This window comes from Jiangella aurantiaca (genome assembly GCF_004349105.1).
Classification (GTDB): domain Bacteria; phylum Actinomycetota; class Actinomycetes; order Jiangellales; family Jiangellaceae; genus Jiangella; species Jiangella aurantiaca.
In genome coordinates this window covers 1-55810 of record NZ_SMLB01000029.1, presented here as the reverse complement: position 1 = coordinate 55810, position 55810 = coordinate 1, and the positions used below count along the sequence as shown (strand labels likewise).

At 73.1% G+C, this 55810-nt stretch carries 55 protein-coding genes (1 of these 55 cut by a window edge); 26 read left to right on the top strand and 29 right to left on the bottom strand.

Annotated elements, in window-relative coordinates:
- The 4 genes in view from E1262_RS19295 to E1262_RS19280 are tightly spaced (at most 11 nt apart) and all read right to left on the bottom strand, a layout consistent with a single transcriptional unit that may run on beyond the window.
- On the bottom strand, positions 1–98 hold the start of the coding sequence (locus E1262_RS19295; RefSeq protein WP_132104762.1) for a zinc-binding dehydrogenase. Its footprint begins 835 nt before the window's first position; only the first 98 of its 933 coding nucleotides appear in the window; its start codon is at positions 96–98; its stop codon lies beyond the left edge, outside the window.
- An 8-nt stretch (positions 99–106) separates the two neighbouring features.
- Positions 107–472 (bottom strand): sensory rhodopsin transducer, encoded by a 366-nt coding sequence (locus tag E1262_RS19290; protein WP_203454053.1) that lies wholly within the window; start codon positions 470–472, stop codon positions 107–109.
- Positions 473–483: 11 nt separating this feature from the next.
- Positions 484–1275 carry an SDR family NAD(P)-dependent oxidoreductase gene (locus E1262_RS19285; protein WP_132104761.1) on the bottom strand — a complete coding sequence of 264 codons (792 nt, stop codon included), beginning with the start codon at positions 1273–1275 and terminating at the stop codon, positions 484–486.
- On the bottom strand, positions 1265–1939 hold the full coding sequence (locus E1262_RS19280; protein ID WP_132104760.1) for a GntR family transcriptional regulator: 675 nt from the start codon (positions 1937–1939) through the stop codon (positions 1265–1267). The genes E1262_RS19285 and E1262_RS19280 overlap by 11 nt, the downstream gene beginning before the upstream one ends.
- Before the next feature lie 138 nt (positions 1940–2077).
- Here E1262_RS19280 and E1262_RS19275 point away from each other — a divergent pair, with 138 nt between their 5' ends.
- Genes E1262_RS19275 through E1262_RS19250 form a run of 6 tightly spaced genes read left to right on the top strand, consistent with a single transcriptional unit; the run spans position 2078 to position 10651 of the window.
- Positions 2078–3430, top strand: coding sequence for an ABC transporter substrate-binding protein (locus tag E1262_RS19275; protein WP_162605995.1), 1353 nt, complete (start codon positions 2078–2080; stop codon positions 3428–3430).
- Entirely contained in the window at positions 3427–4398 is a 972-nt protein-coding gene (locus E1262_RS19270; protein WP_132104758.1) for a carbohydrate ABC transporter permease, read from the top strand. The genes E1262_RS19275 and E1262_RS19270 overlap by 4 nt, the downstream gene beginning before the upstream one ends.
- Entirely contained in the window at positions 4395–5258 is an 864-nt protein-coding gene (locus E1262_RS19265) for a carbohydrate ABC transporter permease (RefSeq protein WP_132104757.1), read from the top strand. Before E1262_RS19270 ends, E1262_RS19265 begins: the two co-directional genes overlap by 4 nt.
- An 8-nt stretch (positions 5259–5266) precedes the next feature.
- Complete coding sequence (locus tag E1262_RS19260; RefSeq protein WP_132104756.1) at positions 5267–8215, top strand: neutral/alkaline non-lysosomal ceramidase N-terminal domain-containing protein; 2949 nt, start codon at positions 5267–5269, stop codon at positions 8213–8215.
- The gene (locus E1262_RS19255; RefSeq protein WP_132104755.1) at positions 8202–9350 is read left to right on the top strand and encodes a mandelate racemase/muconate lactonizing enzyme family protein; all 1149 of its coding nucleotides are present in this window, start codon (positions 8202–8204) and stop codon (positions 9348–9350) included. The genes E1262_RS19260 and E1262_RS19255 overlap by 14 nt, the downstream gene beginning before the upstream one ends.
- The gene (locus E1262_RS19250; RefSeq protein ID WP_132104754.1) at positions 9347–10651 is read left to right on the top strand and encodes a DegT/DnrJ/EryC1/StrS family aminotransferase; all 1305 of its coding nucleotides are present in this window, start codon (positions 9347–9349) and stop codon (positions 10649–10651) included. Before E1262_RS19255 ends, E1262_RS19250 begins: the two co-directional genes overlap by 4 nt.
- A 4-nt stretch (positions 10652–10655) precedes the next feature.
- On the opposite strand, the gene E1262_RS19245 is transcribed toward E1262_RS19250, so the two are convergent.
- The gene (locus E1262_RS19245; RefSeq protein WP_132104753.1) at positions 10656–10985 is read right to left on the bottom strand and encodes a TfoX/Sxy family protein; all 330 of its coding nucleotides are present in this window, start codon (positions 10983–10985) and stop codon (positions 10656–10658) included.
- Positions 10986–11032: 47 nt separating this feature from the next.
- Here E1262_RS19245 and E1262_RS19240 point away from each other — a divergent pair, with 47 nt between their 5' ends.
- A complete protein-coding gene (locus E1262_RS19240) occupies positions 11033–11569 on the top strand; it encodes a dihydrofolate reductase family protein (protein ID WP_132104752.1) in 537 nt (178 codons plus the stop codon).
- Between the two features lie 222 nt (positions 11570–11791).
- Here the strand turns inward: E1262_RS19240 and E1262_RS19235 are convergent, their stop codons facing one another.
- The gene (locus tag E1262_RS19235; protein WP_132104751.1) at positions 11792–12754 is read right to left on the bottom strand and encodes an AraC family transcriptional regulator; all 963 of its coding nucleotides are present in this window, start codon (positions 12752–12754) and stop codon (positions 11792–11794) included.
- A gap of 142 nt (positions 12755–12896) precedes the next feature.
- Between E1262_RS19235 and E1262_RS19230 the strand changes: the two genes are divergently transcribed.
- Together E1262_RS19230 and E1262_RS19225 are read left to right on the top strand one after the other, a co-directional pair.
- On the top strand, positions 12897–13724 hold the full coding sequence (locus E1262_RS19230; RefSeq protein WP_132104750.1) for an NAD(P)H-binding protein: 828 nt from the start codon (positions 12897–12899) through the stop codon (positions 13722–13724).
- A 38-nt stretch (positions 13725–13762) separates the two neighbouring features.
- Positions 13763–14248 (top strand): anthrone oxygenase family protein, encoded by a 486-nt coding sequence (locus tag E1262_RS19225; RefSeq protein ID WP_132104749.1) that lies wholly within the window; start codon positions 13763–13765, stop codon positions 14246–14248.
- On the opposite strand, the gene E1262_RS19220 is transcribed toward E1262_RS19225, so the two are convergent.
- Positions 14235–15203, bottom strand: coding sequence for an NAD-dependent epimerase/dehydratase family protein (locus E1262_RS19220; protein ID WP_132104748.1), 969 nt, complete (start codon positions 15201–15203; stop codon positions 14235–14237). The genes E1262_RS19225 and E1262_RS19220 overlap by 14 nt on opposite strands.
- A gap of 31 nt (positions 15204–15234) precedes the next feature.
- Here E1262_RS19220 and E1262_RS19215 point away from each other — a divergent pair, with 31 nt between their 5' ends.
- Together E1262_RS19215 and E1262_RS19210 are read left to right on the top strand one after the other, a co-directional pair.
- Positions 15235–16164, top strand: coding sequence for a dihydrodipicolinate synthase family protein (locus E1262_RS19215; RefSeq protein ID WP_132104747.1), 930 nt, complete (start codon positions 15235–15237; stop codon positions 16162–16164).
- Between the two features lie 21 nt (positions 16165–16185).
- Positions 16186–17205, top strand: coding sequence for a helix-turn-helix transcriptional regulator (locus E1262_RS19210; RefSeq protein WP_132104746.1), 1020 nt, complete (start codon positions 16186–16188; stop codon positions 17203–17205).
- Here E1262_RS19210 and E1262_RS19205 read toward each other — a convergent pair.
- The 3 genes from E1262_RS19205 to E1262_RS19195 all read right to left on the bottom strand — a co-directional run bounded on the left by E1262_RS19205 (position 17190) and on the right by E1262_RS19195 (position 22887).
- Entirely contained in the window at positions 17190–20942 is a 3753-nt protein-coding gene (locus tag E1262_RS19205) for a S8 family serine peptidase (RefSeq protein ID WP_132104745.1), read from the bottom strand. The two genes, E1262_RS19210 and E1262_RS19205, sit on opposite strands and share 16 nt — an antisense overlap.
- Before the next feature lie 134 nt (positions 20943–21076).
- Positions 21077–21841 carry an ABC transporter permease gene (locus tag E1262_RS19200; protein ID WP_420810544.1) on the bottom strand — a complete coding sequence of 255 codons (765 nt, stop codon included), beginning with the start codon at positions 21839–21841 and terminating at the stop codon, positions 21077–21079.
- Between the two features lie 77 nt (positions 21842–21918).
- Positions 21919–22887 (bottom strand): ATP-binding cassette domain-containing protein, encoded by a 969-nt coding sequence (locus tag E1262_RS19195; protein ID WP_132104743.1) that lies wholly within the window; start codon positions 22885–22887, stop codon positions 21919–21921.
- 84 nt (positions 22888–22971) lie between these two features.
- Between E1262_RS19195 and E1262_RS19190 the strand changes: the two genes are divergently transcribed.
- From E1262_RS19190 to E1262_RS19175, 4 genes are all read left to right on the top strand, one after another.
- Positions 22972–23649, top strand: coding sequence for an RNA polymerase sigma factor (locus E1262_RS19190; RefSeq protein ID WP_238992984.1), 678 nt, complete (start codon positions 22972–22974; stop codon positions 23647–23649).
- The gene (locus tag E1262_RS19185; protein WP_203454051.1) at positions 23646–23909 is read left to right on the top strand and encodes an anti-sigma factor family protein; all 264 of its coding nucleotides are present in this window, start codon (positions 23646–23648) and stop codon (positions 23907–23909) included. Before E1262_RS19190 ends, E1262_RS19185 begins: the two co-directional genes overlap by 4 nt.
- Positions 23910–23978: 69 nt before the next feature.
- Positions 23979–25244, top strand: coding sequence for an MFS transporter (locus tag E1262_RS19180; protein WP_132104741.1), 1266 nt, complete (start codon positions 23979–23981; stop codon positions 25242–25244).
- Positions 25245–25293: 49 nt separating this feature from the next.
- Positions 25294–26172, top strand: coding sequence for a hypothetical protein (locus E1262_RS19175; RefSeq protein ID WP_132104740.1), 879 nt, complete (start codon positions 25294–25296; stop codon positions 26170–26172).
- 287 nt (positions 26173–26459) lie between these two features.
- Here the strand turns inward: E1262_RS19175 and E1262_RS19170 are convergent, their stop codons facing one another.
- On the bottom strand, positions 26460–27329 hold the full coding sequence (locus E1262_RS19170) for a helix-turn-helix transcriptional regulator (RefSeq protein ID WP_132104739.1): 870 nt from the start codon (positions 27327–27329) through the stop codon (positions 26460–26462).
- 116 nt (positions 27330–27445) lie between these two features.
- On the opposite strand from E1262_RS19170, the gene E1262_RS19165 reads away from it, so the two are divergent.
- The 3 genes from E1262_RS19165 to E1262_RS19155 all read left to right on the top strand — a co-directional run bounded on the left by E1262_RS19165 (position 27446) and on the right by E1262_RS19155 (position 30401).
- The gene (locus tag E1262_RS19165; RefSeq protein WP_132104738.1) at positions 27446–28204 is read left to right on the top strand and encodes an SDR family oxidoreductase; all 759 of its coding nucleotides are present in this window, start codon (positions 27446–27448) and stop codon (positions 28202–28204) included.
- Positions 28205–28357: 153 nt separating this feature from the next.
- Positions 28358–29134 carry a nicotianamine synthase family protein gene (locus E1262_RS19160; RefSeq protein ID WP_162605994.1) on the top strand — a complete coding sequence of 259 codons (777 nt, stop codon included), beginning with the start codon at positions 28358–28360 and terminating at the stop codon, positions 29132–29134.
- A gap of 1 nt (position 29135) precedes the next feature.
- On the top strand, positions 29136–30401 hold the full coding sequence (locus E1262_RS19155) for an ATP-grasp domain-containing protein (RefSeq protein WP_132104736.1): 1266 nt from the start codon (positions 29136–29138) through the stop codon (positions 30399–30401).
- Positions 30402–30407: 6 nt separating this feature from the next.
- Here the strand turns inward: E1262_RS19155 and E1262_RS19150 are convergent, their stop codons facing one another.
- The 9 genes from E1262_RS19150 to E1262_RS19110 all read right to left on the bottom strand — a co-directional run bounded on the left by E1262_RS19150 (position 30408) and on the right by E1262_RS19110 (position 41278).
- Entirely contained in the window at positions 30408–31250 is an 843-nt protein-coding gene (locus tag E1262_RS19150; protein ID WP_132104735.1) for a polysaccharide lyase family protein, read from the bottom strand.
- Positions 31247–32800 carry an alkaline phosphatase D family protein gene (locus E1262_RS19145; protein WP_132104734.1) on the bottom strand — a complete coding sequence of 518 codons (1554 nt, stop codon included), beginning with the start codon at positions 32798–32800 and terminating at the stop codon, positions 31247–31249. The genes E1262_RS19150 and E1262_RS19145 overlap by 4 nt, the downstream gene beginning before the upstream one ends.
- 215 nt (positions 32801–33015) lie before the next feature.
- A complete protein-coding gene (locus E1262_RS19140; RefSeq protein WP_132104778.1) occupies positions 33016–34428 on the bottom strand; it encodes an ATP-binding protein in 1413 nt (470 codons plus the stop codon).
- Between the two features lie 2 nt (positions 34429–34430).
- Complete coding sequence (locus E1262_RS19135; protein ID WP_420810543.1) at positions 34431–36104, bottom strand: NAD(P)/FAD-dependent oxidoreductase; 1674 nt, start codon at positions 36102–36104, stop codon at positions 34431–34433.
- A 159-nt stretch (positions 36105–36263) separates the two neighbouring features.
- On the bottom strand, positions 36264–37064 hold the full coding sequence (locus E1262_RS19130; protein ID WP_132104733.1) for an alpha/beta hydrolase: 801 nt from the start codon (positions 37062–37064) through the stop codon (positions 36264–36266).
- A gap of 184 nt (positions 37065–37248) precedes the next feature.
- Entirely contained in the window at positions 37249–39117 is a 1869-nt protein-coding gene (nhaA, locus tag E1262_RS19125; RefSeq protein WP_132104732.1) for a Na+/H+ antiporter NhaA, read from the bottom strand.
- Between the two features lie 35 nt (positions 39118–39152).
- Positions 39153–40103: a hypothetical protein gene (locus E1262_RS19120; protein WP_132104731.1), complete on the bottom strand. Its 951-nt coding sequence runs from the start codon at positions 40101–40103 to the stop codon at positions 39153–39155.
- Between the two features lie 12 nt (positions 40104–40115).
- Positions 40116–40361 carry a DUF2630 family protein gene (locus tag E1262_RS19115; RefSeq protein ID WP_132104730.1) on the bottom strand — a complete coding sequence of 82 codons (246 nt, stop codon included), beginning with the start codon at positions 40359–40361 and terminating at the stop codon, positions 40116–40118.
- Positions 40362–40414: 53 nt separating this feature from the next.
- Entirely contained in the window at positions 40415–41278 is an 864-nt protein-coding gene (locus tag E1262_RS19110) for a LysR family transcriptional regulator (protein ID WP_132104729.1), read from the bottom strand.
- Positions 41279–41373: 95 nt separating this feature from the next.
- On the opposite strand from E1262_RS19110, the gene E1262_RS19105 reads away from it, so the two are divergent.
- Both E1262_RS19105 and E1262_RS19100 read left to right on the top strand, forming a co-directional pair.
- Complete coding sequence (locus E1262_RS19105; protein WP_203454047.1) at positions 41374–42591, top strand: MFS transporter; 1218 nt, start codon at positions 41374–41376, stop codon at positions 42589–42591.
- Between the two features lie 9 nt (positions 42592–42600).
- Entirely contained in the window at positions 42601–43551 is a 951-nt protein-coding gene (locus tag E1262_RS19100; RefSeq protein ID WP_132104727.1) for an endonuclease/exonuclease/phosphatase family protein, read from the top strand.
- 316 nt (positions 43552–43867) lie between these two features.
- Here the strand turns inward: E1262_RS19100 and surE are convergent, their stop codons facing one another.
- Positions 43868–44689, bottom strand: a complete 822-nt coding sequence (gene surE, locus E1262_RS19095) for a 5'/3'-nucleotidase SurE (protein WP_132104726.1) — start codon at positions 44687–44689, stop codon at positions 43868–43870.
- Entirely contained in the window at positions 44686–45699 is a 1014-nt protein-coding gene (locus tag E1262_RS19090) for a 1-phosphofructokinase family hexose kinase (protein WP_132104725.1), read from the bottom strand. Before E1262_RS19090 ends, surE begins: the two co-directional genes overlap by 4 nt.
- Positions 45700–45879: 180 nt before the next feature.
- Here E1262_RS19090 and E1262_RS19085 point away from each other — a divergent pair, with 180 nt between their 5' ends.
- Positions 45880–46143: a GlsB/YeaQ/YmgE family stress response membrane protein gene (locus tag E1262_RS19085; RefSeq protein ID WP_132104724.1), complete on the top strand. Its 264-nt coding sequence runs from the start codon at positions 45880–45882 to the stop codon at positions 46141–46143.
- A gap of 3 nt (positions 46144–46146) precedes the next feature.
- On the opposite strand, the gene E1262_RS19080 is transcribed toward E1262_RS19085, so the two are convergent.
- Complete coding sequence (locus tag E1262_RS19080) at positions 46147–46815, bottom strand: UdgX family uracil-DNA binding protein (protein ID WP_132104723.1); 669 nt, start codon at positions 46813–46815, stop codon at positions 46147–46149.
- The gene (locus tag E1262_RS19075) at positions 46808–47779 is read right to left on the bottom strand and encodes an NAD-dependent epimerase/dehydratase family protein (protein WP_132104722.1); all 972 of its coding nucleotides are present in this window, start codon (positions 47777–47779) and stop codon (positions 46808–46810) included. The genes E1262_RS19080 and E1262_RS19075 overlap by 8 nt, the downstream gene beginning before the upstream one ends.
- Before the next feature lie 95 nt (positions 47780–47874).
- On the opposite strand from E1262_RS19075, the gene E1262_RS19070 reads away from it, so the two are divergent.
- Together E1262_RS19070 and E1262_RS19065 are read left to right on the top strand one after the other, a co-directional pair.
- A complete protein-coding gene (locus E1262_RS19070; RefSeq protein ID WP_132104721.1) occupies positions 47875–48558 on the top strand; it encodes a GAF and ANTAR domain-containing protein in 684 nt (227 codons plus the stop codon).
- A 152-nt stretch (positions 48559–48710) separates the two neighbouring features.
- Positions 48711–49010 carry a WhiB family transcriptional regulator gene (locus E1262_RS19065; RefSeq protein ID WP_203454045.1) on the top strand — a complete coding sequence of 100 codons (300 nt, stop codon included), beginning with the start codon at positions 48711–48713 and terminating at the stop codon, positions 49008–49010.
- Positions 49011–49037: 27 nt separating this feature from the next.
- On the opposite strand, the gene E1262_RS19060 is transcribed toward E1262_RS19065, so the two are convergent.
- Entirely contained in the window at positions 49038–49478 is a 441-nt protein-coding gene (locus E1262_RS19060) for a hypothetical protein (protein ID WP_132104720.1), read from the bottom strand.
- Between the two features lie 70 nt (positions 49479–49548).
- Complete coding sequence (gene ligD, locus E1262_RS19055) at positions 49549–51015, bottom strand: non-homologous end-joining DNA ligase (RefSeq protein ID WP_132104719.1); 1467 nt, start codon at positions 51013–51015, stop codon at positions 49549–49551.
- 260 nt (positions 51016–51275) lie between these two features.
- Here ligD and E1262_RS19050 point away from each other — a divergent pair, with 260 nt between their 5' ends.
- From E1262_RS19050 to E1262_RS19040, 3 genes are all read left to right on the top strand, one after another.
- Entirely contained in the window at positions 51276–52229 is a 954-nt protein-coding gene (locus tag E1262_RS19050; RefSeq protein ID WP_132104718.1) for a sigma-70 family RNA polymerase sigma factor, read from the top strand.
- A gap of 252 nt (positions 52230–52481) precedes the next feature.
- On the top strand, positions 52482–52700 hold the full coding sequence (locus tag E1262_RS19045) for a hypothetical protein (RefSeq protein ID WP_132104717.1): 219 nt from the start codon (positions 52482–52484) through the stop codon (positions 52698–52700).
- Positions 52701–52728: 28 nt separating this feature from the next.
- A complete protein-coding gene (locus E1262_RS19040; RefSeq protein WP_132104716.1) occupies positions 52729–53730 on the top strand; it encodes an NAD-dependent epimerase/dehydratase family protein in 1002 nt (333 codons plus the stop codon).
- Here the strand turns inward: E1262_RS19040 and E1262_RS19035 are convergent.
- The 3 genes from E1262_RS19035 to rfaE2 form a co-directional block, all read right to left on the bottom strand.
- The gene (locus tag E1262_RS19035; protein ID WP_132104715.1) at positions 53685–54605 is read right to left on the bottom strand and encodes a glycosyltransferase family 9 protein; all 921 of its coding nucleotides are present in this window, start codon (positions 54603–54605) and stop codon (positions 53685–53687) included. The genes E1262_RS19040 and E1262_RS19035 overlap by 46 nt on opposite strands.
- Positions 54606–54616: 11 nt before the next feature.
- Positions 54617–55300 (bottom strand): SDR family oxidoreductase, encoded by a 684-nt coding sequence (locus E1262_RS19030; protein WP_132104714.1) that lies wholly within the window; start codon positions 55298–55300, stop codon positions 54617–54619.
- A partial coding sequence (gene rfaE2 / locus E1262_RS19025) for a D-glycero-beta-D-manno-heptose 1-phosphate adenylyltransferase (RefSeq protein WP_132104713.1) occupies positions 55297–55810 on the bottom strand: 514 nt, incomplete at its 5' end. The genes E1262_RS19030 and rfaE2, both read right to left, overlap by 4 nt.

Here is a 55810-nt window from a genome sequence, read left to right as displayed (position 1 = left end):
TGGATCAGCACCTCGCCGTACCCCGGATCACGCAGCTCCACGGAGCGGACCTCCGACGTCCGCGGCCCGGTCAGCTCACTCCGTCTGGTCGCCACCATCGAACCCCTCACCGCGCCGGGTAGGCGATGGTCGACATCAGGGCGTTGGCCGCCTGCCGCGAGTCCAGCCGGGTGTGCTGCACCACGACCGGCATGTCGCTGTACAGCACGACGCTGTAGTCGACGCCCGCCGGGACGCCGAGCGCACCGAGCTGCTGGTGGAGGGCCCGCTGCGCCGGCACGGGCAAGACGTGCGGCCCGTCCGGCTCGCGGTCGGTGAAGTACACCCACAGCTCGACCGTCGCGTCGGCCGGCCCGGTGTTGAGGATGCAGACGCTCTCGTGACTGGCCAGCGCTGGATCGTCACCGCTACTGCCCGGCGGGATGTACCCGTCGGCGACCACCCACACCGTCGAACCGATCGACGACACCACGCGAATCCTCCTCAGAAGTCGTTGGCGCTCTTCGCCATGAGCCCGCCGTCGCAGACCAGGTGCGACCCGGTCACGTACGACGACTCCTCGGACAGCAGCCACAGCACGGCCGCGGCCACCTCGTCGGGCCGGCCGAGCCGCCCGAGCGGGATCTGCGTCGTTGCCGCGGCCCGGATCCGGTCCAGCTCGGCGTCCCGCGCGCCCGAAGCAACCCCCGCTGTCAGCATGGCGGTGTCGGTGGCCCCGGGCACGACGGCGTTGACGCGGATGCCGTGCGGTGCGTAGTCGAGCGCCGCCGACCGGACGAACGCCGACACACCGCCCTTCGACGCGGCGTAGGCGCTGTTGCCGCCGCCGGAGTGCCCGACGAACGCCGCCGGCGACGACGTGCAGACGACCGAGCCGCCGCGCCCGGTCGCGACCAGCCGTCGCAGCGCCTCGCGGCAGGTCAGGAACACCCCGACCAGGTTCACGGCCACGACCCGCTCCCAGGACGACACCGGGAACGAGTGGACCGGCGCGTTGACCTCGATGCCGGCGTTGGCGAAGACCGCGCCCGGGTCGCCGACCGCCGCCGCCACCGCGTCGAACGCGGTTACCACAGACGGCTCCGACGACACGTCGCACGCCACGGGCACCGCCTCGGACGCCCCCAGCTCCAGCGCGGCCAACGCCGCCGCCGACGCCGCGGCCTCGTCCACGTCCAACGCCGCCACTCGCGCCCCGCGCGCGGCGGCCGCCAGCAGCACCGCCCGCCCGATGCCGGACCCGGCCCCGGTGACGGCGACGGTCTCAGCCCACATCGCCGCCGCCCGCCCCGCCCGGCGCCAGGTGGATGTGGATGTGCCGCTCGACGGCGTCGAGGACGGCGTCGCGGTCGCCGCCGCGGATGACGTCGAGCAGTTCCTGGTGCTGCCGGGCGACGTCGGCGGTGTCGGCGTGCGCCGGGGCGTCGCGGCGGAAGTACGCGCGCACCCGCGGCTGGATCGTCTTCCACATCTGCAGGCAGTGCCGCTGCTCGGAGCGGGTGATGACCAGCTCGTGGAACCGGATGTCGAGGTCGGCCAGCCGCTCGGCCTCGCCGGCCGACGCGGCGACCAGCATGTCGTCGACCAGCCGCTGCAACTCCGCCAGGTCGTCGTCGGTCAGCTTGTCCAGCGCCTTGTCGAAGGCAAACCGTTCCAGAGTGATGCGGATCGGCACCAGCACCTGCTCGACCTCGTCCTGTGAAACGCCGAGTACCTCGCTGCCGCGATACGGATAGGACGCGACCAGCCCCTCCTGTTCGAGCTGGCGCAGTGCCTCGCGGATCGGAGCCCGGCTGGTGCCCAGCTCGGCGGCGAGGTCGAGCTCGACCAGCCGGTCGCCGGGCTTGAGCCGGCCGCTGGTGATCGCCTCGCGCAGGATCTCGGCGACGTGCTCGCGCCGCGACAGGCTCGGAACCCGTCGCAAGCCCAGCCTGCTCATAGGCACCTCGAACATTTCATGGCGTGCATGGCCATGATCCTAGAGCATATGAGCGACTGTCGACAATCGGCCGTCGACCCTGATACGGTCCCGCACTACGAACCCACCGGTCATCCCGACGAAACCGAGGAGCCGACCATGAACCTGCGTCATCGTGGGACCGCGCTGGTCGCGGCGGGTGCCGTCGTCACCGCGCTGGCCGCGTGCAGCACCAGTGAGTCCACCCGCCCGGAGGAGCCCGCCGCCGACGACGCCGCGGTGGCCGCCGCCGAGGACGCCGCGCTCGCGGCCGCCGGCGGCGAGCAGCTCGGCGGCAGCGTGACGATGCTCGGCGTGCTGGGCGGCGAGGAGCTCGACGCGTTCCTCAGCGTGGTCGCGCCGTTCGAGGAGGTCACCGGCGTCGAGGTGCGCTACGAGGGCACCCGCGACTTCGCCGCCGTCCTGCAGACCCGGATCGACGGCGGCAACCCGCCCGACCTCGTCGCGACGCCGGCCATCGGCGAGATGGCGGCGCTGGCCGAGCAGGGCGCGCTGGTCGACCTCAACGACATCGTCGACGCGGACGTGCTCGCCGCGAACTACCCGGCCAGCATGCTCGAGACCGGCACCGCCGGCGGCGCGCTGTTCGGCCTGTACAACACCGTCAACCTGGGCGGGCTGATCTGGTACGACCCGCAGCGCTACGACGGACCCACCGAGCCGGAGAGCTGGGACGAGCTGCAGGCCTGGGCCCGCGAGAAGGCGGCGGCCGGCGAGACGCCGTGGTGCGTCGGGCTGGAGAGCGGCGCCGCCAGCGGCTGGCCGGCCGCGGACTTCATCGACGAGATCCTGCTCCGTCAGGCCGGTCCGGAGTTCCATCGCGCCTGGCGCGACGGCACCGAGCCGTGGACGTCGCCGCAGGTGAGGCTGGCCTACGAGACGTACGGCGAGATGATCGCCGACGGCATGGTCTACGGCGGGACGACGACAGTGCTCAGCACCGACTTCTCCCAGGCGGCCAACCCGATGTTCGCCCCCGAGCCGGGCTGCTACCTGCACCAGCAGGCGACGTTCATGGGCGGCATCATCACCGACGCGTTCCCGGACCTGGAGCCGGGCGAGGACCTCGACTTCTTCCCCGCGCCGGACTTCAGCCCGGAGCACCCCGGCATCCGATCCATCTCCGGCGAGATCCTCGGCATGATCAACGAGACGCCGCAGTCGGCTGCGCTGACCCGCTACCTCGCCTCCACCGAGGCCGGCACGCTGATCGCAGCGACCGGCCGCTGGCTCTCGCCGAACGTCACCGTGCCGGCCGAGGCCTACGAGGACCCGTTCCTGCGCCGCGCCAACGAGGTGCTGACCTCGGCTGAGGCGACGTACCCGCTGGGCAACTCGCTGATGCCGCAGTCGGAGGTGGACGCGTTCTGGCAGTCCGGGCTGACGTTCGCGCAGAATCCGGGCGAGCTCGACGCGATCCTGCAGGGCATCGAGGACGCCCAGGCCCGATGATCGCCGACCGCATCGTCCTCACGCTGGCGGCGACGGCGGTGGTCGTCGTCGCCGGCTGGGCCTACCTGCGCCTCGGCGACCGGGCGCTCGCAGCGCTGCCGCACGGGGCGTACCGGCGGCTGGTTCCGTGGCTGTTCGCCGGCCCGGCCGTCGCGATGGTGCTGCTGGCGCTCGCCTTCCCGGCCGTCGTCACCGTCGGGTGGAGCTTCGTCGGCGCCGACGGCGGGTTCGCGGGGTTCGCCAACTACGCGCAGACGCTGTCCGACGAGGTCACGCGCATCGCGCTGCGCAACACCGTGCTCTGGGTGATGCTGCTGCCGTCGCTCGCGGTGCTGGCCGGGCTGGCCATCGCGGTGCTGGCCGAACGGGTCCGGTACGGGGCGCTGGTGAAGGCCGCGCTGTTCCTGCCGATCGCGATCTCGGCCGTCGCGGCGGGGGTGATCTGGAGCTTCATGTACGACTACCAGCCGTCCGGCGCCGCACAGACGGCGACGCTGAACGCCGTCGTGACGGCGCTGGGCGGCGAGCCGGTCGCGTGGATCGTCGACGCCGCGACGAACAACTACGCGCTGATCGGCGCGACGCTGTGGACCCAGGCCGGGTTCGCGATGGTGATCTTCGACGCGGCGCTGCGCTCGGTGCCGGACGAGCTGCTGGAGGCGGCGCGGCTGGACGGAGCGTCGGAATGGACGGCGTTCCGGCACGTCACGCTGCCGTTCCTGATGCCCACGGTGGTGGTCGTGGCGACGACGATGACGGTGACCGCGCTCAAGGCGTTCGACATCGTCTACGTGATGACCAACGGCAACTACGGCACCGACGTGCTGTCGACGGTGATGTACCGGGCGCTGTTCACGGCCAAGGACAACGGACTGGCCGGCGCGGTCGCGACGATCCTCATGCTCACCGTCGTGCCGATCATGGTCTTCAACGTGCGGCAGTTCCGCCGCGAGAGCGGGGCGGCATGACGGCGGAAGCGGTGCGCGTGCGGCCGGCGTGGTGGCGGCGGATCCCGGTGCACCTGGTCGTGGCCGGTGTCGCCGTGATCTGGGCGGTCCCGCTGTTCGGCCTGGTGATCAGCGCGTTCCGGCCGTCGTGGGCGGTGCTGTCGTCGGGCTGGTGGGAGTCGTTCGCGCTGCCCGGCGACTACACGCTGGAGAACTACCGGCGCGTGCTCGACCGCGACGGCATGGCCCTGAGCCTGTTCAACAGCCTGGCGGTGGTGGTGCCGGCCACGGTGCTGACGGTGGCGCTCGGCGCGGCCGCGGCATACGCGCTGGCCGGCATGCGGTTCCGGCTGCGCAGCGCGGTGCTGCTGACCATCGTCGCGCTGATCATCGTGCCGATCCAGATCACGCTGGTGCCGCTGCTGCGCGTGTTCAACGCACTGGACCTCACCGGCAGCTTCCTCGGCATCTGGCTGGTGCACCTGGGCTTCGGGCTGCCGTTCGCCGTCTACCTGCTGCACAACTTCTTCGCCGCGATACCGCGCGAGCTGTTCGAGGCGGCCGAGATGGACGGCGCCAGCCGCGGCCAGATCTTCTTCTCGATCGTGCTGCCGGTCGCCCGGCCGGCGCTGGCCGCGCTGGCGATATTCGACTTCGTGTGGACGTGGAACGACCTGCTGGTCGCGCTGATCTTCCTCGGCGGCTTCCGCGACGTCGCGCCGATGACTGTCGCGGTGTCGCAGCTGGTCGCCTCGCGCGGCGACGGCTGGGAGATCCTCACGTCCGCCGCCGTGCTGTCCGTGCTGGTGCCGATGGCCGTCTTCGTCGCCCTGCAACGGCACTTCGTCCGCGGCCTGCTGGCCGGTGTCTCGAAAGGATGACCTGACACATGACGTTGCGGATCGGCTTCGGCCGGACGGACCTCACCTCGCCGCTGGGCGTCGAGCTGGCCGGCTTCGGCCCGTTCCTGCGCCGCCGGGCCACGTCGGTGCACGCCCCGCTGTACGCCCGGGCCGTCGCGGTGACGGGCGCCGGCGGTGGCCGCTGGGTGCTGGTGAGCTGCGACCTGCTGGGCGTCGCCGCGGACGTGGTCGACGACGTGTCCGCGCGGGTGGCCGACGCGACCGGCTGGCGGCCGGACGAGGTCGTCGTCCACGCCACCCACAACCACTCCGGCCCGGCCACAGTCGAGAACGTCGGCTGGGGCGCGCCCGACGAGCTTTACGTCGCCCGGCTGCCCGAGCTGATCGCCCGGTCCTGCGTCGAGGCGATCGCCGCGCTGGCGCCGGCGACGGTGCGGCACGCCGTCGTCCCGCTGGACCGGTTCGCGCACAACCGCATGCTGCCGCGCCGCGGGCTGACCAACGCCAGGGCGCTGGACGGCACCTGGACCGAGCCCGACCCGTCGCTGCTCGACCCTGGGGTGCACGTGCTGCGGGTCGACCACGACGGCGCGCTGGCCGGGTTCGTCGCGTCGTATTCCTGCCATCCGGTGATCTGCTGCGAGGAGACGTCCGCGGTGCACGGCGACTTCCCCGGCGAGGCGCTGCGGATCCTCGAAGCGGCGCATCCCGGCGCGACCGGGGTGTTCCTGCAGGGCGCGCTCGGCGACCTCAACCCGCTCTACGCGCACGGCCCGGCGGAGGAGTCGATGCGCGCGCTGGAGCTGTACGCCGGCCGGTTCGCCGACGCCGTCGCGACGGGCCTGGCGTCGGCCGCACCGCTCGCCGCCGACGCGGAGGCCGTCGCCGTCGCCGTCGTCAAGCGGGAGATCCCGTACGAGCTGGCGCCGCACGACGTCGACGAGCTGCGCAAGCGCCGCGACGAGGCGTACGCGGCGATGGACGCCGACCCACAGGCCGGGGTGACGTACGTGTCGCTGCGCCGGACCGTCGCCGCCCTGGAGGCGGGCCGGGACGTGCGCCGGCCGCTCTGGGTACACGCGCTGCGGCTGGGCCCGCTGACCCTGCTCGGCTACAACGTCGAGGTCTTCCACGGCATCAAACGCCGGCTGCGGGAGGCGCTGGGCGAGCATTGCCTGGTGCTGTCGACGACGAACGGCTGGCTCGGATACGCGCCGACGCATGACGCGTACGAGGCGCCGGCCGACCCGTACCCGGCCTACGAGGTGCCGATCATCGCCTGTCACCTGCCGTTCCGGCCGGACATCGAGGACGACCTGGTGGCGGCGGGAATGCGTGCGGCTGGGCTGCTGCACGCCGGCGCGGACGAGGACTGGTGGCGCGGCGCCGTCGTCTACGAGTGCCATCTGCCCAGCTTCCGCGACGGGTCCGGCGACGGCATCGGCGACCTGGAGGGGCTGATCGAGAGCCTGGACTACCTGCACGACCTCGGCGTGGACGCGGTCTGGACCGGGCCGTTCTACCGGTCGCCGCTGCTCGACCAGGGCTTCGACGTCTCCGACTACCTCGACGTCGAGCCGGTGTTCGGGACGCTGGCGACGTTCGACCGGCTGGTCGCCGCGGCGCACGAGCGCGGCATCAGGGTGATCGTCGACTACATCCCGAACCACACGTCCGACCAGCACCCGTGGTTCGTCGCGTCGCGGTCGTCACACGACGACCCGAAGCGCGACTGGTACGTCTGGCGCGACCCGGCGCCCGGCGGCGGCGTACCGAACAACTGGACCAGCGAGGCCGGCGGCTCGGTGTGGGAGTACGACGAGCCGACCGGGCAGTACTACCTGCACTCGCACCTCGTCGAGCAGCCGGATCTCAACTGGCGCAACCCGGAGGTCAGGGCGGCGCTGCTGGACGTGTTGCGGTTCTGGCTGGACCGGGGCGCCGACGGCGTGCGCATCGACGTCGCGCACATGCTCATGAAGGACCCGGAGTTCCGTGACAACCCGGAGGCGCCCGGCGGCAACCACAACGAGTTCGACCTGCAACACCCCGACTTCGGCACCCAGCTGCACGTCCACGACCGGCGGCACCCGGACACCTTCGCCGCGCTGGCCGAGATCCGGGCCGTCGCCGAGGAGTACCCGGGAGGGAGGGTGACGATCGCGGAGATCGAGGCGATGCCGTGGTCCGACTGGGCCGAGTACTACGCCGCCGGCATGCACCTGCCGTTCCCGTTCCGGCTGCTGGAGACGCACTGGCGGGCCGACCTGCTGCGCTCGGAGCTCGAAGGGCTGTACGCAGCGCTGCCGGACGGCGCCTGGCCGATCGTCGCGTTGGGCAACCACGACCGCGCGCGGCTGGCGACCCGGCTCGGTCCCGCGCAGGCGCGGGTGGCCGCCGTGCTGCTGATCACGCTGGCCGCGACGCCGTGCCTGCTCTACGCCGACGAGTTGGGCATGACCGACCAGCCGGTGCCGGTGGAACGGCAGCGCGACTACTTCGCCCGCACCCATGGCGGGGTGAGCCGCGACCCGTCGCGTACCCCGATGCCGTGGACGGACGGCGTGAACGGCGGGTTCTCGCCGGCGGCCGAGTCCGCGTTGTGGCTGCCGGTGTCGCGTGAGGTCGCGACGCTCAACGTGGCGGCACAGCTGCGCGATCCGGCGTCGATGCTGCGGCTGTACCGGGCGCTGACCCGGCTGCGGCACGCGTCGCCGGCGCTGCGCCGGGGGTCGATCACGTTCGCCGGCGGCACCGAAGCGGTGCTCGCGTACACCCGCACCGCGGGGAGCGACCGCAAGCTCGTGCTGCTCAACCTGACCCACCGGCCGGCGACGATACCGGTCTCGATGACCGGCCGGGTGCTGGTGTCGACGACGGACCCGACGGCGCGACGGGTGTCCGGGACGGAGTTCGCGCTGGCCGCCGACGAGGCGGTCGTCATCGACGTGGAGAGTGACCATGCGGATCACTGACATCAGGGCGGCCGGGCTGCGCGGCGCGACCCCGAAGGGCGGCTGGGCGCGCGAGCTGGACCCGGACGACACCGTCCACACGCTGGTCGCGGTGCACACCGACGCCGGCGTGGTGGGCGTCGGCAGCGTGTTCTCCAGCGAGTCGCTGGTCCGGGCGGCGCTGGAGACGCTGCGGCCGCTGTGCGTCGGGGCCGACCCGCGCGAGCCGGACCGGGTCAGCCAGGTCCTGCACGAGAACACGTTCTGGCTCGGCCGCGGCGGCGCGGTCACACACGCCGTCAGCGGCATCGACATCGCGCTGTGGGACATCCTCGGCCAGGTCACCGGGCTGCCGGTCAGCACGCTGCTGGGCGGGCGGTACCGCGAGCGGGTCCGGCCGTACGCGTCGGTGCTGATGGACGACCCGCCGCTCCTGAAGGACGATCTCGCCCGGCTGGTGGCGCTCGGGTTCAGCGCGTTCAAGATCGGCTGGGGCTCGTTCGGCCGGGTGAGCGACGCCGTCGACGAGGAGATCGTGCGCGCCGCGCGGGAGACCGTCGGGCCGGACGCGCTGCTGGCCGTCGACGCCGGCGGGTCCGACGCGTTCTGGGCGCGCGGGCTCTCCTGGGCCGCGCGGACCGCCGACATGCTGGCCGCTCACGAGGTCGCCTGGTTCGAGGAGGCGCTGCGCCCCGACGACGTCGACGGCTTCGCCGAGCTGCGGCGGCGGTCGCGGGTGCCGATCTCCGGAGGCGAGGTGCTGACCCGGCGGCAGGACTTCCACCGGTTCCTCACCGCCGGCGCGTTCGACATCGTCCAGCCGGACACCACCAAGGGCGGCGGGCTGTCGGAGTCGCGCCGGGTGGCCTGGCTGGCCGCGGAGTTCGGCGTCGGGTTCATCCCGCACGGCTGGAACACCGCCGTCGGCCTGGCCGCCGACCTGCACCTCGCGGCGGCACTGCCCGGCACCGAGCTGGTGGAGTACAAGACCGGGTCGGCCTACATCGACGAGCTGGCGGCGGACGGCTTCCGGTTGGACGCCGACGGACTGCTGCCCGTGCCGTCGTCGCCGGGACTCGGGTTGCGGCTCGACGACGACGCGCTGGAACGGTACGCGCCGGGCCACGACCTGTTCGCGGCGGGAGGTGGCCGATGAGCACCGTCGCGCTGCCCGCCGTGCTGGGCGGCGAACCAGTGATCACGCCGGACACCGACCCGGTCTGGCCGGACACCGGCGCCGTCGAGAGCGCGATCCTCACCGAGGTCACCGACGGCGGGCAGTGGGTCGGCTACGCGAACCACCCGGCGAAGTGGCGGGCGGTGCTCGAGCAGGTCGTCGCCGACACCACCGGCCACCGGTACGGCGTCGGCCAGCCCAACGGCACGCTGGCCATCGCGAGCGGACTGCGGGCGCAGCTGTTCGCCCGCGGCGGGGCCTGGGCCCGCGGCCGCGACCAGGTGCTGGTCGCCGACCTCACGCACGCGTCAGCCCACCACGGCGTCACGCTGGGAGTGGCTGCTCAGCTGGACCGCGCGCCGCGGTTGGTGCCGATCCCGGCCAAGCCGGACGCGACGATGGACGAGGAGGTCACCGCGGCCTACCTGGCCGAGCACGCCGACCGGGTGCTGGCCGTCGTGCCCGCGACCATGTACGGCAACTTCGGCGCCATCGACCGGTTCGCCGAGCTCGGCCGCCGGTACGACGTCGTCGTCCACCACGACAACGCGCTCGGCGGCGCGGCCCGGTTCGACGGACCGGGTGCTCCGACGGCGTCGCTCTCCGGCCAGGGCGGCGGCAAGGCGGCGCCGTCGTGCGAGGGCGGCCTGACGCTGACTGACGACCCGGAGCTGGCCGCCCTGTTGCGCGCCGACACCGACTGCGGTACCGGGCCGGGCCGGCTCGACCCGATCCCGTTCGCCGAGGTGGCTGGGATGATGGCCGGCAACCAGCGGATGGGGGAGCAGCCGGCGGCGCTGCTGCTCGTGCAGTGGCTGCGCGCGCTGCACGCCCGGCTGCGGATGCGGGAGAACCGGCGGCTGATCCGCGAGCTGATCGCCGATCCCGGCCTGTTCCCGGTCCCCGTGCTCTGGAACCCGCCGCCGGACGCCGAGTACCCGCCGTTCTTCGCGCTCTACCTGTCCTGCACCGATGCCCTCGAAGCAGAGCTGGGGCTGACCCCGAAGGATCTGCGCGTGACGCTGGCCGCCGAGGGCGTGTGGGCCGAGGCCGGCTTCACGCCGACGCATCGGGACCCGGCGTGGAAGCAGTGGGCCGACGGCGTGCCGCTGTCCTACGAGACGTCGGCGCGGGTCGTCGACCGGGCGGTCTTCGTGCACACGAAGTTCCTGCGCGACCCGCGGTTCCCCGATGTCATGGGCGAGATCCTCAGGCGGGTGGTCGCGCACAGGGATCGGCTGCGCGGCGTCGGGGACGGGCGGCCGGAACCGGTCTGGTGACCGGTCACTTCGGCGGCAGCGAATCCGCGAACGCCACGCTGCGCTCCACCCAGCGGCGCAGGTCGTCGTCCTCGGCCAGCGCCGCCGCGTCGATGACGAGCCAGCCCTTCATCGGGCGGCCGGTCATGTCGAAGACCCGGGCGCCCGGCTCGTCGAGCGCGGCGGCATGCTCCTCGGCCGGCAGCCGCACCATCAGGTCGTCGTGGTGCACGCCCACCGCCATGTTGCCGTTGACCAGGAACGCGAGGCCGCCAAACATCCGCTTCTCGGCGACGTCCAGCCGGTCGCCGACGATCTCGCGGATCCGGCCGGCGAGGCCCTCGTCGTACGCCATGGCCGTCAGTGTGCCACCCGCTGGCACCGCCTCGATAGATTCGCTCCATGGCAATGGTGCTGTGGCACGTGACGATGTCGGTCGACGGCTTCATCGCCGGGCCGGAGCACGACATGGACTGGGTGTTCGAGCAGCCGGCGCCGCCGGAGGCATCGGCCGAGGTGGTGCCGCGGATCGGCGCGATCCTCTGCGGCCGCCACACCTACGACGTCGGGCAGCGCGACGCCGGCAAGGGCAGCGGTGAGGCGTTCGAGGGCGCGTGGTCCGGCCCGGAGTTCGTGCTGACGACACACCCGCCGGAGTCCGACCCCGTCACGTCACGGACCTTCCTCTCCGGCGACATCACCGCGGCGGTGTCGACGGCGCTGGCGGCGGCCGGCGACCGCGACCTGCTCGTGCTCGGCGCCGACGTCGCCCTGCAGTGCGTCGAGGCGGGGCTGGTCGACGAGCTGCTCGTGCACATCGCGCCGCTGCTGCTCGGCGACGGCGTCCGGCTCTACGGCGGCCCCGGCCGCGAGCGCGTCGACCTCGAGCTGGTCGAGGCCGCCGGGACGGTGCTGCGCTACCGGGTGGTCAAGCCGTAGCCGCACGCGGGCAGGCTGTCCCGACGATGCCGGTCGCAAGGGACTCGCTTCCGTGCCCCGGCGGGCTGGTCTGTCGGTGCGACGTGTTGACAAGGACGCCAACTGTTGGCACACATGTCAACACGCCCGGATCAGGATCGGCCGGTCTGACCCCGTTGCCCGGGCAGGGGCCGGCGGCGCGACACATACCGCCCGGCCCCTTCGTGGGCCGGGTTTCCCATGTCAGGACGTTGTCGGAGCAGTACCGCGTTTGACGGCGCCGGGAGGGAGGCCGACGACGCGTTTGAAGGCGCGGGCGAAGGCGGCCTCGGAGCGGTACCCCAGGCGCCGGGCGAGTTGGGCGGCCGTCGCGTGCTCGGACCGCAGCGCGTCCAGCGCGAGGTTCATCCGCCAGGTCGTCAGGTATTGCATGACCGGCTCCCCGACCACCTTGGTGAAGCGGTCGGCGAACGCCGAGCGCGACATCGCCGATTCGGCGGCGAGACTCGCCACCGACCAGTCGCGGTCGGGCTGCTTGTGGATCAGTGAGATCGCCCGGCCGATCTGCTCGTCGTGCAGGGCGCCGAGCCAGCCGGTGCGCGCCGCGCGGTCGGTCTCGATCCAGGCACGGATCGCCTGGATCACCAGGATGTCGCCGAGCCGGGTGATCACCTCTTCGCCGCCGGGACGCAGCTGCTGCGCCTCGACAGCCATCAGCCGCAGCGTGCTGTGCATCCACTCCTGCTGCGGCGAGCCGCCGACCTCGACGTGGATGGTCTCGGGGAGGGCCTCGACGAGCTTGCGCGCGGCCGGGTGGTCGAAGCGGACGGCGCCGCAGATCAGCGTGGTCGGGTCGCCGCCACCGCCGTAGCGGATGAGCTCGTACCGGTCGCTGACGGCCTCGCGCTCGAGGTCCATGACGTTCGGCGCCGGCACTCCGGGCGCGCCGAGGATCCGGTGCCCGCGGCCGTGCGGGACCAGCGCCAGCTCGCCCGGGAGCAACGGCCGCGGCGTGCCGTCCTCTGGCTGCAGCCAGGCCGGTCCCGACGTCACGATGTGGAACCAGATGTGGCCGGGCATCGCCGGCATCGTCATGCCCCACGGGGCGGTCAGCTCCGAACGGCTGTAGAACGCGCCGTTCATACGCATCTGGTGCAGCGCCTCGCCCAGCGGGTCGGTGGGCGCCCAGTAGTCCGGCGTCGTCATGGTGACAGTATCCACCTACCCATGCCCGGCCGTCCAAAGCTGCTGGACGATCGAGCATGAACGGCGGCCAGACAGTCATAGATCCGCCGAGCACGCGCTGCTTGACTGGACGACAAGTCCACCAGCACACAAGGAGAACGACATGAACACCACAACCACCACCCTCGTCCTCGGCGGCACCGGCAAGACCGGCGGCCGGATCGTCGAGCGGCTCACCGCCCGCGGCGTCGACGTCCGCGTGGGGTCGCGGTCGGGCGAGTTCCCGTTCGACTGGACCGACCGGTCGACGTGGGCGGCCGCGCTCGCCGGGGTCCGCCGAGTGTACGTCTCGTACTACCCGGACCTCGCCATCCCCGGTGCGGTCGAGGCGGTCACCGCGCTGAGCGAGGCCGCCCGCGCGGCCGGCGTCGAGCGGCTGGTCCTGCTCTCGGGCCGCGGCGAGGAGGAGGCGCAGGCCGCCGAGCGGGTCGTGCAGGAGTCCGGGCTGGAGTGGACGATCGTCCGCTGCGCCTGGTTCAACCAGAACTTCGACGAGAACTACCTGCTCGAGCCGATCCTCGCCGGCGAGGTCGCGCTGCCGGCCGGCGACGTGCCGGAGCCGTTCGTCGACGCCGACGACATCGCCGACGTCGCGGTCGCGGCGCTGACCGAGGACGGGCACGTCGGCGAGCTGTACGAGCTGACCGGGCCGCGGCTGCTGACGTTCGCCGAGGCGGTCGCCGAGATCGCGAAGGCCACCGGCCGCGAGATCGCGTTCGTCCCCGTCCCGCTCGACGACTACAGCGCGGCGCTGGAGGCCGAGGGCCTGCCGTCCGACATCGCCTGGCTGATCGGCTACCTGTTCCGCGAGGTCCTCGACGGCCGCAACGCCTCCCTGGCCGACGGTGTCCAGCGCGCCCTGGGCCGCGCACCCAAGGACTTCACCGACTACGCCCGCGACGCCGCCGCCACCGGCGTGTGGACCGCCTGACCACCGCACACCCACGAGACAGACGAAGGAGACCGGCCATGTCCGACCGCCTCGAGACCACCGCCACCGTCATCGCGATCACCGGCAGCGCCCTCATGGCCGGCCTGTGGTTCTTCTGCTCCGTCGCCCTGATGCCGGCCCTGTCGCGCCGGCCCGTCCCCGAGGCGATCGCCGCGATGCAGGAGATCAACGTCGTCATCCTCAACCCGGTATTCGGGCTGGCGTTCGGCGGGACGGCGCTGGTCTCGCTCGGGCTGACGATCGCCACGTTCTTCCGGCTGGACCGGCCGGCGTCGGGGCTGCTGCTCGCCGCGGCCGCGGTGATCCTCGTCGGCACCTTCGTCGTGACGATGGCCGCCAACGTCCCGCTCAACGACCAGCTCGCCGGCGCCGACCCGGCCAGCGGCGCCGGCGCCGAGGTCTGGGAGCACTACCTGTCCCGCTGGACCGCCTGGAACCATGTCCGGCTGCTCAGCTCGACGGCGTCGGTGGTGCTGTTCGCCACCTATCTCATCCGGCGCTGAGCTCGAGGTCGAGCTCCCCGTGGCGCGCGAGCCACTCGACCGCCTCGCGGACCGCCTCCCCCGGCGCGTACCGCGGGGCGTACCCGAGCAGCCGCCGCGCCTTGTCGATCGACGCGAACTGGCTGCGCGACAGGTGGTCCCAGCTCTGCTCGGCGTACTCCGGCGCCGTGCGGGCCCGGAACTCGTCCCAGCTCACGAACTCCAGCGACGGTGTCCGCCCGAACCACCCGGCAGCGTACTCGGCGAACCCGCGCACCGTCAGCGCCGACGGCGCCGTCACGTGGAATGCCTGGCCGGCCGCGGCGTCGCGGTTCTCGATCGCCAGCTGGAAGCCCTGCGCGACGTCGTCGGCATGCACGTGGTGCAACAGCTCCGCGCCGATGCCCGGCACCGGCAGCGGCGCACCCGAGGCCAGCGCCGTCCACACCGACGGGTCGAGGTTGCCCAGCGGGTTGATCGGATGCCAGCCCGGCCCGCTGATGTGCCCCGGATGCAAGGACGTCGTCACCAGCCCGCCGCGCGCGGTCTCGTCGATCAGCAGCCGGGCGATGGCAGCCTTCTGGACGCCGTACTCGCCGAACGGCACCGTCTCGCTGTCCTCGGCCAGCGGGATGGACCGGCTCGGCCCGTGCATCCAGATCGACCCGCAGTGCACGAGGTGCGCCACCCGGCCGCGCAGGCCGTCGATCAGCTGGTGCGCGGACTCCTCGGTGAAGCACACCATGTCGACGACGACGTCCGGCGCGAGATCGGCGACCCGGCCGGCGAACGTCCCGGCGCGGTCCTCCGCCTCACGGTCGACGACGAGCTGGTCGACCTGACCCCATGCCGGATGGTCCGCGTACGGCGCCCGGGCGCCGCGGCTGAGGTTGACGACCTGGTGTCCGGCGGCGACCAGCCGCGGGATCAGGTACGTGCCGACATGACCGGTCCCGCCGACGACGACGATGCGCATGCGCCCATCATGGCCCTCTAGGGTCATCCTCATGAAGGCACTGCGAGCGGTCGATGTCAGAGGCGTGTGGGGAACAGTGCTGCTGCCCCTGGGCGGCGACGGCTCGATCGACTGGGGCCGGCTGCCCGCGCAGGTCGACACCCTCGTCGCCAGCGGAGTCGACGGCGTCTACGCGCACGGGACGGCGGGGGAGTTCCACGCCATCGACGAGGACGAGTTCGACCGCGTCAACGAGGTGCTGGCGACGCGGTGTGAGGCGGCCGGGCGGCCGTTCCAGCTGGGCGGCTCGCACCCCGCGACGCCGGTGATGCTGGGCCGGATCCGCCGGGCCGCGGCGCTGGATCCGGGCGCGATCCAGGTGATCCTGCCCGACTGGGTGCCGCTGAACGACGACGAGGTCGTGCGCTTCCTCGCCGGCGCGGCGGAGGCCGCCGGGCCGGTGCCGCTGGTGCTCTACAATCCGCCGCACGCCAAGACGCAGGTCGGACCGGCGCTGCTGGCGCGGGCGGCCGCGGCGACGCCCTCGCTCATCGGCGTGAAGATGGCCGGCGGCGACGAGGACTGGTACACCGCGATGACCGAGCTGGCCGGCGACCTGTCGGTCTTCGTGCCGGGCCACCTGCTGGCGACGGGGATCGCCCGCGGCGCGCACGGCAGCTACTCGAACGTCGCCGCGATGTCGCCGCGCGGCGCCGTCGCCTGGTACCGGATGATGACCACCGACCCCGAGGATGCGCTCGACCTGCAGGCGCGCATCTCCGGATTCTTCCGCCGGCACATCGATCCCCTGCAGGCCGCCGGCCTGTCCAACCCGGCGCTGGACAAGTTCCTCGCCACCGTCGGCGGCTGGGCCGACATCGGGACGACGCTGCGCTGGCCGGCGTCGTCGGCCCCGGACGACGCCGTCGCGCCGGCCCGGGCCGACGCCCACCGGCTGCTGCCGGAGCTGTTCCCGGCCTGATCGCCGGGCTACCGTGGCCGGATGCTGGAAGCCGCGGGCGTCACCGCCGTCGAGGAGCAGGTGTACGGCGCGCTCGTCGACTCCCCGGCCGACACCGCGGCGGCCATCGCCACCCGGCTCGGGCTGTCGTTCGGCGAGACCACCGCGGCGCTCGCGTCGCTCGAGTCCAAGGGGCTGATGAGCCGCACCGCCGACCGGACGCCGCGGTTCCTCGCCACGCCGCCCGACATCGCGATCGAGCCGCTGATCCTGCAGCGCCAGGCCGAGCTGCACGAGACCCGGCGGGCCGTCGACGAGCTGTTGCGCCGGTACCGGGCCAGCCGCCGGCCGCGGGAGGCGGCCGAGCTGGTCGAGGTCGTCGTCGGGCGGCCGGCCGTCGCGCAGCGGTTCCAGCAGCTGCAACGGCGGGCCGAGCGCGAGGTGCTGGTACTGGTCAAACCGCCGTTCGCGATCCCGCATGAGGCCAACGACACCGAGCTGGACCTGCTCGCCCGCGGCGTCACCGCGCGCGCCGTCTACGAGCGGTCGGTGCTGGAGTCCGACGGCGGCAGCGCGGCCGTCGCGCGGTACGTCGCGGCCGGCGAACAGGCCCGCGTCGTCGACGAGCTGCCGGTGAAGTTCGCGTTGATCGACGGCTCGGAGGCGTTCGTGCCACTGACGCAGGACGACTCCGAGACCGAGCCGACGTTCATGGTCGTGCACCGCAGCGGTCTGCTGGCGGCGCTGATCGCGCTGTTCGAGTCGCTGTGGGAGCGAGCGTTCGAGCTGTCCGCGCTGACGGCGCGTCCGGCGGACGGCCGGCCGTCGTGGCTGCCGCCGGCCGACGCGCAGCTGGTGTCGCTACTGCTGGCCGGGCTGACGGACAAGGCGATCGCCACTCAGCTCGGCCTGAGCCTCCGCACCGTGCACCGGCGGATCAGCGCGCTGCTCGACCGCGCCCAGGTGTCCACCCGGCTGCAACTGGGCTGGCACGCCGCCCAGCACGGCTGGCTCGACGGCTACACCCCTGGCCCGGGTGTGGCCGGTCAGCGCAGCCCGTAGGCGCGCTCCACCGTCTGCTCGATCCGGTTGCCGTCGCCGTCCCACGCCTCGACCCGGAGGCTGACGGCGTCAGCGCCACGCTCGGGGTCCAGCAGCGCGGCATACGCCGCCCCGCGACGGGTGACCCGTGCGGCCTGCCAGCTGGCGCCGTCGTCGTAGGAGGCCCAGAGCCGCAGCCCGCCGCCGTCGACGGGGTCGGCCGCGGCCTGCCGGTGCACCGTCAGTCCGATCCGGGTGCGGGCGCGGTCGCTCACGGCGCCCCACTGGTCCACGTCCACGGCGTAGTCGACCTGCAGCAGCGGCAGCGGCGCGCGTTCGCCACCGGCCGGCCGCGCCGACGTGAACGTCCACGCCGTGCGGGTGGACGTCGACCGCTCCCACCAGGGCGCGTCGCGGTCGACGTCCAGCTCCAGCCGGTACGTCGCCGGCTCCGCCGTCGCCGGCCAGCTGCCGTACACCGCGTCGCGCTGCGCGACGAGCTCGCCGTCGCGGTAGAGCCGGGCAGCGGTGGTGTCGTCGCCGGTCTCGTCGCCGTTGCGGTCGTTGCCGTCGAGGAACGAGCGGACCAGGACGGTGAGCTCGTCGCCCTCGCGGAAGCCGGGCATGCCGTACTGGCCGTAATGATCGGTGTCGAGCGGGACCCCCGGCCGGACCACGGGGCCGAACCACGACCGCGGGTCGGACTCGCCCGCCGTGTACGTGCGCTCGCCCTCGATCATGCCGCCGACGAGCAGCCGTTGCGCCCACACGAACTGCTGCCAGCGCGTGTCGCCTGGCGAGACCCACTCGTCGCGGTGCGACGGCAGCGGCACCTCGCGCGGACTGCGGATGGAGTAGTTGTCGTACGGCCGGAAGGCGTGCCGCGCCTCGTTGCCCAGGTGCTCCGGGCCGGTCGCGACGTACGTGGTGTCCAGCTCGGCGAGGTCGCGCGGGCGCACCTGGTACTCGAGCGACGCCGCTATGTGCCCGGCCTCGGCCTGCATGAGGTCGTAGAGGTAGGGGCTGACGGCGATGCCGTCGAACCGCGCCTCGGGTGCCGTGCCGGCGGCGATCAGGTCGAGGATCGCGGCGCCGTCGGCCTGCGAGATCGTCACCACCGGGACCGAGGTGGCGTCGCCGATGTGCTCCAGCAGCCAGCCCGGCCGGTCGTGGTGGACGATGACGGCCTCCGCTCCGGCGGCGGCCACCGCGGCCACCTGTGCGTCGACTCCCACCTCGTCGGAGCGGCGGACCAGCGCGGCCGTGCCGGTGAGGTCGCGGCCGGCCAGCTCGGCGGGCGTACCGGTGCCGGCATCGGCGAGGGGGTAGCGGTGGCGACCATCGAGCTTCGGCGAGCCGATCGCGTACTCCGTCTCGAGCTCGGTGTCGCCGACCCGCAGCGCCAGCTCCGGCGCGAACAGCTCCCACAGGCTGGAGAACTCGAACGTGCCCCGCTCCACCGGCTCGGTCGGCGCGGCGTACGCGACGTCGATGTACTGGTCGAGCATGTACTTGAGGTTGAACATGTGCTCCTCGGAGCTGCGGTACCAGCCGAGCGTGAGCCCCTGATGCTCGGCCGGCTCCGGGGTGTCGGCGGCGATCCGGGTGGCCGTGCGCCCGTCGAGCACGAGGTGGGTGTCGTCGGTGAGCTCCAGCTCGGTGTCGCCGACGACGGCCACCTCGCGGGCCTGCTCGCCGGACTCGTCCGGCGTGAACAGGAAGCCGAGCAGGCTGTACGTGCCCGGCCGCACACGGAACACCGCCGGTCCGCTGCCGCCGCCCTTGCGGCCGAAGTACCCGGTGCCCCACCAGTCGGTGTCGAGGCTCCACAGTTCCGCCGAGCTGGTGCCGGCCGCCGGCGCGCCCGCGTGGTCGATGCCCTCGACGGTCACCTCGATGGTCCGCGGTTCCTTCGTGACGCCGATGACGGTGTGGACGACGACGGTGCCGTCGGCCGAGCGGGCCGTGACACGGCCGCCGTAGACGTCGGGGTCGCCGACGTTCGGGTTCAGCGTGACGTCGACGCTCGCGGTGCCGCCGGCCGGGACCGTCAGTTCCGGCCGGCTCAGCGTCAGCATGCCGGCCGGGGCGGGTCCGGCGGCCGCGCCGGTCAGGCTCGCGTCGAGGGTCAGGACGACCGGTGTGGTGCCGTCGTTGGTGTACGTGACGCTGCGGGTGACCAGCGGGTCGGTGCCGTCGTGCGGCCAGTCGTAGGTACCGAGGTTCAGCGTCGCGGTGTCGGCGAACGTGGTCTGGGTGACGGCGCGGGCGGCGTCGAGGCGGCCGGCGCCCTGCTCGTAGACGGTGTAGTCGTCCAGCTCGTGCGCGGACTGGACGAGCGCCCGCTTCAGCCGGTCCGCCGTCCAGTCCGGGTGCCGCTGGAGCATCAGCGCGGCCGCGCCGGACACGTGCGGCGTCGCCATCGAGGTGCCGTCCAGGCTGGTGTGGAGCGCGTCGACCGGGTCGCCGAGCGACGTCCCGGCCGCCCGAGCGGCGACGATCGCCACCCCCGGCGCGGTGATCTCCGGCTTGATCGCGCCGTCGCCGAGTCGCGGGCCGCGGCTGGAGAACCCGGCCAGCACGTCGGACTTGTCGACGGCGCCCACGCTCAGCGCGGCGTCGGCGACCCCCGGCGCCCGGACGCTGGTCGCGCCGGGGCCCTCGTTGCCGGCCGCCGCCACGAACAGCGTCCCGCTCCCCGCCGTCAGGCTGTTGACCGCCTGGCTGAGCGGGTCGGAGCCGTCGGTGACCTCGCTGGACAGGCTCATGCTGACGATGTCCGCGCCCTGCGCGACCGCCCACTCCATGCCCTCGATCAGCCAGGAGTTCTGGCCGGTGCCGTCGGCCCCGATGACCTTGCCGATCAGCAGGTCGGCGCCGGGCGCCACGCCGCGGCGGGCACCTCCGGACGCCGCGCCGGTGCCGGCGACCGTGGCCGCCACGTGGGTGCCGTGACCGTTGGCGTCCTGGACGGTCGTGCCGGAGAAGTCGGCGGCCTGCGTGACCTGGCCGGCGAGGTCCGGGTGCGCGGGGTCGTAGCCGGTGTCGAGGACCGCGACGGTGACGCCGGTGCCGTCGTAGCCGGCCGCCCACGCAGCGGGCGCGCCGACCTGCGGCACGCTCTCGGACAGCGTGGGCCGGACCTTGGCGTCCAGCCAGACCTTCTCGATGGCCGGCGCGGCCCGGCGGGCGCCTTCCGTGGTCGGGAGATCTCCGGCGACGTCGGTCCAGAAGGCGGCGAGGTGGTCGACCGGCGCCTCGATGGCGACCGCGCCGACGCTCTCGAGGGTGGCGGTGACGACGGCGTACTCAGGCGGCGCCGCGGCGGTGGCGGTGGTCGCGGCCGTGCGGGCGGTGCCGCCGAGGTAGGTCACGATCAGCGGCAGCGCGTCGCCGGTGTAGCCCTGCTCGATCAGCCCGGTGACGTTGAACAGCTCGCGGTCCAATGATCCGGCCGCGAGGTACGGCTCGGCCTCGGCCGGGATCGCGTAGAGGCCCTCCGGCCGCTCGACCACCTTGAGGTTCGCCCGGATGGCCCCCGGCGCGGGCAGCGCGGTGATCGCGTGCCGGCCGTCGGCGAACGTGTCTACCTGCAGCCGGTGCCCCGTGACCAGGGTGACCGTCGTGCTGGAGCCGGCGCCGTCCGCCACCGGCCGGGGGAGCGGGCCGGACGGCGCCGGGTCCGCGGCGCCCGGTGCGGCCGCCGCGACCAGGAGACCGGCGGCGCAGAGCGTGAGCAACGTGCGAGACCGGCGCATGGGACCTCCCGGGCAGAGGCGCCGAAAGCGGCGCGGATGCCCGGGAGCCTAAGGGCGCGTGGCGGTCTCTGCCGAGGGGCCGACGCTGTCCGATCGCCGCCATGGCAGAAACCCGCCACAGTCGCGGACCTCGGTCAGACCTTGCGGCGCAGCGCCCAGACGGAGAGCGGCGCGAACACCGCGGCGATGGCGGCCGCCCAGATCATCGACTGGATGGCCGGCGTGGTGGCCGAGGCGACGTGCCACTGGGTTCCGGCGGTGTCGTCGCCGACCATGAGGGCCCGGCAGGCGTCGGACAGGATGGTGACCGGGTTGGCCTCGACGATTGGCTGCAGCCAGCTCGGCATGGTGTTCGTGGGCACGAAGACGTTGCTGACGAACGTCACCGGGAACAGCGCCGTGAACCCGAACAGCTGCACCTTCTCAGGATCCTTCGCCAGCACACCGACCAGCACCGATACCCACGAGAACGCCAGTGCGAACACCAGCATCAGCCCGACAGCGGCCAGCAGCGACCAGACGTCGGTGCCGATGCGGAAGCCGAGGATGAAGCCGATGACCAGCAGCAGGAAGATCGACCATGCCTGCTTCACCTGGTCGGCGATGATGCGGCCGGCCATCGGCGCCCACCGGGCGATGGGCAGCGAGCGCAGCCGGTCGAACACGCCCTTGGTGAGGTCGATGTTCAGCCCGGTGCCGACGTACATGGTGATGAACAGCATGTTCATCACGATGATGCCGGGCAGGGCGAACGTGAGGTATTCGCCTGTCGACCCGGCGATGGCGCCGCCGAACACGTAGGTGAACAGCAGCACGAACATGATCGGCTGGATGCTGAAGTCGCCCAGCTCCCACGGGTTGTGCCGGACCTGGACGATGGTGCGCCAGGCCAGCGTCATGGTCTGCCTGATGCCCTCGCCGACGCCGACGTGCGGGCTCAGCTCGGCCGGTGTCGGCCGGGTGGCGGTGACGGTGCTCATGCCGGCCTCCCTTCGGACTCGGAATCGGTCTCGTCCTCGACCGGCCGCCCGGTGAGCGAGAGGAACACCTCGTTGAGGCTGGCACCGCGCAGCGTCAGCTCGGTGACCAGCACCCCGGCGTCGTCCAGCCGCCGGACCACGGCCGGCAGCACGGCGGGGTCGGTGACCGGGGCCGTGACCCGGGCGCCGTCGACCTCGGGGGTCGTCTCGGTCAGCTCGGCCACGACGGAGGTGACGACCGGCAGATGCGACTCGTCCTCGGGCCGCACCACCAGCTTCTGCGAGCCGGTCTTGGCCTTGAGCTCGTCGGGCGTGCCGGCGGCGATGACCCGGCCGTGGTCGATGACGGTGATCTCGTCGGCCAGCGCGTCGGCCTCGTCGAGGTACTGCGTCGTCAGCAGCACCGTGACGCCGCCGGCGACCAGGCCGCGGATGAGCGCCCACAGCTCGTTCCGGGCGCGCGGGTCGAGGCCGGTGGTGGGTTCGTCGAGGAACAGCATGGACGGCCGGCCGACCAGGCTGGCGGCGAGGTCGAGCCGGCGCCGCATGCCGCCGGAGTAGGTCTTGGCGGCGCGGTCGGCGGCGCCGGCGAGGTCGAAGTCGGACATCAGCTCGCGGGCCCGCTGCTTGGCCGCGGGCCGTGGCATACCCAGCAACCGGCCGATGAGCAGCAGATTCTCAGTGCCGGTGAGCATCTCGTCGACTGCGGCGTACTGGCCGGTCAGCCCGACGAGCTGCCGCACCTGGTGCGCCTGCCGCCCGACGTCGTAGCCGCCGACCGAGGCGTGGCCGTCGTCGGGCCTGAGCAGGGTGGCGAAGATGCGGACGGCGGTGGTCTTGCCGGCACCGTTGGGGCCGAGCAGCCCGAGCACCGTCCCGGTGCGCACGCTGAGACTGACACCGTCGAGCGCCGTGGTCTTGCCGAAGCGTTTCACGAGCCCCTCGGCCTGGATGGCGTGGTCCATAGGGAACCTCCTCGTTCCTCCCGGCAGGAGACCAGCATGCCGTGCGCCCCCGACAATGTCGGCGGCCGATGCCATGCTGATTCGGTGCCGCCTCCCGAGCTGCCGCCCGACGACGTGCTCACCGGCCTGCTGCTGGCCGGTGACGAGACGGCGTTCGCGCAGGTCGTGGACGCGTGGTCGCCCGGCATGAGGCGGCTGGCCCGGGTCTACGTCTCGACCGAGGACTCCGCGGCCGAGGTCGTGCAAGAGGCCTGGCTCGCCGTCGTCCGCGGCATCGGCACGTTCGCCGGCCGGTCGTCGCTGCGCACCTGGGTCTACCGCATCGTGGCGAACACCGCCCGGCGGCGCGGCGGCCGCGAGGCGCGGACGGTCCCGGCCAGCAGCCTCGGCCCCGCCGGCGAAGTCGGCGACGGAGGCGGCCCCACCGTCGACCCGGCCCGGTTTCTCGGGCCCGGCCACGAGCTCTCCGGCCATTGGCGGCGGCCGCCGGTGCCGTGGCCCGGGCCGGAAGAGGCGCTGCTGGCGGCCGAGGTCCGGGCCGAGGTGGCCGCCGCGCTGGCCGAGCTGCCGGCCCGGCAACGCGTGGTCGTCACCCTGCGCGACGTGCACGGTTACGACGCCGCCGAGGTGTGCTCGATACTGGAGGTCTCGGCGGCGAACCAGCGGGTGCTGCTGCACCGGGCCCGGGCGAGTGTCCGGCTCCGGCTGGAGCGCTACTTCGACCGCGCCGCCGTCGGTGCCGGAGAGGAGGTGCGGCCGTGACCGAGTCGCTGAACGACCCCGTCGACCACCTCGCCTGCGCCGAGCTGGTCGAGCTGGTCACCGCGTTCCTCGACGGTGACCTCGACCCCGCCGCCGAGCGCCGCGTGGTCGACCACATCTCGCTCTGCGACGGCTGCCACCTCTACGTCGACCAGGTGCGGCAGACCACCGACGTCCTGGCCGGGCTGTCCGGCGGCGTGCCGCTGTCACCCGAGGACCGCGAGCGGCTGCTGGCCGCGTTCCGAGATTCCTCCGGCTGACGGCGTAACGTTCCGCGGTCCCGCTGACACTGCACGGGCAGAACCCGTCCCGTCGTCACGGAGACCGCCATGTCGAAGCGCGAGCCCTACCCGAGCACCTTGCGTCGTCGGCTGCGTCCGCTGCAGCTGGCCGTCGTCCTGCAGGGCGTCCTGCTGTGGGTGCCGATCGAGAAGCTGTTCATGAGCGAGATCGGGTTCGACCCGGTCACCATCGGCATCATGGCCGCCGTCTACGCCGCGGTCGTGCCGCTGATCGAGATCCCGTCCGGCATTCTCGCCGACCGGTGGAGCCGTCGGTCGGTGCTGCTCACCGGGACGATCGGCATGGTGGGCGCCTCGCTGATCGGGGGTCTTAGCACCGGCGTGCCGCTGTACATGGTCAGCGCCATGTCCCTCGGCGTCTACTTCGCGATGTCCAGCGGCACCCTGGACGCCGTCGTCTACGACACCGTGCTGGAGGAGACGGGCGGCAGCGACCTGTACGAGCGCAGCATCGGCCGGATCCGGCTGGGCGAGAGCGCCGCGCTGATGTCCAGCGCACTGGCCGGCGGCTGGCTGGCCGGCATGTTGTCGACGCGCATGACCTACTTCCTGACGGTGCCGTTCGTGCTCCTGGCGATCGTGGCGCTGCTGCGGTTCCGCGAGCCGCGGCTGCACGAGACCGGGCAGTCGGAGTCGCTGCGCACGCACCTCGGTCAGACCTACCGGACTCTCGGGCGCCGCGGTCAGGTGCGGCCGATCGTGCTGGCGATGGTGCTGGCCGCCGTCACCACGTCGCTGTTGATCGAATTCGGCCCGCTCTGGCTGGTCGCACTGGCCGTGCCGGCGGTCGCGTTCGGTCCCTACTGGGCGGCGCTGATGGCGGCGTTCGGCTTCGCCGGGGCGCTGGCCGGCCGGGTCCGGCTGGACGACCGGCGGATCGCCGCCGGCGCCACCGTCCTGCTCGCCGCGGCCGGACTGGTGCTCACCACCGGCGCCGCCGCGGTGCTGATCGTGCCGGCCCAGGTACTGCTGGCGCTGCTCACCATCCTGTTCGGCATCCATCTCTCGAAGCTGCTGCACGACGCGGTCCCGTCCACCGTCCGCACCGGCGTCGCGTCCGGCGTCAGCGCGCTGTCCTGGCTGGCCTTCCTGCCGGTCGCGCTGGTCGTCGGCGCCGTTATCGACGGTGGCGGCGTCCGTACCGCCGGCTGGCTGGTTCTGGCGACGGCGGTCCTGACCGGCGTGCTGCTGCTCAGCCTGGCCCGCCGGACGGCGATGTCAACGGCCGACGAGCCGTGCGTGGAGCCGCACGTAGAGCGGTGCGCCGAGGCGGAGCTCGTCGGCGCCCGCTGACGTCCGAAACCTTCAAGCCGAACCCGGCCGGACGCGCGAGTATGGCGGCATGGACATCACCGCTGCTTCCGCGTTCATGGCCGGCCACGCCCGCCAGCTCGACCGGCTCCGGTTCGCCCTGCTGACCGGCTCCGGCGACCGTACGGCGACGCTGGCCGCGCTGGCCGGCTACCGCAACCCCGACGGCGGCTTCGGCTGGGGCCTCGAGCCGGACCTGCGCTCACCGGAGAGCCAGCCCGGCGCCGCGCTGCACGCGTTCGAGGTGCTGGCCGAGACCGGCCCCGGCGACGGTGGCCTCGCCGGCCCGCTGTGCGACTGGCTGGCGTCGGTGACGCTGCCCGACGGCGGGCTGCCGTTCGCGCTGCCGGTCACCGAACCCGCCGGCACCTCGCACTGGTGGATCGGCGCCGACCCGTCGGAATCGTCCTTGCAGATCACCAGCGCGGTCGCCGGCCAGGCCCACCGCGCGGCCCGCCTGGACCCCGTCGTCGCCGGGCACCCCTGGCTGGAGCGCGCCGCCGACTTCTGCCTGCGTGCCATCGCCGCGACCGAGCGGCCGCGCGCCCACGAGCTGATGTTCTCGCTGGTCTTCCTCGACGCCGTCCACGACAGCCGGCCCGAGGCGGCCGCCCAGCTGGAGCGCCTCAGCCGCCTGGTTCCGGCCGACGGCGGCGTCCCGGTCGAGGGCGGCATCGAGGGCGAGGCGATGCACCTGCTCGACCTGTCGCCGGAGCCCGGCGGGCCGCTGCGGGCACTGCTCGACCCGGACGCCGTCGAGAAGGACCTCGACCGGCTGGAGGGGCTGCAGCAGGACGACGGCGGCTGGATCGTCGACTTCGCCTCGGCGTCGGCGGCCGGCGCCCTGGAGTGGCGCGGCTACCAGACGGTGTGGGCGGTGCGGACGCTGCTCGCTCACGGCCGCAGCTAGGTCTGGCTCGCTGGCCTCCTCCGGGGGAACGCCCCCCGGCCAGTGTTGATCTTGGAGTTGTTCGGTCATCCATCGGACATTTCATCCCCCAATTGCCGAACAACTCCAAGATCAACAGGGAGTGTCCAGAGGGAGCTGGAAACCGGTGGATGCCCGCGAAACCGACGGACGCCGGGCCGATCCCCGCCGCAGCCGCCGGTTTCGCGGGCATCCACCGGTATCGCGGGTGCCAGCCACGGCGCCCGTTCCGCGCCGTGAAGACGCCGTCGGGCGCATGCTCTCGATCGTCACATGCGCGTGTGGTCGGCCGCAGCGGGATTTCCGGCCACCGCCGGGGAGATGGTGCTGCTGAGCAGCGCGAGCGCCTGCTCCGACGGGCTGCCCGGTTCCGCGTGATAGGCGATCACCAGCTGGCCGGGCGCGCTGGTGACGGCCAGGGTCTCGTACTCCAGCGTGAGCTCGCCGACCATCGGATGCCGGAACCGCTTGGTGCCGGCCAGTTTCGCGCGCACGTCGTGGCGGGCCCAGAGCCGGCGGAACACCTCGCTCTTCAGCGACAGCTCGCCGACCAGCTCGGTGAGCCGCGGGTCGTCGAGGTCGGCACCGGCGGCGGCGCGCAGGCTGGCGACGGTGTCGGCGGCGAGCGCCTCCCAGTCCGGGTAGACATCGCGCGCTACGGGGTCGAGGAAGAACGAGCGCACCTGGTTGGCGCCCGGGCGCTGGCACGAGTTGAGCGCGGCGGCCAGCGGATTGGCCGCCAGCACGTCGAGGTACCGGCCCACCACGAGCGCCGGCGTGAAAGCCCAACTCTGGATCAGCCGCGCCGCGCCCGGGCTCACTCGTTCCGGCCGCGGGTGCGGCCGGCGCCGCCGCGTGGCCGGGCGGGCCAGCTCGCGCAGGTGGGCGACGGCGTCGTCGTCGAGGCCGAGCACCCGGGCCAGCGACTCGATGACCGGCTCGGACGGATGCTTGTCGCGGCCCTGCTCGAGGCGGACGTAGTAGTCGGCGCTGACGCCGGCCAGCATCGCGACCTCCTCGCGGCGCAGCCCTGGCACCCGCCGCCGGCCGTGACCGTCGGGCAGCCCGACGTCGGCCGGGCGGGCGAGCTCGCGCCGCGCCCGCAGGTATTCGCCGAGCCGGTTGTCACCATCAGCCATGCCATGAGCGTATGACCGCGGCCGGCGCCGCTGGGTGGCCGTGCGACTCCCAGGGTCGGTCCTCCTGGTCGTCACGCGGTCTGGTTGGACCGTTCGTCCGGGCCGACGGTGGAGACATGACTACAGCACAGAGCACTGACAGACTGGCCGGCCGCGTCGCGGTGGTCACCGGCGCGACGAGCGGGATCGGTGAGGCGACGGCCCGCCGGCTCGCCGCCGACGGTGCCGCCGTCGCCGTCGTCGGCCGCCGTGAGGACCGGCTGAAGGCACTCGTCACGGAGATCGGCGCGCTCGCGCTCCCCGTCGACGTGACCGATCACCAGGCGCTGTCTGCCGCGGCCTCCACCGTCCGCGCCGAACTGGGCCGCGCCGACCTCGTGGTCGCCAACGCCGGTGTCATGCAGGCCGCGCCGTTCGAGGCGGCCGACACCCGCGAGTGGGACCAGATGATCGCGACGAACGTCAACGGCCTGCTCTACACGGGCCGCGCCTTCGCCGACGATCTCATCGCCGCCGCGGCCGATGGCGGCCCGGCCGACCTGGTCCACGTCGGGTCGATCGGCGGACACCAGGTCTTCCCGCACTACGCCGTCTACGACGCGACCAAGGCCGCCGTCGCGCACCTGACCCGGAACCTGCGAGCCGAGCTCGGGCCCCGCCGGGTCCGGGTCAAGAACGTCGAACCAGGGCTCGTCCCGACCGAGCTGGGCGACGGGATGCTGGACGGCGCCAACAGGGAGCGGCTGGCGGAATGGCGTGGGTCGATGGAGACGATCACCTCCGACGACATCGCCGAGGCGATCGCGTACGCCGTCGCCGTGCCGGCTCGGCTCAACGTGGCCGAGCTGATTCTCGTCCCGACCGAGCAGGGCTGAGCCCGGCGGCGGTTCTTCGCGTGTTCGTCAGCGCGGCGGCACTCGTCTGTGCCATGATCAGCCGCGATGAACATGAGTCTCACTAGCAACATAATCGGTCAAACCGACTTGACCGACCGTCGCCGGCTCACGGCGGACGACATTACTGCGTCGGTGAGCGACGTGTACCGCGAACTGGCGGGCCTCGACGACCTCCGTCCCGGGCCGGAGGTCGACGGGCTGTTCGCCCGGCTGGTCGGGCTCGTGCTCACCGCTCCCGCCGAGACCGTCCCGGCGGTCCTGAACGACGTCGAGATCCAGGAGCTCGCCCCGAGACTGCGCGCGCTGTGCGGCCGGGGCGAGGGCGAGCTGGAGCTGGCCTGGGCGAACCGCATCGTCGCCGGCCCGGTGCCGCGCGACGAGCTGGCTCGGTTCCCGTACCTCGGCAACTACCGGCAGCTCAGCCGGATGGAGATCGGCATCCTGGCGTCGGCGCTGCCACGGCGGGCGCGGTCGTTGGCGTTCGTCGGTTCCGGCCCGCTGCCGTTGAGCTCGCTGCACCTGGCCGGCGACCTCGACGTCCACGTCGACAACCTCGACCGCGACCCGGTGGCGCTGGCGGCCGGCGCCCGGGTCGCAGCGGCACTCGGGTACGACGCGCTCTGCTTCCGCGAGGTCGACGTCCTGGACGCGGACCTGTCCGGCTACGACGTCGTCGTGCTCGCGGCGCTGGTCGGCGAGACCGCCGAGGCCAAGCGGCGCATCCTCGGCCGGCTCGCGCGAACGATGCGGCCGGGCGCTCTCCTACTCGTTCGCAGCGCCCGGGGGCTGCGCACGCTGCTCTATCCGCTGGTCGAGCCGACCGCTCTCGACGGCTTCGAGATCCTCGCGGAGGTGCACCCGGTGAACGACGTCATCAACTCGGCCATCCTGGCCCGGGCGGGTGGCTGACGTGGCGACGCTGCTCATGGTGGAGAGCTGGGTGCAGTCGACGGGGCTCGCGCTGCCGCCGCTGCTGCGCGAGCTGGGCCACGACTACATCCTGTTCACCAAGGACCCGGCCCTGTACCCGGACGTCGACGGCGCGCCGCACCCGGTGGTGCGCGACGCCGACGAGGTGATCGTCGTCGACACGAACGACCGCGCCGCAATGACCGGCGCCGTCATCGGCATCGTCTGCCGCCGGCGCGTCGACGGCGTGCTCACGACCTGCGACTACTACCTCGACGCGGTCGCCGAGCTGAGCCGGATGCTCGGGCTGGCCGGTGCCTCGCCGGACATCATGCGGCGGGCGGTGCGCAAGGACGCGGTCCGGACGGTGCTGCAGCGGGCCGGGCTGCCCGGCCCGCGGTTCGCCGTCGCCGCGACGTGGGAGGACGCGCTGGCCGGCGCGGCGGAGCTGGGGTTCCCGCTGGTCGCGAAGCCGGTCGACCTCAACTCCGGCACGTCGGTGCACCTGGTCGACGGCGAGGCCGCGCTGAAGGACGCGTTCTACGAGGTCACCGGCGTCGAGCGGAACACCCGGAACCAGCCGCTGGTCCGCCGGCTGCTGCTGGAGGAGGTCCTCCAGGGGCCCGAGGTCAGCGTCGAGGCGGTCACCGTCGCCGGCGAGACGACGGTGCTCGGCATCACCGGCAAGAGCGTGACGCCCTCGTTCGTCGAGGCCGGGCACGTCTTCCCGGCGCCGCTGCCGCCGTCCGTCGCCGCCGAGGTGACCGAGCACGTCCGAGCCGCGCTGACGGCGATCGGCTACTCCCACGGCCTGAGCCACACCGAGCTACGCCTGACGCCGTCGGGACCCCGTATCGTCGAGATCAACCCGCGGCAGGGCGGCGGCTACGTGTTCGACCTGGTCCGCACCGTGACCGGGGTGAACCCGCTGGCGCTGCTGGTCGACCTCGCGCTCGGCCGGACGCCGGATCTCGACGCCACCGCGACCGGTACGGCCGCGGTCGCGTTCGTGCTGCCGCCGGTCGACGGCATCGTCACCGGCGTCGACGGCCGCGACGAGCTGGACGCGAACCCGGCGGTCGCCCGCTGGCAGCTCGACGTTCCTGGGGCGGTCCGCCGGCCGCGCGACAACAACGACCGCGTCGGCCACGTGCTCGCGGTCGACCCGGAGGGCGACCGCGCCGGCGAGCTGGCCGCCACCGCCGTCGGCACGCTGCGGCTGCGCATGGCCGACGGGTCGGTCGTGCAGCCCACCGCAGTCGGCTGAGCCGACTCAGACCTCGAACAGGCCGATCGCGTCCCAGGCGATCCAGGACCCCTCGTCCTTGACCAGCGTCAGGACGTTCTCGCCGGGCCGGAACAGCCCGGCTGGCAGCGGCCGCTCCAGGTACGAGGGGCGCAGCCGGGTGCCGGGCACCGTGGCGTCGCCCTCCAGCGAGCCGCGGGTCGCGCCGCCCTCGAACCGCAGCCGGTCCACCGTCGTCCCGTTGACGTCAAGGACCGCCGAGCCGGGGATGGTGGCATGGCTGTCGATCAACCAGATCGCCAGCCACATCTCGCCCGCCGGGGCCGCCGTCAGGTCGAACCGGAGCCGGAACGTGTGCGTCCGCCGGCCGGCCCACGAGTCCGCCGGACCCGGCTGCAGGTAGCTCCAGCCGGTTCCGGGCGCGTCGGTGCCTACTCGGAAGTCGACGCCGTTGGGGAACGTCGCCGGGTAGCGGCTGTAGCCGTTGGGCGACAGCGCGAACTCCAGGCCCTTGCCGTCGTACCGGCCGACCACCGCGAGCGGTGAGCCGGTCGACGTCACCGAGACCTGGCTGCTGGCCGCGAGCGGTGCCGACGGCCGGCTGCGAGCGCCGGCGGCGTCGACGGTGACGACGCGGTAGGCGAACCGGCGGGCGTTGCCGCCGAGGCTGCCGTGCACGAAGCGCGGGTAGACCGTCTTCGTGAGCAGCGTCGCCGGGCTGACCTCGACGTCGGCGGCGTCGGGCGCGCCGTACACCGCATAGTGATCGACGACGGTGTCCCAGGGAACCGGCGTCCAGTCCAGGACGATGCGGCCGAGCTGTCCCTCGGCGCGCAGGCCGGTGACGGTGCGGACGTGGCGGCCGCTCATGGGAGGCGCTCCAGACCCGGCGCGCCGGCCGGCGTGACGAAACGGGCGACGGTCTCCAGTGGCGCGGTGGCGTCGGCCTCGACCCACGGCACGATCTTGAACTCCGACGTCATGGCCTCTGGCGTGAGCGTGACGTGCACGTACCCGCGGCGGCCGTCGTAGAGCTTGACGTACGGGTGCTGGACCCAGTCGGGGGTGTAGGCGTCCGTGGGCGCGCCGTCGCCGTCGGAGGCGATCGACGTGCAGATCAGCTCGACGCCGACGGTGGCCGAGGCGGGGTCGGCGAAGTCGGCCTTCAGCTCGGCGGCGACGTGCCTGTGGATGTCGCCGGTGAGCACGACGGGGTTGTTCGTCGTCTGCATGGCGGCCAGCAGCCGGCGCCGGTTGGCCGGGTAGCCGTCCCACTGGTCGGTGCGGTTCGTCGTGATGGCCGCGACCGTGACGCCGTTGGCGATGACGTTCCATCGGGCCGGTGAGGTGGCGAGGCCGTCGTAGAGCCACGCCTCCTGGTCCGTGCCGAGGATGGTCCAGTCCTCGCGATTCTGGTCCGCCGCGTCCATCGGGAGCGGGTCGCGGTACTGCCGGGTGTCGAGGACGTGGAGGCGGACCAGCCCGCCGTCGCCGAAGCGGCGATACACCGTGCTGTCCGGGCCCTCCGGCAGCGCCGACAGCGAGACCGGCAGGTTCTCGTAGAACGCGCGATAGCCGACGGCGCGCAGGTGCACGAAGTGCTCCGGGCTGACGCCGTACCGCGACCCGTCGGCGCCGTAGTTGTTCTGTACCTCGTGGTCGTCCCAGGTGACGATCCACGGCGCGGCGGCGTGCGCGGCCTGCAGGTGCGGGTCGGTCTTGAACAGCGAGTAACGCAGCCGGAACTGCTCCAGCGTCTGGATCTCGACGCCGTGCTCGGGCGTGACGGCGGCGCCTTGGCGCCACAGGTTGGAGGACGTGATGCCGTACTCGTAGATGTAGTCGCCCAGGAACACGACGGCGTCGACATCTTCGGCGACCAGGTGCCGGTAGGCGGTGAAATGGCCGTGGTACCAGGCCTGGCACGAGGCGGTGGCGAACCGGAAGACGGCGTCGGCGCTGGCCGGGAGCGTCTTGGTGCGTCCGGTCGGACTCACCTGGCGGCCGACGTGGAACCGGTAGAAGTACTCGCGCCCCGGCTCCAGCCTGTCGACCTGCGGGTGCACGGAATGGGCGAGTTCCGGCGAGGCGACTGCGGCACCTCGCCGGACGACTTGACGGAAGCTCTCGTCGGTGGCCACCTCGTACCGCACCGGCACCGGACGCGGCGGCATCCCGCCGTGGCCGTCGGGTGCCAGCGGCTGCGGCGCCAGCCGGGTCCACAGGACAACGCTGCTGGTGCTCGGGTCGCCCGAGGCGACGCCGAGGCCGAACACGCCGTCGGGCACGTGCTCACCGGCCGCGGTCGCCTCCACGGCGGCGAGTGCCTCCGCCGGCGCGGCGACGCCCAACGCGAGAGCGGCCGAGCTGACGCCGCTGAGCTGCAGGAATGTGCGTCTGTTCAGTCGGGGCTCGGTCACGCCGTCGACCCAATCGAACCCAGGTGACAGAAAGTTGTCCTAGGGGTGACGGGTAGACCTGTGGTCCATGTCCGTTTCGGGCACCCGACCCAGCCGGTTGATCTTGGAGTTGTTCGGCCATCTATCGGGCGAATCGGACCGGAATGGCCGAACAACTCCAAGATCAACGCGGGCGGGCGGGAGCGGCCGAGCCCTCGAGGGTGCGCGGCCGGCTGTCAGCCGGGCGACAGGGGGAGCCGGACGGTGAACGTCGTCCCCTTCGGGCCGGTGGTGAAGTCGATCGTCCCGCGGTGCCGCTTCTCGACGATGCGCTTCGCGTTGTCCAGGCCCAGCCCGCTGCCCTGGCCGACCGGCTTGGTCGTCACGAACGGCTCGAACAGCCGGCCCTGGACCTCCTCGGGAACGCCGCGCCCGTGGTCGGTGACGTCGACGGCGGCGTAGTCGCCGTCGCGGTAGGTGCGCAGCTCGAGCACGCCGTGGCCGTCCATGGCGTCGACGGCGTTGTCGATGAGGTTGGTCCAGACCTGGTTGAGCTCGGCGGCGAACGCGGGCACCGGCGGCAGCGTGGTGTCGTAGGCGCGGTGCACCTCGATGTCGCCGAGCTTGTGCCCCAGCATCACGAGGGTGCTGTCGATGCCCGGATGCAGGTCGACCTCCTGGTGGGCGGCCTGGTCGAGGTGCGTGTACTGCTTGATAGACGCCACCAGGGTCGAGATGCGGTTCGACGCGTCCTCGATCTCGTCCATGAGCGCCTCGGTCTCGAGCGTGTAGCCGAGCCAGGCCAGCGCGGACGGGAGGGCGTCACCCACCTCGGCGGCGACGTCGTCGAAGAAGGTGGTGTCGAGGCCGGCCGAGACGAAGACCGGGGCGACGTCGACGGCACGGTCGAAGCCGAGGTCCTCGAGGTGGTCGACCATCTCGTCCTCGAGGTCGCTCTCCTGCAGCGGGCTGAGCGGGTCGCGCTTCTTCGAGGCGATCTCGACGGCGCGCTCCTGGATGGTGATCAGCCCGGCGATCATCTCCGGGTCGACCGGACCGGACGCGATCAGGCCGAGCTTCTGCCGCATGTGCGCCACCCGGTCGCGCAGCTGTCCGGCCGCCCGTACGGTGGCCGCCGCGGGGTTGTTCAGCTCGTGCGCGAGGTTGGCCGACAACGTGCCCAGCTGGGCCAGGTGCTCGCGCTGCCGCACCGTCGCCTCGGTGGTGCGGATGCCGAGGTACAGCCCGTCGAACAGGTGCACCGCCATCGGGAACCACTTGTGCACGAAGGCCGCGAAGTCGTTGGCCGGCCAGCGCAGGAACCGGCAGTCGGTCACCGCGTGCAGCGACGTCGGGTAGGCGGCGGCGCCGGCTGACGTCGCGAAGGCGCGGACGGCGCCCGCGTAGGAGCCGCGGTAGTCCGTCTCGTTGACGACGACCTCTTCGCCGTCGGCGTGCCGGACCAGCCGCAGGGTGCCGTCGAGCAGCACCCACAGCGCGATGGACGGTTCGCCGGCCCGGTAGACCGTGCCGCCGGCCGGGTAGGCGCGGACCTCGCAGCTCGCGGCGACCTCGGCCAGCTGCTCGGGGGTCATGCCTTCGAAGAGGAACAGCGTGCGCAGCTCCTCGATGTCGATGGGCGTACCCATGGTCACGTCGCCTCCAGATAGCGGTGCACCAGCGTGATCGCCATGGCACCCTCGCCGACGGCGGACGCCACGCGCTTGACGGACTCCGCGCGCACGTCGCCGGCGACGAACACACCCGGGACGCTGGACTCCAGGTGGTACGGGGTGCGGGCGAGCGGCCAGTCGCGCGGCGGCCGTCCGTCGTCGTCGAGCAGGGCCGGGCCCGTCAGGAGAAAACCACGCTCGTCCCGCGCGAATTCCTCGCTGAGCCACGAGGTCGGCGGCTCGGCGCCGATGAACACGAACAGTCGTGTCGCGGGCAGCGTCTGCGTGCCGCCGTCGCGGGTGTCGGTGACGACGATGCGTTCCAGCCGGCCGTTGCCCTCGGCCGCGGTGACCTCGGTGCAGGTGCGCACCTCGATCCGCGGGTCGGCCTCGATCCGCTCCACGAGGTACTCCGACATCCGCAGCCGCAGGTCCGGCCCGCGCACCAGCATGACGACGCGGTTGGCGTACTTGGCGAAGTGCAGCGCGGCCTGGCCGGCGGAGTTGGCCGCGCCGACGATGTGGACGTCCTCGCCCTTGCAGCCGGGCGCCTCGTGCGCGGACGCGCCGTAGTAGATGCCGCGGCCGGCGAAGTCGTCGGCGCCCTCGGCCGGCAGTTGCGACCACCAGACCCCGGTGGCGATGACGACGGCGTGCGCGGTGACCTCGTGGCCATCGTCGAAGCGAACGACCCGTCCCTCGCCCTGCGCGACGACGTCGACGGCCGCGGCCGCGGTGAGCATCTCGACGTCGAAGCGGACCGCTTGGTCGCGGGCGCGCTGCGCCAGCTCGGCGCCGGAGACGCCCTGCGGGAAGCCCAGGTAGTTCTCGATCAGGCTGCTGCGGGCGGCCTGGCCGCCCACGCCGGCGCGGTCGACGAGCAACGTACGCAGGCCCTCACTGGCGCCGTAGACGGCCGCACCGAGCCCGGCCGGGCCACTGCCGATGACCACGAGGTCGTACAGCGGGCTGCCGGCCGTGGTCGCCAGGCCCAGCCGCTCCGCGACGTCGCGCAGCGGCGGGCAGGTGAGCACGACGCCGTCGGGCATGATGACCGCCGGCAAGGCTTCGTCGGGGATGGCCGCGGTCTCCTGCAGCGCCGCGCCCTCGGGTCCGCGCAGGTGCCGGTACGGGACCTGGTTGCTGGTCAGGAACTCCTTGAGGTCCTGGGTCTCGGCCGCCCACTGGTGGCCCAGCAGCGTGACGCCCTCGAAGCCCGGCCGGCTGTCGCGCGCCCATTGGTCCAGCAGCTCGTCGAGGACCGGGTAGAGGTGCTCCTCGGGCGGGTCCCACGGCTTGACGAGGTAGTGGTCGAGGTCGATGTCGTTGACGGCGCGGATGGCGGCCTGGGTGTCCGCGTACGCCGTCAGCAGGACCCGCTTGGCCTGCGGCACGACGTCCATGGCCTGCTCGAGGAAGTCGATGCCGTTCATGCCGGGCATGCGGTAGTCGGCCAGGATGAGTGCCGTCGGCTCGCCCCGCAGGGTCAGCTCGCGCAGGACCTCCAGCGCGCCGGCTCCGGTCTCGGACCGGACGACGCGGTGGTCCGATCCGTAGCGGCGTCGCAGATCGCGGGCGATCGCCCGGCTCACCGCCGGATCGTCCTCGACGGTCAGCAGCACAGGTCCCTGTCGTGGCACTGCCCCTCCCACCAGTCCCTCTGATGTCGTCGGGCCGGGCATGGCCCCAGGTACGGTCACCTTGGCTCGGCGCCTTGCGCCTACGATGTCGAGGAGGCCTCCGACACCCTCTCATCGCCGGTCTGCCCGGCCCTCCTGGCGCCGAACGCTCGGTGCCCCAAGGGTACGGCGTCAGAAGCCCCTCGCTCTCAGCCAGGCGAGAACGTCGTCGGCGACGATGTGCCAGCCGCTGTCGATGCCGAGGCTGTGGCCGCGGTCGGGGTACTGCCGCAGCTCCGTCACGGCCGGCGACTTCCGGTAGAGCCGCGCGGTGGTGCGGACGATGGCCGGCGCGACGGTGTGGTCCTTGCCGCCCAGGGTCAGCAGCAGCGGCCCGCGTGTGGCGTTGCGGGTGTCGACCTTCGCCGGCGACGACGGGTTGAGGTTGGCGAAGGCGACCTCGAACAGCGGGCGGCCGGGCGATGGGATGGCCCAGCGCTCGTACAGCGCGTCGGACTCCTGCTGCGGCAGCGCGTTGCCGAAGCCGTACCGGAACTGCTCGCGGGTCAGCGCGACGGCGCGGCCGCGGTTGGCCGGGTTGCGCAGCGCGATCGAGGCCACGCGCAGCGACGACGGCGGCAGGAACAGCACCCCCTTGATCGGGGCGGGGTCCAGGGCGACGGCCGCTGCTGCGAGACTCTGGCCGAGCAGCCGCTGCACGATCAGCCCGCCGAAGGAGTGGCCGACGACGATGGGCGGCGTGTCCAGGTCGCGCAGGATGCCCGCGTAATGGTCGACGACGGCGTCGATGCCGACGCCGGCGACGCGGTCCGCGTTGGCGCGGGTCTCGTCGACAGTCGGCGAGTCGCCCGGCCAGCCCGGCGCCTGGGGTTCGTAGCCGGCCTCTCGGAACAGCCCCACCCACGGCGTCCACGAATCGGCGTGCAGCCACAGGCCGTGGACGAAGACGACGGGCAGACGATCGGTGGTCATCGTGTCCTCCTCTGATCGGCGCTGCGCCGATCATCCGCCCAGATCGCCCCCGCGGACGTGAGTCACGTGCCTGTGATTCCGACGGGGCGTTTCTCATGATCATCGACCTTTCGGGCTGCTATGACGACGCAGATGGTTGATGATCAAGGGATGGGTGGAGGTGATCAACTCTCGGCGACGTACGTCACCTCACCCGCCGGGGTACGGCGGCGAGCTCGCGGGTGATCACGGTGCGCAGGGACTCCATGTCGTACGCGCCGTAGTGGCGCTGCCCGTTGATGAAGAAGGTGGGCGTGCCCGCGACGCCGCTCTGCTCCGCGCTCTGGACGTCGCGGGTGACCCGCAGCGCGCCGCGCCGCGAGGACAGGTCGGCGGTGAAGCGATCGACGTCCAGCCCGAGCTCCTGGGCGTAGCGCACGAGGTCGTCGAAGCCGAGCGCGTCCTGGGCCGTGAACAGGCGGTCGTGCATCTCCCAGAACTTGTCCTGTTTCGCGGCCGCCTCCGCCGCCTCCGCGGCCAGTTGGGCATTCTCGTGGACGTCGGGCAACGGCAGGTGCCGGAACACGAAGGTGAGGTCCTTGCCGAAGGCCTGAACGAGCTCGCGCAGGATCGGTTCGGCGCGGCCGCAGTACGGGCACTCGAAGTCGCCGTACTCGACCAGCGTCACCCGGCCGTCGACCGGGCCGCGGATGTGGTCGACGTCGGGATCGACCGGCTCGGCGAGGTCGATGATCGGCTCCGCCAGCCGATCCCGGCCGGCCGCCAGCGTTCGCTGCGGCAGCCGGCCGATCAACCGGAAGACCAGCAGCGCCAGCACGCTGGCGATGATGGAGGCGGTGAGGATGCCGAGCTTGGCGTCCTCGAGCTCCGCCCCGTCGAACGCGATGCCCGCGATGAGCAGGGACACCGTGAACCCGACGCCGCCGATCGTCCCGGCGCCGATCAGCTGGGGCCACGGGGTCGTGAGGGGCAGGCCGCCGCGGGTGCGGGTGGCCAGCCAGGTCATCCCGACAATGCCGACCGGCTTGCCGATGACCAGCCCGGCCACGATGCCGAGGGTGATCGGCGACGTCATAGCGTCGCGTAGCACGTCGCCGTTGACCACCACCCCAGCGTTGGCCAGCGCGAACAGCGGCACGATCAGGAACGTGGTCCAGGGGTGGAAGAGATGCTGCAGCCGCTCGTTGGGCGAGACGGCCGTGGCCAGCACGCGGCTGGCGGACCGGGCGTACTCCGGCACCGGCTGCTCGCGGAACAGCGTCCACATCGCGCCGGCCCGCTCCAGCGCTGCCCGGGGCGGCGGATACGCCGAGCCGAGCAGTCCGAGGGCGACACCGGCCAGCGTCGCGTGGACGCCCGACGTCAGGGTCGCCAGCCAGATGCCCGTGCCGAGGATGAAGTACGGCACGCCATGGCGCACCCCGAGGTGCTTGACCAGCAGCACGACACCGTAAAGCGCGACCGCGACGCCGAGCGCCGGCAGCGAGACGTCGTCGGAGTAGGCGATCGCGATGATGGTGAGCGCGGCGACGTCGTCGACGATCACCAGCGTGAGCAGGAAGGTCCGGGTCCGCGGCGACGCCCGCGCGCCGACCAGCGTGAGCACGCCGAGCGCGAACGCGGTGTCCGTCCCCATCGCGATGGCCCAGCCGCGGGCGGTCGGGTCGCCGAGATTGACGGCCAGGTAGATGAGCGCCGGCGCGGTCATACCGCCGATCGCGGCCAGCACCGGCGTCGCCACCCGGCGGCGCTCGCGCAGCTCGCCCATGTCGAACTCGCGCCGGATCTCCAGGCCGACGACGAAGAAGAACAGCGCCGTCAGTCCGTCGTTGACCCAGTGGCGCAGGTCCAGATCGAGCACCGCGTCGCCGAACCGGATGGCGAACTCGGTGTGCCAGACGTCGTCGTAGCTGTCCGGCCACGGCGAATTGGCCCACAGCAGCGCGACGATCGTGGCCCCCAGCAACACCACCGCGCCGGAGTTCTGGGTGGCGATGAACTCCCGGATCGGCGAGGCGAGCCGCCGCGCCCGCGGTGTCTGCGCGAGAGCCATGCCGGTGATCCTAGGCGGGCCGTGGTTCGCCGTGGTTACGAAAGGCGGCTCAGCTGCTGCTTGGCCTCGCGGCGCCGGCGGCGGGCCGCCTCGGAGGCCTTGCGGGCGGCCTCGACGTCGTCCTCGGCCGACTCGACGTCGTCGCGGGCCTGCTCCAGCTCGCGGCGGGCGGCGGCCAGTTCCTCGGTCAGCCGCTCGACGGTCTCCTGGGCCTGGGCCAGCCGCTGCCGCTGGTCGTCCAGGGCCGCCTCGGCGTCGTCGACCTGCTCCTCGGCGGCGTCGACGGCGGCCTCGGCCTCCTCCAGTGCGCGTTCGGCGCCGGCGCGCTCGTCGCCGCCCTCGCCGGCCGCCTCCTCGGCCTCCTCGCCCGCGTCGGTCGCTTCGGCCGCGGGCTCCGCCGCCTCCTCCGCGGGAGGCGTCGCGCGCGACCGCCGGGTCGTCTCCAGCCGCTGGCCGCGGGCGAACCGGGCCTCGGACAGCGAGATCACTTCGGCCGGCTCCCCGTCGTCCTCGACCGAGCCGAACCCGACGTGCTCCAACCCGTGGGAGAGGCGCGCTGCCTGGAGCAGCTCGGCGGCGCGAGGATCGGCGATGGCGGCGTCGAGCGACGCGGCGACCGCCTCGATCAGCTCGACGCCGGCCTTCTGCCCGGCGTCCTTGGCGACCTTCCGGGCGGCCTTGAGCAATGCGTCGACCTGCCTCTTCCGCTCGGCGGTCAGCTCACGCAGCGCCGCGCCGTCCATGGCGGACATCGCCTTGCGCATGCGCTCGCCGAGCTCCGCGAGCGCGACGATCTCGTCGCCGTACCGGCGGACCAGCTGGTTGGTCAGCCAGGCCGCGACCGTCGGTTTGCGCAGCGCCTTGACCCGGGCGGCGACGTCGGCTTCACCCTCGCCCTTGAGCCGCTTCGCCAGCGCGTTACGGGCTTCGACGAACTCCTCGGGCGGGAGGGCGTAGAGCTCGTCCGCCGCGTCGTCGAGGTTCATGGGTCCAGTGTGCTACTGGAGGTACTTCTCCACCTCGTCGACGGGCCGAGCGGCGGCCTCGTCGGGGTTCTGCCCGGCCTCGACCCGGGCGCGGCGCTGGCGCAGGAGGTCCCAGCACTGGTCCAGCTGTTCCTCGACGTGACGGAGTCGCGCGTGCTCCTCCTCGGTCGAGATCTCGCCGGCCTGCAGTCGCTGCCGCAGGTCGTGCTCGTCCTCGACCAGCGCGCTGATCCTGGTCCTGATGTCGTCGTCCTGCATCCCTGCTCCCACGGATCGGTCCGGGAACTGACCCTGCCGAGCATAGGCGTCACTCAGCCGATGAGGTCCAGCATCGCGCGAGCGGCGGCCGAGAGCTGCTCCCGGGGCGGGTGGGCGACCGCGACCCGCCAGGTGGGTGCGGGGTCGACGGCGACGTACTCGAGCCGGGCGGTCGCGGCGGCCATGCCGGGGGGGACGAAGCCGACGCCGAGGCCCTGCTCGACCAGGTCGGTGAAGAGCGGGATGTCGTTGACCTCGAACGCCGTGAGCCGCTGGAGGCCCGCGGCCCGGAACAGCTCGTCGGTCGAGGTGCGAGCGCCCCAGCCCGGCACGAAGTCGACGAACGGCTCGCCGGCCACGTCGGCCAGCGGCACCGGGGCGGCCGCCGCGAACCGGTGTCCCAAGGGGCAGGCCAGCGGCATCGGCCCGACGCTGAGCGTGCGCACGCTGACGCCGGCGGGGGCCCGGCCGCTGAGTCCGACGAAGGCGAGGTCGAGCTGGGCGGTGCGGACGCCCTCGATCAGCTCGGTGCTCGGGGCCTGGCGCAGCCGCAGCTGCACTTTCGGGTGCGCGGTGTGGAACCGGCGCAGCAGCTCGGGCAGGTCGTAGCTGTGCGAGGCCTGCATGAACCCGACCACCAGCCGGCCGGTGGTGACGCCCTGCACGGCCGCCACGGACTCGCGGGCCACCGCGGCTGCGCGCAGCGTCCGGCGGGCCTCCGGGACGAGAGCGCGGCCGGCCTCGGTGAGCCGCACCTGCTTGGTGCTGCGGTGGAACAGCGGCGTGCCGAGGTCGGACTCGAGAGCGCGGATGGACGCCGACAGCGCCGACTGCACGATGTGCAGCCGGGCGGCCGCGCGGGTGAAGTGCAACTCCTCGGCGAGGACGACGAAGTGGTCGAGCTGGCGCAGTTCCATCGGTGATCTCGATGAGTGGAATCGAAAAGATCTGTTGGCAAGATGGATCTTCTCGCGCGCACGCTGGGGACGTCAACCAGACGAGAAGGATGAAGATGACCATCGAGGTCCTGACCCGGCCCGAGCGCGGAACCGTCCCGCACGGCACCGGGTTCTGGCTCACTGCCTACGCGTTCGCCGTGACGATGGCGTTCTCGGCCGTGCCGACGCCGCTGTACGTCGACTACCAGCACCGCGACCATTTCTCCGCGGCCACCGTCACGGTCGTGTTCGCCGTCTACGCGCTCGGCGTGGTGGCCAGCCTGCTGCTGGTCGGCCACGTCTCGGACCGGTTCGGCCGCCGCCGGGTGCTGGTACCGGCCGTGCTGGTGTCCGTGCTGGCCGGCTTCGTGTTCCTCGACTGGCCGACGCTGCCCGGCCTGCTGCTGGCCCGGGTTCTCCAGGGGCTCTCCGTCGGCGCGATCACCGCGACGGCGACCGTCCACCTCGCCGAACTGCACCGGGCTGCGCGCCCGGAGGCCGGCCGGCGGCGCGCCGAGATCGTCGCCGTCGCCGCGAACCTCGGCGGCATCGGGCTGGGGCCGCTGGTCTCCGGGCTGCTGGCCGACGTCGCCGCCGATCCGCTGCGGCTGCCGTACCTGGTGGTCAGCGTGCTGCTGGTGCTCGCGGCGATCGGGCTGTCGCTGGTGCCGGAGACGGCGCCGGTGCTGGACGACCTCGGGCCGTACCGGCCGCAGCGGGTCCGGGTGCCGGTGGGCGAGCGCGGGCTCTACTACGCGGCCGCGCTGACGGCGTTCTCGGCGCTCGCGGTGTTCGGGCTGTTCACGTCCGTCACGCCGACGCTGCTGACCGACATGCTCGACGCGCCGTCGCACACGCTGACCGGCGCGGTGGCGTTCGCGACGTTCGCCGCCGGCGCGACCGGGCAGGTGCTGCTCGCCCGGCGGCCGCCGCGGCGGACGCTGACGGCCGGTTCGGCCGCCGTGGCGATGGGGCTGGCCGTGCTGGTGGCGTCGGTGTACGCGTCGTCGCTGGCCGGGTTCCTGCTGGGCGGCGTCGTGGCCGGCGCCGGGGCCGGGCTGCTGTTCGCTGCCGGTGTCGCCGTCGTGTCCGGGCTGGCCGGGGCGACCGGACGGGCCGAGGCGCTGGCCGGGTTTTTCATCGCCGGCTACGTCGGGCTGGCGGTGCCGGTGCTCGGGCTGGGGCTGGCGACCCGGGTGTTCGGGCTCACCGGCGCGCTGGTCGCGTTCGTCGTGGTCGTCGTCGCCCTCGGCGTGGGATCGGCTCTGGCCGCCGTCCGCCGGCTCCGCTAACGTCGAGCCGTGACCGTCATCGGCACGTGGAACCTGGAGAACCTGTTCCGGCCCGGCGACGAGGACGGCCGGCCGCCGGACCAGGCGACGTACGAGGCCAAGCTCGACGCGGTGGCCGGCACCGTCGGCCGGATGGCGCCGGACGTTCTCGCGGTGCAGGAGATCGGCGAGTCGGCCGCGCTGGACGACCTCGTGCAGCGGCTGGACGGCGACTGGAGCGCGCACGTGTCGGCGCATCCGGACAGCCGGGGCATCCGGGTGGCGGTGATCTCACGGCTGCCGGTCGAGGAGACCGAGGACCTCGTCGCCTATGCCGACGGCGTCGGGCCGGTGCGCGCCTCCGACGGCGGCGAGCTGTCCACGGAGATGGGCCGCGGCGCGTTCCGGGCCCGGGTCCGCACCGCCGGCGGTGACACCGTCGACGTCGTCACCTGCCACCTCAAGTCCAAGCTGCTGAGTTACCCCGGCGGCCGGTTCGCCCCGCGCGACGAGTCCGAGCGGGCCCGCTACGGCGCGTTCGCGCTGTACCGCCGCGCGGCCGAGGCGGCCACCGTCCGCGAGTGGGCGAACACCCTGCTCGACGGCGACGGCCAGGGCCGCTCGCTGGTGGTCTGCGGCGACCTCAACGACGAGCCCGGCGCCGCGACCACGCAGATCCTGCTCGGCCCCGGTGGCTCGGAGATCGGCACACCGGGCGTCGACCGGCCGGACGCCGGCGACGCCTGGCGGCTGTGGAATACCGCGCCGCTCATCCCCGAAGCCCGCCGGTACAGCCGCATCTACCGCGGCCGCGGCGAGCTGATCGACCACGTGCTCATCTCGCACCGGCTGCTGCGGCGGCTCGAGAAGGCCGACAGCCTGGTCGACCGCGGCCTTCCGTCGGTCACCGACGACCCGCGCCCGCGCGCGGCAGCCGAGGACTCCGACCACGCCCCGGTCGTCGTGACGTTCACGGGGTGAGCGTCAAGTTCTCGAACACCGCCAAGCCGAGCCGGTCCTGGACGTGCGCGCACGACAGCACGCCGACGTCCTGGGTGGCGGCCGCGGTGGGCAGGTCGATCGACCCCCGATTCCCCCGCCCGTTGAAGTTGATCTTGGAGTGAAGCCGCCGATGCCGGGCGAAATGTCCGATAGATACCGGCCGTTCTCCAAGATCGACCTCGGGCGAGGGCCGGGGCGCGGGAAATCGGGTGGCGGGGGCGGCGCGCCCTGGTCGCCGGCTCGCCGTGGATCGTCCGCCGGTGGGAGCGCGACGGCCACGGATACGCCGTCGAGCTCACTCGCTCCCCGTAGCCACGGCGGCGTCGACCAGCTCGTCCAGCGCGGGGACGTCGGTCTCGCACACGGACCGCACCGAGGTGATCACGGGGTGGCCCTCGGCCAGCAGCGCGGCGTCTGTGCCGGCGCCGGGCGGCTCGGACAGGTCGGTGACGGAGAGCCGGATGTGCTCGGCGGTCTGCTCGGTCATCGTCGTCTGCACGATTCCGAACTCGGCCAGCGGCGCGACGCGCAGGCCTGGCAGCTCGTCCGCCTCGAGGTCGGGGACGTTGAGGTTGAGGATCGTCCCCGGCCGCTGGTCCAGCAGGAACGGCACGACGCGGGCGGCCAGGTCCGCGGCCGTCCCCCAGTGCGGCTCGGTGGCCGGGGCCTCGAGGTGGTACTCGACGGCCAGCCCCACGTCGAGGGAGACGGCCAGACCGCGACGTCCGTTGATCCCGGCCGTCAGGGCGGCGCCGACGGTGCCCGAGTGCAGGATGGCCCGGCCGACGTTGGCGCCGTGGTTCACCCCGGACAGCACGACGTCGGGCGGGTCGCCGAACGCGCCGTACGCGGCGATCAGCGCGATCAATCCGGGTGCGCCGCCGACGGCGTAGGCGGGCACGCCGTCCAGGCCCTCGAGCCGGCGCCGCTCCAGCGCGATGTGGTCGCGATCCGCCATCCCGGCGATGATCGACGCGCTGCTACCGCTGGACTGCACCGCCGGCGCCGCGACCACCACCTCGTGGCCGAGCTGCCGCACTGCCGCGGCGAGTGCGCGCAGGCCGGGGGCGTCGATGCCGTCGTCGTTGGTGACGAGGGCGCGCTTCCTGCCGTTCACGAGCCACGGGTCCGTTCGGCGAGGTCGCGAGGGCTGACCTGTTGCTGCGGCGCGGTCGCGGCGCCGGAGCCGCCGGGCTCGAGCCGCTCCACCTCCACCAGCTCGCGCAGTTTCAGCACCGCCTCGACGTCGCCGGTGCCGAGGCCGTGCCGCGTGACGTTGAGCATGCCTGCCGCGGCGCCCAGCCGGACCGCGTCCTCGATGTCCCCGCCACGGGCCAGCGACGCCGTGACGCCCGCGGTGAGCGAGTCGCCGGCCCCGTGGGTGTCGGCGGACTGCAGCCGCGGCATCCGCACGATCCGGACGACGTCGTCGGCGAGCACGAGCAGCGGCTGGTCGGCCCGCGTGACGACGACGTACCGGGCGCCCTCGTCGTGCAGCTCGTGCATCGCCCGGATCAACGCGTCCTGGTCGTCGGCCCCCGCGCGGCCGTCCTCGAGCAGCTCCTCGTGGCTGACCTTGACCACCGTCAGCCCGCTCTCCAGCACCGCGGCGAGGCGGTCGCCGGAGAGGTCCGCGACGACCGGCTTCCCGACGGCGCGCAGGTCGGCGGCCAGCCGCCGGTACGCGTCGGCGGGGACCGCGTCCTGCGCCCAGGCGTTGTCCGACGGCCCGCTGAGCAGCACCGCGCCCGCGTCCAGTGCCGTGCTCAGCGTGATGCCGTACAGCTCGTCCAGCTCGTGCCGGGTCAGCGGGTCCGACGGCGCCTCGGCCACCTCGACCCGCTCGCCGCCGCGGCGGTCATGGATGTAGGCGCCGTTCCGGCCGGTGCCCTCCACCGCCTTGACGACGACGCCCTCGTCCTCGATCAGGTGCCGCAGCACCATCCCGGTCTCGCCGGCCAGCACGCAGCACAGCGTCACCGACGCACCGAGGGTGACGAGCATCCGCGCCTGCCAGACGCCCTGGCTTCCCGCGTGGACGTGGATGTCCGGGCGGCCGGCCTGTTCCTCGACGGTCAGCGTCAGCACGGGCGAGGGTGCGAACAACGCGACGTCGCTGTGCGCCATGGTGCTCCCTCCGCGTCAGGACCACTGTGCTGGCGACGTACCCAAACGGCGGTGAAACCACGCCGTCGGGGTACGCCATCGGGCAGGATTGAAGGTGGCGAAGCCGACCGCGACGTTCAACGGCGGCGAGTCCCACAAGGGACAGGGAACCAGGCGCATCATCCATTTCGGGGAGGGATCGTGGAGGTCAGCGGCATCATCTCGGCCATCATCGTCGGTGCGGTCATCGGCGCGCTGGGCCGGCTCGTCATCCCGGGGAAGCAGGACATCCAGATCTGGCTGACCGTGGTCATCGGCATAGTGGCCGCGCTCATCGGCAGCGCCATCGTCGGCCCACTGCGCGACACCGACGGCGTCGACTGGATCGAGATCGTCGTTCAGGTGGGCCTCGCTGTCGTGGGCGTCCTGCTGGTGACCAGCCTGCGGGCCAGGCGCAGCACCTGACAGTTACGACAGCACCTCCGCTACGGCCCGCAGGTCGGCGACGAAGCCGGCGTAGGCCGCCTCCCGGTCCCGGGAGCGCAGCACCGCCGACGGATGCACGGTGGCGACCACCACCGCGTCGTCGATCGGCGGGCCGTCCGGCGTCGTCAACGGCGAGTCCGCGGCGTAGTCCGCCCACTCCAGCGGGATCCCGTGGTGCTTCGTCACCCGGAACGACCGGCCCAGGATCGACGCGGCCGCGGTGGCGCCGAGCACCACGAGCACCCGCGGCCGGACGGCCGCCAGCTCGGCCCGCAGCCACGGCCGGCAGGCCGAGATCTGGCCGGCGTCGGGCTTCTCGTGGATGCGGCGCTTTCCCTCGCGGTGGAACTTGAAGTGCTTCACGGCGTTGGAGACGTAGGCGTCCTCGCGGGTCAGGCCGGCCTCGGCCAGCGCGCGGTCCAGCAGCCGGCCGGCCGGTCCGGTGAACGGCCGCCCGTCGCGGTCCTCGACGTCGCCGGGGGTCTCGCCGACGATCATGAGCGGCGCGTCGCGCGGGCCGGCGCCGAACACGGTCTGGGTGGCGTCGCGATACAGGTCGCAGGCCCGGCACTCCGTCGCCGCGGCGCGCAGCCGCGACAGCGACCGCGTCCGTGGGACCACGGCCGGCGCCGCACCGGCCCCCTCAGGCATGCCGGATCCTGGTGCGCCGGAACCAGGCGAGCGTGGCCGTCAGACCGTCGTGCACGGACGTGCGCGGCCGCCAGCCGAGCAGCTGGGCGGCGAGGGTGATGTCGGGCCGGCGCGCCTGCGTTTCGGCGACCGGCGGCTCGACGAAGACGATCTCGGCGTCCGGGCCGGCGATCTCCGCGACCTCCTGGGCGATCGTGAACACCGACACCGGCTCCGGACTGCCGATGTTCACCGGCCCCGGGTAGCTGCCACCGGCCAGCGCCAGGAGACCGGCCACGGCGTCGTCGACGTAGCAGAGGGAGCGGGTCTGGGTGCCGGGACCGGGCACCGTCAGGGGTGTCCCGGCCAGCGCCTGCCGGATGAACCGCGACAGCACCCGGCCGTCGTCCAACCGCATCCGCGGGCCGTAGGTGTTGAAGATCCGCGCGATCGCCGTCCGCAGGTCGTACGTCGTGCGGTACGCCGTCGTCAGCGCCTCGGCGAACCGGCGCGACTCGTAGTAGGCGCCGTAGCCGTCGGCCGGGTCGACCTGGCCGACGCGGTCCTCGCGGCTGACGCCGTCGCCGGCCGGCCCGTACACCTCCGACGTCGATGCCAGCACGAACCGCGCCGACCGGGAGCGGGCGAGGTCGAGCGCGTTCAGCGTGCCGGTGCTGGCGATCCGCATGGTCGCTACCGGATCGAGCAGGTAGTCGCTGGGCGCGGCCGGCGCCGCCAGGTGGTAGACGACGTCGACCGGTCCGGGGAGGTCGCCGTCGCCGCACTCCTTGAGGTCGCGGCGCAGCAGCGTGAACCGGGGCTCGTCGTCGAGGTGACGGACGTTCGCCGTCCGGCCGGTCTCGAAGTTGTCCACGCAGGTGACCCGGTATCCGGACGCGATGAGCGCATCGCACAGGTGTGAGCCGAGGAAGCCGGCTCCACCCGTGACCACCGCATGCGGTTCCGCAGCGCCGTCGCCCACCATGTCTGGCTGCGTACCCGATGGGGAAGGATCGACACTGCAGATCGCATCATGGAGCATGATGGCTCCGTGGGGCTCGACGTGGCCGGAGGGCGGGCGTGACCGAACCTGATGCGGGCGACTTCGCCGAAATTGCGCTGGCACTGCATGACGAACCCGACGTCGAGCAGACGCTCGAGCGGGTCGTCGAGTACGCGCAGCACGCGACGGTGTGCGACGACGCCGGGCTGATGCTGCTGCACGGCGGCGGGCGCATCGAGACCACGGTCGCCACCGACCCGCGAGTGCGCAAGGCCGACGAGCTGCAGACCACCCTCGCAGAGGGGCCGGCGCGGCTGGCCGTCGAGAGCCGGTCGTCCATCCTGGTCGACGACACCGCCGGAGACCCGCGCTGGCCGGCGTGGGGCCCGCAGGCCGCCGAGCTCGGCCTGCGCAGCGTGCTGTCCGTGCGCCTGCACACCGGGCACACGACGCTCGGCACGCTGAACCTCTACGGCCACCGGTCCGGCATGTTCGACCACGACGACGCCGACGTCGCTGAGATCTTCGGGCGGCACGCGTCCATCGCGCTCGCGTCTGCGCGTGAGGAGGACGGGCTGCGCCAGGCCATCGGCGCCCGCCACCTCATCGGACTGGCGCAGGGCATCCTCATGGAGCGGTACGGCCTCGACGCCGACCGCGCGTTCGCCGTCCTGCGCCGGTACTCCCGCAACAGCAACGTGAAACTGCGCGTCGTCGCGGAGCGCGTCATCGCCACCGGACGGCTGCCCGACGAGCCGTGATCCGGGCGCGACGGGCGCCCCCGACCGCGACGTCTGACGTCAGTCACCGACGAGCACGCCGGTTTGTCTCCGCACTCCCTGGGTATCCGGGGGTGATGAGTGTCGGGGTGATGCGGATCGTCCGGCGGACCGAGACTGGCCGCAGGAGCGACGTGGTCGTGCCGAGTCCGGACGAGGCCGGCGCGCGCCTCGACTCGGCGTCGTGGTGGGAGTACGGGCTGTGCCGGGCATGGGACGCCGACCTGTTCTGCGTCCCCGACGGGGTGTCGCCCAGCCGGAAGCGGGCTCAGGAGACCAGGGCCAAGCGGATCTGCCAGTCCTGCCCGGTGCGGGAACGATGCCTCGCCGAGGCGATGGCGCGGGATGAGCAGTACGGCGTGTGGGGCGGGCTGGACGCCGAGGAGCGGCGGCAGCTGGAGCGGCGGCGACGGGGGACGCCCCGCTCCAGCTGACCGCGCGGTCCCGGCTCCGTGGTCGGGCTACCAGCCGCGGCTGCCCCGGTCGCGGTCGTCCGCGGACACGTCGGTGTCATCCGCCGCGACACCGCGGTCGCCGGTCTCGGCGTCCGGGCGTACGGTCCGGTCGGTCGGGGCGTCGTCGTCGGGGTGCAGCGCGTCGGCGGTGCGCCGGCGCTCCGAGGCGGCGCCGGCCTCCTCGCCCGCCCTCGCGCGCAGACGTTCGGCCTCGGCCTCCCGCTCCGCGGCCTCGGCGCGTTCGCGCCGCGCCCGGGCGGCCAGTTCCTCGGCCTCGGCGTGATGCAGGTCCGCGGCCCGTTCGGTGGCGGCCGCCTCCTTGCGCTCCTGGATCGCGGCCTCGCGGCGGGCCGCCGCGCCGTGCGTCCGCCGCCGGGCGATCAGCCAGGCGGCGACGGCGATCAGCACCACGAGCACGATCAGTACGACGACCAGCTCGGTACTCATGTCAGCGCACCTTCCCTCCACCGCGGTCACGGTGGCCGCGGCACCGGGTCCGTACCCGATATGTCCGGCTTCAGCTGCCCGGAGGTGGCACCGGCTCCTCGCGGACGACGTCGCGGGCCGGCTTGTCCTCGCGCAGCCCTTCGAACGACGGGTGCCGCAGCGTGCCGGCGTTCGTCCACTCGGCGAACTCGACCTCGGCGACCAGCTCCGGCCGGACGAAGACGGCGTCGCGCTGCGGCTGGCGGCCGGTGAACGGGCTCTCGTCGGTGCGCAGCTCCTCCAGCCGGTGGAGCAGGCGGGCGCGGGTGGCGTCGTCGAAGCCGGTGCCGACCTTGCCGGCGAACCGGAGTGCGTCGTCGTCGTAGTAGCCGACCAGCAGCGCGCCGAGTGACCGCGTCAGCCGGCCCTGGCCCGGTACCCAGCCGCCGATGACGACCTCCTGCTGCCGCACGTTCTTGATCTTCAGCCAGTCGCCGCCACGCCGGCCCGGCCGGTACGGGCCGGCCAGCCGCTTGGCGACGATGCCCTCCAGCCCCCGCTTCCGGGTGGCGTCGAGGAGGACGTCGCCGTCGCCGCGCTGGTAGTCAGGCACCTGCCAGGCCGGCCCGGCCAGCTCGAGCGCGGCCAGCTCGCGGCGGCGCTCTTCGTAGGGCCGGTTCAGCAGCGACCGGCCGTCGAGGTAGAGCAGGTCGAAGACGACGTAGACGACTGGGATGCGCTGCGCCTGGCGCCGGATGTCCGCCTCGGAGCTGAGGTGGATGCGGGGCTGGATGCGCTGGAAGCTGGGCCGGCCGTTCTCGTCGAAGGCGACGATCTCGCCGTCGAGCACCATGCGGTGGGCACCGATGGTGTTCATCAGTGGCCGCAGCTCGGGGTACTGCCGGCTGAACTCGCGCCCGTTGCGCCCGATCAGCCGGAGCCGGCCCGGCTCGCCGAACGCGAGCGCGCGGACGCCGTCCCACTTGATCTCGAAGCCCCAGTCGTCCTGGTGCGGCGGCAGCGTCGACAGGGTGGCGGCCATCGGCGTCAGCGACTCCGGCATCGGGTCGCCGTCGTCGGCGGAGGTGTCCATGCGATGGATCATCCAGTCGTCGCCCTTGGTGCGGAACAGCGCGAACCGCCCGTCGACCTGCTCGCCGTGCAGGTGGACCACGACCTTGTCGTCCTGGAACTTCTCCGCCACGTACGTCCCGTGGTCCCAGATGGTCATGCTGCCGCCGCCGTACTCGCCGGCCGGGATCTGGCCGTCGAAGGTGAGGTACTCGAGCGGGTGGTCCTCGGTGTGGACGGCGAGGCGGTTCTCCTCGGGCGTGCGGGGGAATCCGCGCGGCAGCGCCCACGACGCCAGCACGCCGTCGTGTTCCAGCCGCAGGTCCCAGTGCAGCCGGCGGGCGTGGTGCTCCTGGACGACGAACCGCGGCGCGGCGTCCTCGCCGCGACGCTTCCCCTGCCGGCGGCCGCGGGGCTCGGGGGTCTTGTCGAAGGACCGCTTGCGCTGGTACTCCGCGAGCCCGCCGGAACCATCGTCGCCGCTCATCCGTTCCATCGTCGCCGGGGAGCACCCCGCCGACAAGCGCGACGCCGGAATAGCCGGCGCTACCGGGACGTTCTCATTGCTGGAAGTCCCCGGTAGGCCGACATCGGCCCGGGACTTCGGGAGCCGGATCGAGAGATCCGCGGGCTCCCGCAGGGCAACCCACCTGAGCAACCACCGACGGTCCGCGCCCGCGTGCGCGCGGCCGTGGGCGTGTTGTGGGGTGGCCACGACGACGTTGAGACGAGTGAGGGAGACGAACGATGACGATGGTGGTGGAGCAGGTCCGCGCCCCTGACAGGGTGCGCGAGGAGGACTATGACCTGGTCGGCCAGTACCTGAAGCAGATCGGCACGACGCCGCTGCTGACGGCGGCCGAGGAGGTCGAGCTGGCGCGGCGCATCGAGGCCGGCGTCTACGCCGCGGAGCTGCTGGAGTCCGGCGACTCCGGGCGGCCGCGCGAGGAGCTGGAGGCGCTGGTGCGCGACGGTGAGCGGGCGAAGGATCACATGATCCGGGCGAACCTGCGGCTGGTCGTGTCGGCGGCGCGCAAGTACTACCGCAACAGCGGGCTGCCGTTCCTGGACGTCGTGCAGGAGGGGAACCTGGGCCTGATCCGTGCGGTCGAGAAGTTCGACTACACGAAGGGGTTCAAGTTCTCGACCTATGCGATGTGGTGGATCCGGCAGGCCATCGAGCGAGGCAAGGCCGAGCGGAGCCGGACCATCCGGCTGCCGGTCCACGTGCTCGAGACGCTGTCCAAGCTGGGCAAGGCCGAGCGCAAGCTGGCCGTCAGCCTGGGCCGCGAGCCCACGGCCGATGAGCTGGCCGCCGAGGTCGACCTCACGCCCGCGCGGGTGATCGAGCTGCGCCGCATCTCGCGCGACACCGTGAGCCTGGACACCCCGGTCGGCGACGAGGGCAGCGCGAGCATCGGCGACCTCATCGAGGACACCGAGACGCCCAAGGCCACCGACGTCATCGAGTTCCAGGCGCTCGGCGAGCATGTCCGCGACCTGGTCAACACGCTCGCCCCGCGCGAGGCGCTGATCGTCTCGATGCGGTTCGGCCTCGAGGACGGCGAGCAGCACACCCTCCAGGAGGTGGCCGAGCGGGTCGGCCTGACGAAGGAGCGGGTGCGCCAGCTGGAGAAGCTGGCGCTGGCCGAGCTCCGCGACCCTGCGCGGCACCAGCCGCTGCTGGAGTGGGCCGGCTGAGCTCGCCTCCGGCCGCTCGTGGTCGGTGACCGAATCCTCGATGATCACGTTCACCACGAGATCTCGTGCTCCACTAGGCCTGCAATCGTGGTGATGCTCGGGAAATCCTCGTGATGCCTCCTCGATGCAGGGGCCGTCGCTATCAGCCCACGGCCGCAACCGCACGACGCCGTCGGACAACTCATCGGGGTAGGCGAGGTCTCGACGGCGGATCGTGGGTACGTACCCCGGGACACGGCATGGGAGGAACCGATGACCGAACACCCCGACGGCGTGCACCACACGACGCAGGAGGAGCGCGACCGCGCGATGGCCGTGCACTCCGTCGACGACGAGACCCGCGTGCACGGCGAGCCCGACGAGACCGAGCAGGTGATGGGCGCCGACGGCGACCTGCGGGTGCCCGACCCGGAGGACGCCGGCGAGGGCGTGATCGTCCCGGAGACCGACGGCGACACGCCACCGGAGTGAGGTCGTGGACCCCGGGTACCGGGCCTCCATGAACGGTGCACGCGTAGTCGTCACGGGCGGAGCGGGCTTCCTGGGCTCGCATGTCTGCGAGTCGCTGACCGGCTCGGGGGCGGAGGTGATCTGTCTCGACAACTACGCGACGTCGACGCCGGCGAACCTGGCCGGGCTGCGCGACGACGCCCGCTTCACGTTCGTGACGTGCGACGTCACCGACGGCATCCGGGTCGACGGGCCGGTCGACCTGGTGCTGCACCTGGCCTCGCCCGCCTCGCCGGTCGACTACCTGCGGCTGCCGCTGGAGACGATGCGGGCGGGCTCGGCGGGGACGACGAACGCGCTGGAGCTGGCGCTCGAGAAGGGCGCCCGGTTCGTCCTGGCCTCGACGTCGGAGGTGTACGGCGATCCGCTGCGGCATCCGCAGCCGGAGGACTACTGGGGCAACGTGAACCCGATCGGGCCGCGCGCCGTCTACGATGAGTCCAAGCGCTTCTCCGAGGCGCTGACCAGCGCCTACCGGTCAGAGCGCGGTGTCGACACCGGCATCGTGCGCATCTTCAACAGCTACGGGCCGCGCATGCGGGCGCACGACGGCCGAGTGGTGCCGACGTTCATCCGGCAGGCGCTGGCCGGCGAGCCGCTCACCGTCGCCGGCGACGGCAGCCAGACCCGGACGCTCTGTTACGTCGCCGACACCGTCGGCGGACTGCTGGCGATGGCCGGCAGCGATCACGCGGGCCCGGTGAACATCGGCGGCGCCCACGAGGTCACGGTGCTCGAGCTGGCCGAGCGGATCCGGTCGATGACGGGGTCCCGTTCGGAGATCCGCTTCGTCGAGCTGCCCGAGAACGATCCGCGGCTGCGCCGTCCCGACCTGTCCCGCGCCACCCGGCTGCTGCGGTGGCGGCCGCGGGTGCGGCTGGGCGACGGGCTGGCGCAGACGGTGCGCTGGTTCGCCGACGCCGGTATCGACGGCGTTCCGGCCGGTCACGGCAGCAGCGTGTCCGCGGCGTCCAGCACCTCGCGGACCTGAATGCTCTCCAGCGCCGGGTCGAGCAACCGGCCGTGCGGGTCGCCGCTGCCCGGCCCGTGCCAGAGTGCGACGTGCGGGCCGTGCTCCGGCGGTCCCCAGGCGGCCGGCGGTGTAGGCCCGAACAGCACCACCGAGCGCACGCCGTAGGCCGAGGCCAGGTGCGCGACCCCCGTGTCGTTCGCCACGACCAGCCCGGCCCACGCCACCAGCGCGGCCAGCTCGGTCAGCGACAGCCGGCCGGCCAGGACGGCCGACGGGGGCAGCCCGGCGTGGGCCGCGACCGCGCTGGCCAGCGGAGTCTCGGCCGCGGAGCCGGTGACGACGACCGGCCCACGGCCCGTGTCGGCGAGCCGGCGGGCCACCGCCGCGAACCGGTCCGCCGGCCAACGGCGCGCCCCCGACCCGGCGCCCGGGTGCACGACCAGCGCGCCGTCCACCACCGGCTCGGCCGCCGGGCGGGCCAGGGCGAGGTCGTCGTCGGGCGCTGGGACGCCCAGCTCCGCCTCCACCAGGCGGCACCAGCGGCGCACCTCGTGCTCGTCCGCCCGCCACCGCGGCCCGGCGGCGCCGGCGTCGGCGTTGCCGAACGCGACCAGCCGGTCCGGCCGCAGCGCCGCGAGCACCCGATGACTCTCCGGTCCGCGTCCGTGCAGGTTGACGGCGACGGCCGGCGGCGCGCCGGACCACGGCAGCGGCCGCAGCGCCTGGGTGGGCAGCACCTCGTCCACGCCGCCCACCAGCGGGACCAGCCCGGCCAGCGGCGGCGACGTGGCCAGCACCAGGCGGTGCCCGGGCAGCGCGCGCCGGATCGCGCGCAGCGCCGGGATCCCGGTCAGGAAGTCACCGAGGCCGATGGCCCGGTACACCAGGGCCACGGAGACACCCCCTAGGGCCACGAACTCTCGGTGGACGGTGTCACGACCAGCTCGCGCACCTCGCAGCCCGGCGGCTGCTCCAACGCGAACACGACCGCCCGGGCGACGTCGGCCGGCCGATTCAGCTTGGCGTCGGCCGGCGGCTTGTACTGCTCGTCGCGCCCATCGAAGAACGGGGTCTCCATGCCGCCGGGGACCAGCAGCGTGACGCCGACGCGTCCGGCGGTCTCCGCGGCGAAGGCCCGGGTGAACCCGACGACGCCGAACTTCGAGGCGCAGTACGCGGTCGCGTCGCTGACGGCGCGTAGCCCCAGCGTCGAGGCGACGGTGACGACGCGGCCGTGGCTGCGCAGCAGTTCCGGCAGCGCGGCGCGGACCACCCGCACCGTCCCGAGCAGGTTCACCTGGACGACCCGCTCCCAGTCGGCGGCGGGCACGTCCTCCAGGCGGCCGCAGGAGTCCACACCCGCGCAGGTGACGACGGCGTCCAGCCCGCCGGTCCGTTCGGCGGCGGCCCGGACGGCGCCGTCGGCGGCCGCGGGGTCGGCGAGGTCGGCGACGACGTGCTCCACCGGCGCGTCCGGCGGCACGCGGTCCAGCACGACGGTGCGGCCGCCGGCGTCGTCGACGGCTCGCGCGACGGCCGCGCCCAGCCCGGACGCGCCGCCTGTGACCAGTACGGTTCCCAGCGTCATGAGCTCCTCCTCATCAGTTCGGGCAGCGGCCGCGCCGAGCGCGCGGCGGCCTGGACCAGCGCCGTCGTGGAATGACCGTCGACGTACGGCAGCGTGACCACGCGGCCGCCCCACTCGCCCACGACGGCTGCCTCGGGCAGGTCCGTGCCGGCGTAGTCGCCGCCCTTGGCCCACAGGTCCGGCCGGAGCCGGCGCAGCACCCGTTCCGGGGTGTCGTCGTCGAAGATCTCGACGGCGTCGACGCACTCCAGCGCGCGCAGCACTCGGGCCCGGTCCGCCGCCGGCACCACCGGCCGGGCCGGCCCCTTGAGCCGCCGCACGGACGCGTCGGAGTTCAGGCAGACGACCAGCGCGTCACCGAGCCGCCGAGCCGCCTGCAGCCCGGCGACATGCCCCGCGTGCAGCAGGTCGAAGCAGCCGCCGGTGGCCACCACCGTCCCGCCGCGCGCCCGCACGGACGCGATCACGTCCGCGCTCGAGGGCCCCGCCCCGTTCCGTTCGGCCCACGCG

Bases quoted from the DNA above. Each gene is read 5' to 3' on its own strand.
- E1262_RS19130 (WP_132104733.1), bottom strand. From the start codon at position 37,064: ATGACCACCGATCGTCTGCCCGTCGTCTTCGTCCACGGCCTGTGGCTG.
- E1262_RS19175 (WP_132104740.1), top strand. From the start codon at position 25,294: ATGGACATCACCGCTGCTTCCGCGTTCATGGCCGGCCACGCCCGCCAG.
- E1262_RS19140 (WP_132104778.1), bottom strand. From the start codon at position 34,428: ATGGGTACGCCCATCGACATCGAGGAGCTGCGCACGCTGTTCCTCTTC.
- E1262_RS19195 (WP_132104743.1), bottom strand. From the start codon at position 22,887: ATGGACCACGCCATCCAGGCCGAGGGGCTCGTGAAACGCTTCGGCAAG.
- E1262_RS19250 (WP_132104754.1), top strand. From the start codon at position 9,347: ATGAGCACCGTCGCGCTGCCCGCCGTGCTGGGCGGCGAACCAGTGATC.
- E1262_RS19205 (WP_132104745.1), bottom strand. From the start codon at position 20,942: ATGCGCCGGTCTCGCACGTTGCTCACGCTCTGCGCCGCCGGTCTCCTG.
- E1262_RS19225 (WP_132104749.1), top strand. From the start codon at position 13,763: ATGTCCGACCGCCTCGAGACCACCGCCACCGTCATCGCGATCACCGGC.
- nhaA (WP_132104732.1), bottom strand. From the start codon at position 39,117: ATGGCTCTCGCGCAGACACCGCGGGCGCGGCGGCTCGCCTCGCCGATC.
- ligD (WP_132104719.1), bottom strand. From the start codon at position 51,015: ATGAGCGGCGACGATGGTTCCGGCGGGCTCGCGGAGTACCAGCGCAAG.
- E1262_RS19170 (WP_132104739.1), bottom strand. From the start codon at position 27,329: ATGGCTGATGGTGACAACCGGCTCGGCGAATACCTGCGGGCGCGGCGC.
- E1262_RS19245 (WP_132104753.1), bottom strand. From the start codon at position 10,985: ATGGCGTACGACGAGGGCCTCGCCGGCCGGATCCGCGAGATCGTCGGC.
- E1262_RS19045 (WP_132104717.1), top strand. From the start codon at position 52,482: ATGACCGAACACCCCGACGGCGTGCACCACACGACGCAGGAGGAGCGC.
- E1262_RS19210 (WP_132104746.1), top strand. From the start codon at position 16,186: ATGCTGGAAGCCGCGGGCGTCACCGCCGTCGAGGAGCAGGTGTACGGC.
- E1262_RS19275 (WP_162605995.1), top strand. From the start codon at position 2,078: ATGAACCTGCGTCATCGTGGGACCGCGCTGGTCGCGGCGGGTGCCGTC.
- E1262_RS19280 (WP_132104760.1), bottom strand. From the start codon at position 1,939: ATGAGCAGGCTGGGCTTGCGACGGGTTCCGAGCCTGTCGCGGCGCGAG.
- E1262_RS19220 (WP_132104748.1), bottom strand. From the start codon at position 15,203: ATGCGCATCGTCGTCGTCGGCGGGACCGGTCATGTCGGCACGTACCTG.
- E1262_RS19090 (WP_132104725.1), bottom strand. From the start codon at position 45,699: ATGGCGCACAGCGACGTCGCGTTGTTCGCACCCTCGCCCGTGCTGACG.
- E1262_RS19115 (WP_132104730.1), bottom strand. From the start codon at position 40,361: ATGCAGGACGACGACATCAGGACCAGGATCAGCGCGCTGGTCGAGGAC.
- E1262_RS19150 (WP_132104735.1), bottom strand. From the start codon at position 31,250: ATGAGCGGCCGCCACGTCCGCACCGTCACCGGCCTGCGCGCCGAGGGA.
- E1262_RS19080 (WP_132104723.1), bottom strand. From the start codon at position 46,815: ATGCCTGAGGGGGCCGGTGCGGCGCCGGCCGTGGTCCCACGGACGCGG.
- E1262_RS19180 (WP_132104741.1), top strand. From the start codon at position 23,979: ATGTCGAAGCGCGAGCCCTACCCGAGCACCTTGCGTCGTCGGCTGCGT.
- E1262_RS19230 (WP_132104750.1), top strand. From the start codon at position 12,897: ATGAACACCACAACCACCACCCTCGTCCTCGGCGGCACCGGCAAGACC.
- E1262_RS19235 (WP_132104751.1), bottom strand. From the start codon at position 12,754: ATGACGACGCCGGACTACTGGGCGCCCACCGACCCGCTGGGCGAGGCG.
- E1262_RS19120 (WP_132104731.1), bottom strand. From the start codon at position 40,103: ATGAACCTCGACGACGCGGCGGACGAGCTCTACGCCCTCCCGCCCGAG.
- E1262_RS19215 (WP_132104747.1), top strand. From the start codon at position 15,235: ATGAAGGCACTGCGAGCGGTCGATGTCAGAGGCGTGTGGGGAACAGTG.
- E1262_RS19200 (WP_420810544.1), bottom strand. From the start codon at position 21,841: ATGACGCTGGCCTGGCGCACCATCGTCCAGGTCCGGCACAACCCGTGG.
- E1262_RS19105 (WP_203454047.1), top strand. From the start codon at position 41,374: ATGACCATCGAGGTCCTGACCCGGCCCGAGCGCGGAACCGTCCCGCAC.
- E1262_RS19255 (WP_132104755.1), top strand. From the start codon at position 8,202: ATGCGGATCACTGACATCAGGGCGGCCGGGCTGCGCGGCGCGACCCCG.
- E1262_RS19285 (WP_132104761.1), bottom strand. From the start codon at position 1,275: ATGTGGGCTGAGACCGTCGCCGTCACCGGGGCCGGGTCCGGCATCGGG.
- E1262_RS19270 (WP_132104758.1), top strand. From the start codon at position 3,427: ATGATCGCCGACCGCATCGTCCTCACGCTGGCGGCGACGGCGGTGGTC.
- E1262_RS19260 (WP_132104756.1), top strand. From the start codon at position 5,267: ATGACGTTGCGGATCGGCTTCGGCCGGACGGACCTCACCTCGCCGCTG.
- E1262_RS19040 (WP_132104716.1), top strand. From the start codon at position 52,729: ATGAACGGTGCACGCGTAGTCGTCACGGGCGGAGCGGGCTTCCTGGGC.
- E1262_RS19240 (WP_132104752.1), top strand. From the start codon at position 11,033: ATGGCAATGGTGCTGTGGCACGTGACGATGTCGGTCGACGGCTTCATC.
- E1262_RS19050 (WP_132104718.1), top strand. From the start codon at position 51,276: ATGACGATGGTGGTGGAGCAGGTCCGCGCCCCTGACAGGGTGCGCGAG.
- E1262_RS19265 (WP_132104757.1), top strand. From the start codon at position 4,395: ATGACGGCGGAAGCGGTGCGCGTGCGGCCGGCGTGGTGGCGGCGGATC.
- E1262_RS19060 (WP_132104720.1), bottom strand. From the start codon at position 49,478: ATGAGTACCGAGCTGGTCGTCGTACTGATCGTGCTCGTGGTGCTGATC.
- E1262_RS19030 (WP_132104714.1), bottom strand. From the start codon at position 55,300: ATGACGCTGGGAACCGTACTGGTCACAGGCGGCGCGTCCGGGCTGGGC.
- E1262_RS19165 (WP_132104738.1), top strand. From the start codon at position 27,446: ATGACTACAGCACAGAGCACTGACAGACTGGCCGGCCGCGTCGCGGTG.
- E1262_RS19075 (WP_132104722.1), bottom strand. From the start codon at position 47,779: ATGGTGGGCGACGGCGCTGCGGAACCGCATGCGGTGGTCACGGGTGGA.
- E1262_RS19110 (WP_132104729.1), bottom strand. From the start codon at position 41,278: ATGGAACTGCGCCAGCTCGACCACTTCGTCGTCCTCGCCGAGGAGTTG.